Raw genomic sequence first — 55899 nt, forward strand, 5'->3', positions numbered from 1 at the left:
TGCTGCGGCTGGCCGGGGCGGCACCGATCGTGGCCGTCGACCCGGTGCCCGCCGCGCGCGAGCGGGCGCTCGCCTTCGGCGCCGACCTCGCCCTCGACCCGGCGGACGACGTCGCCGCGCGGGTGCGGGAGCTGACCGGCGGTGCCGGGCTGGCGCACGCCTTCGACTTCGCCGGGGTGGCGCAGGTGCGCGAGCAGGCGGTGCGGACGCTGGAGCGCGACGGCGCCCTGGTCCTCGTCGGGCTCACCGACCAGCCGCTGACCATCCGCAACGGCACTCAGTTCAGCTACTTCGGCCAGCGGGTCCTCGGCCACTACGGCTCCGAACCCGCGCACGTGCAGGAGCTGGTGTCCCTGGTCCGGCACGGCCGGCTGGACCTCTCCCGGTCGATCTCGGGCACGCTGCCGCTGACCGAGGCCGCCCGCGGTGTGGAGATGCTCGCGCGCAAGGAGGGCGACCCGATCCGTCTCGTGCTCACGCCGTGAGGTGTCCGGCCGTGATCATCGGCGGGTGGTCGCCCGACACGCTGCGAGCGACCACCGCACGCCGATGATCACGGGGGCGACCGCTCGCCCGGCTCCACGATGTGGACCTCGACCGCGCGGAACTGCGCCGGGGTCTCCAGCAGCACCGCCTTCGTCGGGTCGCCCACCTCCAGCGCCGGCCCGCGGCGCAGCGCGGCCAGCGCCCGCAGCCGCGGGTCGGCCAGGACGTCGTCCACCAGGCCGCGGTCACCGCCGGTGAACAGCGCCTCGACCTCGCCGGCGTGGGGCAGCAGCACCCGGACGGCGGTCTCGACCGCGGCACCCACCACCGCGTCGGTCTGGTGGGCCCGCCGCCGGGCGAAGCGCTGCTGCGACCAGCCGCCGGCCGCCGTCCGCCCCTGGACCTGGCGCGCGTCGACCTTGGAGACCACCAGGTCCCCGCCGTCGAACACCCCGACCGCCCACCGTCCGCGGCGGACGAGCAGGACGGCGGCGCGGTGCGGCACGCGGACGGCCGCGGTGAACGAGGAGAGCACCAGCGGGGTGGGTGGGGACGTCGCAGCCGGCCCCGGCCGCCACTCGAACGGCGCCCGCAGGGTGACCTCGGTGGTGTCCGCGCAGGTCACCCGGACACCGTCGGCCACCGGCTCGACGGCGTCGAAGGTGCCGTGCCGGCCGGCGACCCCGTCCAGCCAGCGCCCCAGGCGTTCGGGCGGGACGCGCAGCCGCCGGCCGCCGCCGGCGGCGGGCCGGGACCGGGTCAGGCGCCGTCCCGGGTGGTGGGCAGCCCGGCCGCGGCCCAGGCCCGGTAGCCGCCGACCACGTCGGTGGCGCGGTGCAGGCCCAGTGCGCGCAGCGAGTCGGCGGCGAGGCTGGAGGCGTAGCCCTCGTTGCAGAGCACGATCACCTCGACGTCGTGCCCGGTGGCCTCGGGCAGCCGCGCGTCGCTGGCCGGGTCCAGGCGCCACTCGAGCACGTTGCGCTCGACGACCACGGCACCGGGGACCTCGCCGTCGGCCTCGCGCTGGGCGACCGGGCGGGTGTCGACGAGCAGGGCGCCGTCGGCCATCCGCGCCGCGGCCTCGGCCGGCTGGAGGCGGTGGAGGCGCCCACGCGTCTCCGCGAGCACCTCGTCGATGGAGCGTGGGGCGGGCGGGGTGCCGCCGGGCTCCGTCCTCGGCCCGGTCACCGGGCCATCGCCGGCTCGGCGGCGTGCTCGGCCGGCACGTGCAGCAACCGCTGGGTGGCCGCGACGACCACCGTGGCGACGGCGGCGGCGAGGGTGGCCACCCAGAACGCGGAGCTGGCCCCGGTGGTGTCCACCAGCTTGCCGGCGGCCGAGGAGCCGAGGGCGACCCCGAGACCCAGGGCGGTGCCGATCCAGGTGAACGCCTCGGTGGTGGCCGAGCGCGGGACCAGCACCTCGGCGAGGGTGAACGAGCTGATTAACGACGGGGAGACGGCGAGCCCCGCGACCACCACGAACGGGATCAGCAGCCAGACGTCGCGCACCAGCGCCAGCGGCAGGCTCAGCACCGTCAGCACGGCGAGGACGACGACCAGCCGGTGGCGCAGTGGGTGCCGCCAGTGCACGCTCCCCCAGCCGATGCCGCTGGCCATGGACCCGAGCGCCAGCGCCGCGATGAGCACGCCGGACAGCGCCATCGCGCCGGCCTCGTCGGCGAAGGCGACGAGCGCGATCTCCAGGCTGCCGAGGATCGCGCCGACGGCGGCCCCGACGACGAACAGCACCTGGAGTCCGGGCGTGCGGATGGCCGACGGGCCGCTGCGGGCGGCGTGCCCGTGCGGTGGCGGCTCGGTGCGGCCCTGGGCGGCGAACAGCAGGCTGCCGACGACGGCGAGGACGAAGGCGGTGACCACCCCGGAGGTGGCGTGCCCGGTCGTGGACAGGAAGGTGACCAGCACCGGACCGACGATGAAGACGAACTCGTCGACCACCGACTCCATCGCCAGCGCCGCCGGCAGCCGGTGCGTGCCGCGGAGGAGGTGGGTCCAGCGGACCCGGATCATCGACGCGACCGGGGGGATGCAGGCGCCGGCCAGCCCGGCCGAGGCGAACAGGATCCAGCGCGGCCAGTCCTCCTTGACCGCGGGCAGGAACACGCACCCCGCGGCCACGAAGACGGCGAGCACCGGCAGCAGCGTGCGGCGCTGGCCGTGGGTGTCCGCCCACCGTCCCAGCAGCGGACCGGAGATCGCCGTGGTGACGGCCCCGGTCGCGGCGACCGCCCCGCCCAGCCCGTAGCTGCCCGTCTCGGAGGCGATGAGCAGGACCGAGCCGAGCCCGACCATCGACAGCGGCAACCGCCCGACGAAGGCGGCCAGCACCATCGGCAGTGCGTGGGGCGTGCGGAGCACGTGCAGGTACGGGTTGAGCACGGATGGCGACCTGTCGTCTCAGGTGAGGGGCTCCGGTACGACGGACCACGCTAACCGACCGGAGCAGCGGCGGCCCGGCGGCGAGGAGCCGGTCGCGTGCCCCGCCTCCGGAACGGCGCAGGGCCCCGCACCGGTCGCCGTCGACCGGTGCGGGGCCCTGCGGGACCGACTCCGGGGAGCCGGCGCGGCCGGCTCTAGGCGAGCCGGTGCTCCAGGATGGCGAGCTCGTCCCACATGGTGCTGGGGAGCTTGTCGCCGAACTTCTCGAACCACTCGGTGATCTGCGGGATCTCGGCGCGCCACTCGTCCTTGTCGACGGCGAGCGCCTTCTCCACCTGCTCGCGGGTCAGGTCCAGCCCGGAGACGTCCAGCGAGTCCGGCGTCGGCACGTGGCCGACCGCGGTCTCCTCGGCCGCCGCGGTGCCCTCGAGCCGCTCGACGACCCACTTGAGGACCCGGCTGTTCTCGCCGAAGCCCGGCCACAGGAAGCCGCCGTCCTCGTCGCGGCGGAACCAGTTCACGTAGAAGATCCGCGGCAGCTTGCTGGCGTCGTGGGCCTTTCCCGTCTCGACCCAGTGGCGGAAGTAGTCACCGGCGTTGTAGCCGATGAACGGCAGCATGGCGAACGGGTCCCGGCGGACGACGCCGACCGCACCGGTGGCGGCGGCGGTGGTCTCCGAGGACAGCGTCGCGCCCATGAAGACGCCGTGGTTCCAGTCCCGGGCCTCGCTGACCAGCGGGATGGTCGTCTTGCGGCGGCCGCCGAAGAGGATCGCCGAGATCGGCACGCCCTTCGGGTCGGTGTACTCCGGCGCCAGGATCGGGCACTGGGTGATCGGCGTGCAGAACCGGCTGTTCGGGTGGCTGGAGGGCTCGTCGCTGTCCGGCGTCCAGTCCCGGCCCTTCCAGTCGGTGAGGTGCGCCGGCGGCTCGTCGGTCATGCCCTCCCACCAGATGTCACCGTCGTCGGTGAGGGCGACGTTGGTGAAGACCGAGTTGCCCTTGTCGATCGTGCGCATCGCGTTGGGGTTGGTGTCCCAGCCGGTGCCGGGGGCGACCCCGAAGAGGCCGAACTCGGGGTTGAGCGCGTAGAGCCGGCCGTCCTCGCCGAAGCGCATCCAGGCGATGTCGTCGCCGAGGGTCTCGACCCTCCAGCCCGGGATGGTCGGCTCGAGCATCGCCAGGTTGGTCTTGCCGCAGGCCGAGGGGAAGGCGGCGGCGATGTAGTAGGTCTTCTGCTGCGGGCTGGTCAGCTTGAGGATCAGCATGTGCTCGGCGAGCCAGCCCTCGTCGCGCGCCATGACCGAGGCGATGCGCAGGGAGTAGCACTTCTTCCCGAGCAGGGCGTTGCCGCCGTAGCCCGAGCCGTAGGACCAGATGGCCCGCTCCTCGGGGAAGTGCACGATGTACTTGGTGTCGCTGCAGGGCCACGGCACGTCCTGCTGGCCCTCGTCGAGCGGGGCGCCGAGGGAGTGCATCGCCGGCACGAACGGCCGGTCGGTGCCCATCGCCTGCAGGACGTGGCTGCCGATGCGGGCCATGACCCGCATCGAGACCACGACGTACTCGGAGTCGGTCAGCTCGACGCCGAACATCGGGTTCTCGGCCTCGACCGGGCCCATGCAGAATGGGATGACGTACATCGTCCGGCCGCGCATGCACCCCCGGTACAGCTCGGTCATGATCGACTTCATCTCGGCCGGGTCCATCCAGTTGTTGGTGGGACCGGCGTCGGCCTCGTCGACCGAGCAGATGAAGGTGCGGTCCTCGACGCGCGCGACGTCGCTGGGGTCCGAGGCGCACCAGAACGAGTTGGGCTTCGCGTCCAGGCGGGTGAAGGTGCCGGCGTCGACCAGCTGCTGGGTGAGCCGCTCCCACTCCTCGTCGCTGCCGTCGACCCACACGACCCGGTCCGGCGTCGTCAGCTCGGCCATCTCCCGCACCCAGGCGAGCAGCCGGGCGTGCGTGGTGGGGGCGTTCTCGATACCGGGGGTGGCCACTGAAGTCACGGCGTCTCCATCCTCTGGGCACACCGGGCGGGGACCCGCCGGCGCTGTACTCGTCCTGCTCAGCTGTCGTCCGGGCCGCCGGGCGCCACGGGCGCCGGTGGGGTCCCGGGTCCGGACAGCCTAACGGTGCGGACGACCACTGTAACCGTGAGAGATGTTACGTATAAGACGTCTACCTCGCGGGCCGGAAGACCCTGGTGGGGCTGCCCGTCGACCCGGCCGCGCGGACCGTGCACCGGCCTCCGCGCCGACCGTGGGGCCGTCTCCCGCGGCCCGGCCGACCTGGGTCGCGGCAGCCCACGCGGTGGCGGGGCGACCCCGGCGTCGCCGTCCACCCCGCTCGGGGGGTCCGCAGCGCGGGGACGCCCTCCAGGCGCCGGGTCAGGAGCCGGTCGACATCCCGTAGACCGGCCCGGCGACCTCGGCGGCGAAGTCCTCCCAGTCCCGCGGGACGGGCCGCCCGCCGACCTCGGCGTCGAACTTGTCCAGGTACCAGTGCCAGCCGGCGGCGAAGTCGGCGACGTCCGCGTCAGGGGCGAACAGCTGGCGGAAGCGCAGGACCGACCGGTCCTCCTCGGCCCACAGGTCCAGCTCGACGGACCAGTCGGCCTGACCGACCCACTCGACGACCAGCCGGCGCGGCGGGTCGCACTCGGCGATGCGCACCGCCTCGCCGGCAGGCTCGTCCTCGTGGGTCATCGTGAAGGTGCCGGCGCCGCCGGGTGCACGCTCGCCGTCGTAGGTGCCGATCCAGCGGGCCAGCCGGTCGGGCTCGGTGAGCGCCGACCACACGTCCTCGACCGGGTCCGGCCAGGAGCGGCGGAACTCCAGGCGCTGCCGGCCGTCGTCCTCGGTGCTGACGACACCACGGCGGGCCATCGCGTCGGACAGGGCGTCCTGCTGGGTCATGGCGTCCCTCCACTCCTGCGGGCCCGTCGGCCGCGGGCCATCTCGGTGTCCAGTGCGTCGAACCGCCGGGCCCACAGGTCGCGGTAGGGCTCCAGCCAGTCGTCGAGCTCCCGCAGCGGGCGCGGGTCGAGCACGTAGAGCCGCCGGCGTCCCTCGACCCGGCTGCGGACCAGCCCGGCCTCGCGCAGCACGCGGAGGTGCCGGCTGATCGCCGGCCGGCTCACCGGGAACCGCTCGGCGAGTTCCCCGGCGGCCAGTTCCCCCCGTGCCAGCAGGGCGACCAGCTCGCGCCGGGTCGGATCGGCGAGGGCCGCGAGCGCCTCCACCCAGTATGCGTAACACACGGGTTACGCATTCGGCCAGGGGTTGGCGCGCGACCCCGCCGGGAACCGGAGCCGCATGACGGTCACCGACCCCGACGTCCCGGACCCGCTCAACGACCCCCGCACCCTGCAGGCCGACCCCGGCGCGTACGGGCAGGGCGGGGACCTCGCCTCGACCGAGGACGACGCCGTGTCGACCGGCGCGGACGAACTGGCCGCGGACGACCTGACCGGCGACGACCCGACCGACGACGACCTGACCGCCGGTCGGAACGCGGCCGACGACGCCGGCGGTGGCGACGTGACCGGCGGCGCGTTCTCCGAGAGCCCGCGCGGCTGAGACGAGGCGGTCCGTTTCAGGAACCGCCGGCCGGGCAACCCTCGGGCCCCAGTCACCCAGCGAGGAGGAGGACCACCATGGCCACCGGTGAGACCGGCTTCGAGGACGTCACCTACGACCTCATCTCGGTGCAGTACCACTCGCTCAAGGCCGGGCACGACTACGGCCAGTACGTCCGTGACGCGGAGAACGCCGGGCTGCAGGACATCGCGTCGTTCTTCCGCGAGGTCATGGAGCAGGACTCCGCGCGGGCGCGGCGCTGCCACGAGTTCCTGCGGCAGATCTCCGGCACCGAGCAGGGCGGACCCGCGACCCAGTAGTGGAAGGACCCCGTCCTCCCCAACCTTCGCAGGCTCAGGTCGGGGCCCGGGACGGGGCCGGTCAGGAGCGGCACGGGCACGATGGCCGCGTGATCCGCACACCGCTGACCCGCACCTTCTCCCTGGCCGCACCGGTCGTCGGGGCACCGATGGCCGGTGTGGCCGGCGGTGCGCTGGCCCGGGCCGTCTCGCTGGGCGGGGGCCTCGGGATGATCGGCGTCGGCAACGCCGCCACGACGGACTTCGTCGCCGAGCAGGCGGCCATCCCCGCGACCGACGGCCTGCCGTTCGGCATCGGCCTCATGGCCTGGGCGCTGGCCGAGCGCCCCGAGCTGCTCGACGCGGCGATCGCCGCGGGCCCGGCGCTGGTGTCGGTCTCCTTCGGCGACGCTGCACCCGCCGCCGCGCGGCTGCACGACGCGGGCATCGCCGTCGCCGCGCAGGTGAACACCGCCGACGACGTCCGGCGGGCGCAGGCGGCCGGGGTGGACCTGCTCGTCGCCCAGGGCACCGAGGCCGGCGGGCACACCGGGCAGCGGGCCACCCTGCCGCTGCTGCAGGAGGTGCTGACCCTGGCCGACCGCCCGGTCCTCGCCGCCGGCGGCATCGCGACCGGGGCGGGCATGGCCGCGGCCCTGGCCGCCGGCGCCGCCGGGGTGTGGATCGGCACGCCGCTGCTCGCCTGCCCCGAGGGGCTCAACTCCCCCGCCGCCCGGGCCCGCGTCTGTGCGGCCACCGGTGAGGACACCGTGCTGACCCGTGCCTTCGACGTGGCGCAGCGGCTGGCCTGGCCCGAGCGCTGGCCGGGACGGGCGGTGGCGAACGACTTCAGCCGTGAGTGGCACGGCCGGGAGGTCGAGCTGGCGGCGGACGCCGAGGCGGCCCGCCGGGTGCAGGAGGCACGCCGGACCGGCGACCTCTCCGCGGCCCCGCTCTATGCCGGGGAGTCGGTCGGCCTGGTCACCGGGGAGCGCCCCGCGGCCGACGTCGTCCGGGAGCTGGCCGCCGGTGCCGAGCGAGCGCTACGAGCGGCCTGCGACCTGCTGACCTGACCGCGCGGCGTCGGCCCACGCCCGCTCCAGGACCTGCAGCAGCAGGTCGACGGGCTGGGCGCCGGCGGCGCCGTACCTGCGGTCGACGACGAAGAAGGGGACGCCGGTCGCCCCGAGCTCCTGGGCGGTGCGGATGTCGTCGAGGACGGCGGCGCGGTACCGGTGGTCGGCGAGCGCGGCGCGCACCTCGGCCTCGTCCAGGCCGACCTCCACCGCCAGCGCGACCAGGGAGTCGACGTCGAAGACCGACCGTCCCTCCTCGAAGTGCGCGTGCAGCAGCCGCTCCTTCACCGCGCCCTGGAGCCCGCGCGCGGTGGCGAGGTGGAGGAGCTCGTGGGCCAGCAGCGTGTTGCCGCTGACGCCGCTCGCCAGGTCGTAGTGCAGGCCCTCGCCGGCGGCGGTCTCCTCGACGTGCTGCATCATCCCGCGCACGTCCTCGACCGGTCGGCCGAACTTCGCGGCCAGCGCCGGGAGGGTCCGGTGGGTCTCGCCCTCGGGCGTGCTCGGGTCGAGCTGGAAGGACCGCCAGACGACCTCGACCTCGTCCCGGTGGGGGAACCGCTCCAGCGCGGCCTCCAGCCGGCGCTTGCCGATGTAGCACCAGGGGCAGACGACGTCGGACCAGACCTCGATGCGCACGGACCGCAGCAACCCCGTCACCCGCGGGCTCATTCCGGCCGGTGCGCCCCCGCCCGCGCCCGGGCGTCCCCGAGGCTGGGGTCGGGGAAGCGCACCGCACCTCCGCGCCGCCGGGGTCGTGCGGAGTGGGGGTCCGGAGGGTCCCCGACGAGCGGCCGGGTGGCTCAGCGCAGGGCGGGGACGCCTCCTGGTCGCGGGGTCGGCCGGGAGGCCGACGGTGTCAGCGCACCCCGACGAGGTCGACGACGAAGACCAGGGTCGCGCCGGGCTTGATGACCCCACCCGCGCCGCGGTCGCCGTAGGCCTTGTGCGGCGGGATGGTCAGCCGGCGCCGGCCGCCGACCCGCATCCCCTGCATGCCCTCGTCCCAGCCCTGGATGACCATGCCGACGCCGAGCCGGAACTCCAGCGGGTCGCCGCGGTCCCAGGAGGCGTCGAACTGCTCACCGCCGTCGTGGGCGACGCCGACGTAGTGGGCGCTGACCAGGTCACCGGCCTTCGCCTCGGGGCCGTCGCCGACGGTGATGTCCTCGATCACGAGGTCGTCGGGGGCGGGGCCGGTCGGCGTCTCGACGTCGGGGCGGGTGGGCTCGGCCATCGGTTTCTCCTGAGGTCGGTGCCGGGTGGGTCCCGACGGTCGTCCCCATCCAAACAGCGGTTCCACCGGGTCGCCGGGCGGGCCGCGGTCCGGCGCCGTCCCGGCGGGTGAACCGCTCAGCGGCCGCCGGCGACGTCGAGCAGGCTGCCGGTGCAGTAGCCCGCGTCGTCGCCGAGCAGCCACAGCACGGCGGCGGCGACCTCCGCAGGCAGACCGGCCCGGCCCATCGGCACCGTCGGCCCCACCCGGGCGACCCGGTCGGGCTGGCCGCCGCTGGCGTGGATCTCCGTCTCGATGATCCCGGGCCGCACGACGTTGACCCGGATCCCCTCCCCGGCCACCTCGCGGGCGAGGCCGACCCCGAGGGTGTCGACCGCGCCCTTGCTGGCCGCGTAGTCGACGTACTCGCCGGGCGACCCGAGCCTGCTGGCCGCCGAGGAGACCAGCACGACGGACCCGCCCGGGCCGCCGTGCCGGGTGGACATCCGCCGCACCGCCTCGCGGCAGCACAGGACGGTGCCGAGCACGTTGACCGCGAGCATCCGCTGCACCCGGTCGGCGGTCAGCTCGTCGACCCGCGCCCGCTGCCCCACGATCCCGGCGTTGGCCACCAGTCCGGTCACCGGGCCCAGGCCCTCGGCGGCGGCGAAGGCGGCCAGAACGTCGTCCTCGACCGAGACGTCGGCGCGCACGGCGCACGCGGTCCCGCCGGCCGCCTCGATGCCGGTCACGACGGCGGCGGCCGCGCCCTCGTCGTCCCGGTACGTGACAGCGACCGACCACCCGGCCGCCGCCGCGGCGCGCGCGGTCGCCGCGCCGATGCCGCGGCTGCCGCCGGTCACGAGCACCACACCAGGAGGCACGGTCGGACCGTAGCGCGGAGCGGGTGCGGGACGCCGCACGGCGTGCTGGGCTGGGCGCATGCCCGCCGATCCCCCGTGGTGGACCCGCGCCGTCGTCTACCAGGTCTACCCGCGCTCGTTCCAGGACTCCGACGGCGACGGGATCGGTGACCTCGGCGGGATCCTGCAGCGCGTCGACCACCTCGCCGACCTGGGCGTCGACGTCGTCTGGCTCTCGCCGATCTACCCCTCGCCGCAGGCCGACAACGGCTACGACATCAGCGACTACACCGACGTCGACCCGCTGTTCGGCTCGCTGGCGCAGCTCGACCAGCTCATCGCCGCGCTGCACGAGCGCGGGGTGAAGCTGGTCATGGACCTGGTGGTCAACCACACCAGCGACCAGCACCCGTGGTTCGAGGAGAGCAGGGCGTCCCGGACGTCCCCGAAGCGCGACTGGTACTGGTGGCGGCCGCCGCGCGCGGGCATGACGGCGGGGCAGCCCGGCGCCGAGCCGACCAACTGGCACTCGTACTTCTCCGGGCCGACCTGGCAGCTCGACGAGGCCAGCGGCGAGTACTACCTGCACCTGTTCGCCCGCGAGCAGCCGGACCTGAACTGGGAGAACCCCGAGGTCCGCCAGGCGGTGTACGCGATGATGCGGGGTTGGCTCGACCGCGGCGTCGACGGGTTCCGCATGGACGTCATCAACATGATCAGCAAGGACGTCGCCCCGGACGGCTCGCTGCGCGACGGCCCGGCACTGCCGGGCCTGCCCTACGGCGACGGGACGGCGTCCTTCCTCTGCGGGCCGCGGATCCACGAGTTCCTGCAGGAGATGCACCGCGAGGTCTTCGCCGGGCGGTCCGACCGGCTGCTGACCGTGGGCGAGATGCCCGGCGTGACCGTGGAACAGGCGCGGCTGTTCACCGACCCGGCGCGGGCCGAGGTGGACATGGTGTTCCAGTTCGAGCACGTGGGCCTGGACTTCGACGAGTCCAAGTGGCGCCCACGGCCGCTGCGGATGCGCGACCTCAAGGCCTCCCTCGGCCGCTGGCAGGCGGGGCTGGCCGACGTCGGCTGGAACTCCCTCTACTGGGACAACCACGACCAGCCGCGCGCCGTCTCGCGCTTCGGCGACGACTCGCCCCGGTACCGCCGCGACTCCGCGACCTGCCTGGCCACCCTGCTGCACCTGCACCGCGGGACGCCCTACGTCTACCAGGGCGAGGAGCTGGGGATGGCCAACGCCCCGTTCGACCGCATCGACGACTTCCGGGACGTCGAGTCGCTCAACCACTTCGCGCAGGCGGTGGCGCACGGCGAGGACCCGGAGACGGTGCTGGTCGCGCTGCGCCGGATGAGCCGGGACAACGCGCGCACGCCGGTGCAGTGGGACGCCTCGCCGTCCGCCGGCTTCACCACCGGCACGCCGTGGATCCCGGTCAACCCCGACTCCACCGAGTGGAACGCCGAGGCCCAGCGCGCCGACCCGGCCTCGGTGTTCGCCCACCACAAGCGGCTGATCGCGCTGCGGCACGCCGACCCGGTGGTCGCGCTCGGCGACTTCGGCATGCTGCTGCCCGATCACGACGAGCTGTACGCCTTCACCCGCAGCCTGGACGGCGCGACGCTGCTCGTCGTCTGCAACCTCGGCGCCTCGACGCACCCGCTGGGCGAGCTGCTGCCCGAGACGGCCGGCGCCGAGCTGGTGCTGGGCAACCTGACCGACGACGGCGACCCCGCCGTCCTGCGGCCGTGGGAGGCGCGGGTCCTGCGCCTGGCGAGCGGCCGCGCGGCCTGAGGAGCGGCCGGCCCTCTCCTGCCCGCGGTGCTCCGGTGGTGGGTGCTCCTGCGCTCACCACCGGAGCCGCGGCAGGGACGACCCGCGCTCAGGCCGGGGCCGCGGCCGGCTCGGCCGCCTCGGGCTCGTCCAGCGGGTGGGCGAGCTCGTCGGCGGGCAGCCGCCACGCCAGGACGGCGACGACGGCGAGCACCGGCGGCACCAGCCCGGCCAGCAGGAACGTGCCGGTCAGGCCGAGCGTCTGGCTGACCGGACCGGCCAGCGCCATCGACAGCGGCATGAACGCCAGCGAGACGAAGAAGTCGAGACTGGACACCCGCCCCAGCAGCGCCGGGGGCACCCGCCGCTGCAGCAGCGTCCCCCAGATGACCGTGCCCGCCTCGAACGCCGCCCCGAGCAGCCCGGCCGCCGCGATCATCACCCACAGCTGCGAGGTCGCGCCGAAGACGACCAGCGGCACGCAGCCGGCGCCCCACAGCAGGTTCATCACCGTGAGGTAGCGGCGCGGCAGCCGCAGCGAGGCGACGACGGCCGACCCCAGGGCGCCGCCGATGCCGAAGGCGGCCAGCACCCAGGCGTGCTCGGCGGGCCCACCGCCGGCCCGGTCCCGGACCGCGAAGGGGACCAGGACCTCGAACGGACCCATGATCAGCAGCACCATCAGCGAGGCGAACAGCAGCGTGGCCAGCAGCCAGGGCGTGCCGACCATGTAGGCCACGCCCTCGCGGACGTCGGTCAGCAGCCCGGGGTGCTCGCCCTCGCGGCGGACCGGCAGCGTCGGCAGCGCCGCCACGCACGCGGCCGCGGCCGCCGAGGTCGACGCCGTCGCCAGCAGCGCCGCGCCCGGCGAGAGGACGGCCACCACCAGGCCGCCGACCGCGGGACCGGCGGCCATCGCCAGCGCCGGGCGGACGACGCCCTCGAGGCCGTTGGCCGCCAGCAGCTCGCCGGGCGGGACGACGCCGGGCACCAGCGCCGAGTAGGCCGGGTAGTAGAAACCCGTCGCGACCCCGCCGGCCAGGGACGCCGCGGCCAGCGGCCCGAGCGCGAGGGCGCCGGCCAGCGACAGCAGCGCCACCGACCCGACCGCTGTCGTCTGCAGCAGGGCGACGCCGAGCAGGATGCGCCGCTGCGGCACCCGGTCGGCCAGCGCGCCGCCGACCAGCGTGCTGGCCAGCATGCCGGCGGCCTGCAGCGAGGTGGCCAGGGAGAGCGCGCCGGGGCCGCCGCCGAGGTCCACGACCTGCCAGACCAGCGCCACGGTCCACATGCCCTGCGCGAACAGCGACAGGCCCATGGACGAGGCCAGCAGGCGGTAGTCCCGGGAGCGCAGGGGCGCGAGCGCGCGCGGCAGGCCGGCCATCTCCCCCTCCGTCGTCGGCGGGCACGCCGTCGGCGCCCGGACCCCCATGCTCGCGGACGGCACCGACAGCGGGCACGTGGTTATCGGGAGGAGGGCAAGGACGGTCGGGTGGCCGGCAGCACCTCGTCCACGGCGGAGCGGCGGGCCCGCAGCTGCAGCCCGTCGCGTTCCGGCGGGTGCCACGGCGGCAGCGGGACGAGCAGACGCCCGGCCACCTATCTCACAATCACTTCACATATCTCACACGACTGTGCTAAGAACGTCCCCGTGACCGACCGCCTCGACGTGACGCTCCGCCTGATCCGCAACGCCGGCCGGGCATCGCTGACCGACCTCGCGTCCCGGCTGGGCGTCTCGGAGATGACCGTGCGCCGCGACCTCGACGCCCTGCAGGCGCGCGGCCTGGTCGAGCGCGTGCGCGGCGGCGCGGTCGCCGTCGCCGAGCCGGAGAGCGCCGCCGGGTTCGCCGCGCGCGCCGGCTGGCAGGCGGGCCTCAAGGACCGGATCGGCCGGGCCGCCGCCGCGCTGGTCGAGCCGGGCGCGACCGTGCTGCTCGACGCCGGGACGACGACCGTGCACGTCGCCCGGGCGCTGGCCGACCGCGCCGCCGCGGGCGAGGGGCCGTTCACCGTCGCCGTCCTCGGCCTGCCCGTGGCCGACGCACTGGCCGACCGGCCCGGCGTCCGGCTGCTGGTCGTGGGCGGGGAGTCCCGGCCCGGCGAGCGCAGCCTGGCCGGGCCACTCACCGCCGCGGTGCTGCGGCAGCTCACCTTCGACCTGTTCGTCATGTCGATCGGGGCGGTCAGCGGCGAGGCCGGCTGGTCGGAGTTCACGCTCGAGGACGCCGCGGTCAAGCAGGTCGCCCTGCAGCAGGCCCGCAGCAGCCTCGTCGTGGCCGACGCCTCGAAGCTGGGTGTCCGCGCCTTCGCCTCGGTCGCCCCGCTGGACGCGGTCGGCCGCCTGGTCACCGACCGCAGCGCCCGCAATCCCCAGCTCACCCCTGCGGCGCAGGACACCCTCGCCGCCCTCGAGAACGCCCACGTGGAGGTGCTGTGCGCATGACCGTGCCGGAACCGTTGATGATCCTGGTCGCCGGCCCCTACCGGGGCGGCACCGGCGACGACCCCGACCTCATCGCGGGCAACCACCGGGCGATCCGGCGCGCCTGCCTGGAGCTCTTCCGGGCCGGTCACCTGGCCGTCAACGGGGAGGACCTCGCGCTCCCGCTGGCCGAGCTGGCCGGGTCGGCGCGGGTGGGCGACGCCGCGTTCGACGAGGTGTTCCACCCGATGGGACGGCGGCTGGTGGCCCGGGTCGATGCCGTCCTGCGGCTGCCCGGCGCCTCGGCCGGGTCCGACGAGATGGTCGCCCTGGCCCGCGCCCGGGGTGCCGCGGTCTACACCAGCGTCGACGAGGTGCCGGCGGTGGCGCGGTGACCGCCGTGGGCGTGCCGGGCCTCGACGTCCCCGACTCCTGGGGACGGACCGGGCTGGACCGGGTGGGCCGCGACCTCACCGGCAACCCGGACGTCGTCGTCCGCGACGTGGAGCTGCTGGCCAGTGGCTGGCACATGCTCCGGCGGACGACGTTCGACCAGCGCCGCCGCGACGGCCGGTGGACCACCGAGCGGCGGGAGACCTACGACCGCGGCAACGGCGCGACCCTGCTGCCCTACGACACCGCGCGGCGGACGGTGCTGCTCACCCGGCAGTTCCGCTTCCCCGCCTACGTCAACGGCTCGCCCGACGGGATGCTGGTCGAGGCCGCCGCCGGGCTGCTCGACGACCAGGACCCCGCCTCCGCGATCCGCCGGGAGGCCGCCGAGGAGCTCGGTGTGGCGGTGGGCGCACTGGAGCACGTGTTCGACGTCTTCATGAGCCCGGGGTCGGTGACCGAGCGGGTCTCCTTCTTCGTCGCGCCCTACACACCGGCCGACCGGGTGTCGGCCGGTGGCGGCCTCGCCGAGGAGGGCGAGGACATCGAGGTGCTCGAGCTGGACGTCGACGAAGCGCTGGTCATGGTCGACGACGGCCGCATCGCCGACGCGAAGACGATCATGCTGCTGCAGTGGGCGGTGCTGCGCGGGCCGTTCCGCTCGTGGACCGTCCCCTCGGCCCAGCCGCACCGGGCGGTGGGGCGCGTCGCCGGGACGGGCGCCGAGTGCGACGAGCTCGTGGCCGTCGAGCGCTGATCGCCACGGGTCCGTCGCACTCGGAGGGTGCGGACGTCAGCGCACCCCGCGCTCCCGGGCCAGCCGGACGTAGTGGTCGACCGCGGCGGGGTCGTCGACCGCGCCGACGTTGAGGGCCTTGGCCGGGTCGACGCCCTGGAACAGCCGCTTGAGCGGGACCTCCAGCCGCTTGCCGGTGCGGGTGTGCGGCACGGCGGGGACGACGAGCACCTCGTCGGGCACGTGGCGCGGGCTGGCCTGGCTGCGGATCGCGGCCTTGATGCGGCCGGTCAGCTCCTCGGTCAGCTCCTCGCCGTCCGCCAGCTTGACGAACAGCGGCATCCAGTAGCCGCCGTCGCGCTGCTCCACGCCGAGGACGACGCAGTCGGCGACCTCCGGGATCGACTCGACCGCGGCGTAGATGTCCGCCGTCCCCATGCGGACGCCGCCGCGGTTGAGCGTGGAGTCCGAGCGGCCGGTGATGATGCAGGTGCCGCGCTCGGTGATCTCCATCCAGTCGCCGTGCCGCCAGACGCCGGGCCAGGGCTCGAAGTAGGCCTCGCGGTAGCGGGTGCCGTCGGGGTCGTTCCAGAAGTACAGCGGCATCGTGGGCATCGGCTCGGTGATCACCAGCTCGCCGAGCTCCTCGGTGACCGGCCGGCCCTCCTCGTCCCAGGCGGCCGCGGCGACCGCGAGCATCGGCCGCTGCAGCTCGCCCGCGGTCACCGGCAGCAGCAGCGAGCTGCCGATGAAGCCGGTGGCGACGTCGGTGCCACCGGACAGCGAGCCGAGGAAGACGTCGGGCTTCACGGCGTCGTAGACCCAGGAGAAGGCCGAGGCCGGCAGCGGCGAGCCGGTGGAGCCGATGGACCGCAGCGCCGCCAGGTCGTGGGTCTCCCCCGGTCGGATGCCGGCCTTCTCGCAGGCGGTGAGGTAGCCGGCGCTGGTGCCCAGGTAGGTCATGCCGGTCCGCGCGGCGAGGGCGAACTGCGCGTCGACCGCGGGGTACGCGGGCGCCCCGTCGTACACGACGACCGTGGCACCGGACAGCAGCGCCGAGGTCGAGATGTTCCACATGATCCAGGCGGTGGAGGCGTACCAGAAGAAGCGGTCGCCGGGCCCGACGTCCATGTGCAGGCCGGCCTGCTTGCGCTGCTCGAGGACGACGCCGCCGTGGCCGTGCACGATCCCCTTGGGCAGCCCGGTGGTGCCCGACGAGTAGACGATCCACAGCGGGGCGTCGAAGGGCAGCGGCTCGAAGACCGGCTCCTGGGCGTCGGCGACCGCGTCGGCCCAGCTCATCGCACCGTCGGGCAGCTCGTCGGGGAACAGCCGGGGGACGGCGATGGTCGCGCGGACGCCGGGGAGCGCCGCCCGCAGCTCGGCGACGACGTCGCGGCGGTCGTACTCCCTGCCGTTGAACCGGTAGCCGTCGACGGCGACGAGAACGGTGGGCTCGATCTGGGCGAAGCGGTCCAGGACGCTGCGGGTGCCGAAGTCCGGCGCGCACGAGGACCACACCGCGCCCACCGCGGCGGCGCCGAGGAACGCGACGACCGCCTCGGGGACGTTGGGCAGGTAGCCGGCCACCCGGTCGCCGCGCTGCACGCCGAGCCGGCGCAGCGTGGCGGCGAAGGCCCCGACCTGTCCGCGGAGCTGCGCCCAGCTGGTCTCGACGGGCTCGGCGTCCTCGGCGACGGCGATCAGCGCGGGGCTGCCCGGGTCGACGGCGCCCTCGTCCGCGTGCCGGAGGGCCTGCTCGGCGTAGTTGACCGTCGTCCCGGGGAACCACTCGGCGCCGGGCATCCGACGGCGGGTGAGCACCCGGTCGTCGGGGACTCCGGGCAGCACGCCGGACCAGTCGGCCACCTCGGCCCAGAACTGGTCGAGGTGCTCGACCGACCACCGCCAGATCGCGTCGTAGTCCGGCGGGTCGCCGAGGTCGATCCCGCGCCGGGCGGCCACCCGGGCGGCGAACTGCGCGAGGCGGGTCGCCCGGATCGTCTCGGGGGTGGGGCTCCAGAGGACCTCGGGGCCGGTCGACGTGTCAGCGCTCACACTTCCTCCTCGCTGGCGCTCGTCGGCCGCGTCCGCGCAGCGCTGCGGTGACCCTGGTGAGCTCGCCAGCTCGCTCACAGCAGCACCTTGCCACCCCCGCTGCGGCTCCGGCGGTCCCGGGAGTCGAGGAGCGGACACCGGCGCCCCGCAGCAAGATGGACTCCCATGAGCGAGCCGGAGCGGGAAGTCGAGCGCAACGTGCTCGGCGGCCCCCTGCAGCCCTGCAGCACGGACCCGCTCACCGGCGTCTACCGCACCGGCGTCTGCAGCAGCGGTCCCGAGGACGTCGGCAGCCACACCGTGTGCGCCGTCGTCTCGGCGGAGTTCCTGGACCTGCAGCGCCGGCTGGGCAACGACCTCTCCAGCCCGCGGCCGGAGTACGGCTTCCCCGGCCTACGCCCCGGCGACCGCTGGTGCGTGGTGGCCGCGCGGTGGATGCAGGCCTACCAGGCCGGCGCCGCATCCGGCGTCGTCCTGGCCGCGACCAACGCCCGGGCGCTGGAGGTCGTGCCGCTCGAGGCGCTGCGGCAGCACGCGGTCGACGTCCCCGACGACCTGAGCGGCCTGGACTGAAGAAGGACCCCGTACCCCTCCCTACGGAAGGACCCCGCACGGTGGCCACCGACCTGCTGGACACCCCCGTGAGCACCCTCCAGGGCGAGCCGACCACCCTCCGGGCCCTGACCGGCGGCGGCGCCGCCCTGGTGGTGAACGTCGCCAGCCGGTGCGGCCTCACCCCGCAGTACACCCAGCTGGAGGCGCTGCAGCGGGAGTTCGGCGCCCGGGGCCTCACGGTCGTCGGGGTGCCGTGCAACCAGTTCGCCGGCCAGGAGCCGGGGACACCTGCGGAGATCGCCGGGTTCTGCTCGGCGACCTACGGCGTCACCTTCCCCGTGACGGAGAAGCTCGAGGTCAACGGCCCGGGTGCGCACCCGGTGTTCCGGCGGCTCACCCAGGCGCCGGACGCCTCCGGTGAGGCCGGCGACGTGCAGTGGAACTTCGAGAAGTTCCTGCTGGACCCCGACGGCGAGGTCGTGGCCCGGTTCCGCCCGATGACCCAGCCGGACGCCCCCGAGGTCCGGCACGCGATCGAGGAGGTCCTGCACCGGTGAGCAGCCCGACCCCGGACGCCGACCTGCTCTTCTGGTTCGACCCGGTCTGCCCCTTCGCCTGGATGACCAGCAGGTGGGTGCGGATGGTCGCCGAGCAGCGCCGGTACCGCGTCGAGTGGCGGCTGGTCTCGCTGCGGCTGCTCAACCGGCACGTGGACTACGACGCGCAGTTCCCGCCCGAGTACGAGGCCGGGCACACCTCCGGGCTGCACCTGCTCCGGGTCGCCGCCCGCGCCCGCGCCGAGCACGGCCCGCAGGCGCTCGACCCGCTCTACGCGACCCTGGGCCGGCACGTCTTCGAGGACCCGGCGGGGCAGCCGCCGCCCGAGCGGGCCACCAGCCGAGCGTTCCTCGAGCAGGTCCTCGCCGAGGCCGGGCTGCCGGCCGACCTCGCGGCCGCCGTCGGGGACGGGTCGTGGGACGCCGAGATCCAGGCGGAGACCGACGCCGCGCTGCAGCTCACCGGCAAGGACGTCGGGACGCCGATCCTGCAGTTCCGCCCGCCGGACGGCGCCGCGTTCTTCGGCCCGGTCATCAGCCGGCTGCCGAGCCCGCAGGACGCCGTCGCGCTGTGGGACCACGTCGTCGGCCTCGCCGCCTTCCCGGGCTTCGCCGAGCTCAAGCGCAGCCTGCGGGAGCGCCCGCAGCTGCCGGCCCTCGGGGTGCGCCCGGGCGAGGCCGGGCTGCAGGAGGACTGGCACGGGGGGAGCCGCCGCCAGCACCGCTGAGCGGGCGCGCAGCCGGCTCCGGTCGGCGCGACTAAGGTGAGGCTGGCCTATCTCGCCGTCAGCCCCCGGGAGCCGCTCGTGTCCTCGTCGACCGACGCCGCCCTGCGACGGCACGGTCCCGGAGGGCCCGGCGGGGCGGAGGGCACCGCTCCGCAACGGGGCGGCCTGCTCCAGCAGCGCCGGACGCGGCTGCTCGGCCTGCTCCTGCTGCTCGTCCTGGTGACCGTCGCCGCGACGCTGAGCATCGCGGTCGGCTCCCGCAGCATCGGCCTCGGTGCGGTCTGGCAGGCGCTCACCGACCCCGGCGTCCCGACCGAGGAGACGGTGATCGTCCGCGAGCTGCGGGTGCCGCGCACCGCGCTCGGCCTCGCGGTCGGCCTCGCCCTCGGCGTCGCCGGCGCGCTGGCCCAGGGCCACACCCGCAACCCGCTCGGGGACCCGGGCCTGCTCGGCGTGACCGCCGGGGCCTCGCTCGGCGTCGTCCTCGCCATCCACCTGCTGGGCATCGGCACGCCGGCCGGGTACGTCTGGTTCGCCTTCGCCGGCGCCCTGCTGGGCACCGTGCTCGTCTTCGCGCTCGGCTCGGCCGGCCGCGGCGGCGCCACGCCGGTCACCCTCGCGCTCGCCGGGGCGGCGCTGTCGGCGCTGTTCTACGCGCTGGTGCGGGCCGTCCTGGTCAGCGACACCGACAGCCTCGACGCCTTCCGCTTCTGGGTGGTCGGCGCGCTGGCCGGCCGCGGCGCCGACGTCGCCTGGCAGGTGGCGCCCTTCCTGCTCGCCGGCCTGCTGCTCGCCCTGGTCAACGCCCCCGCCCTCGACCTGCTCGGCCTCGGCGAGGACGTCGCCCGCGGCCTCGGTCAGCGGGTGTGGCTGGCCCGGCTGGTCGGCCTGGCGGCGGTCACCCTGCTGTGCGGCGCGGCGACCGCGGCGTGCGGGCCCATCGCCTTCGTCGGGCTGGTCGTGCCGCACGTCGTCCGCGCGTTCACCGGCCCGGCGCACCGCTGGCTGGTCCCCTGCTCGGGCCTGCTCGGCGCCGCGCTGCTGCTGCTCGCCGACGTGGTCGGCCGGGTCGTCGTCCGCCCCGGCGAGCTGCAGGTCGGCATCGTGCTCGCCCTCGTCGGAGCCCCCTTCTTCGTCGCGCTCATCCGCCGGCGCCGGCTGGCCGGTCCGTGACGCGGCTCGCGCGCCCACCGGCGGGGGTCCCCGAGCGGGTGCGGCAACCCGGGGAGACGGTCGTCCGCGTCGGGCCGGTCTCCGGCCGGGTCCGCTGGCGGCAGGTGGTCGTGGCCCTCGCCGCCGCCGTCGCCGTCCTCCTGCTCGGCGCGGTCAGCCTGGGCCGCGGCGACTTCCCGATCGGCCTGACCGACGTGCTGCGCACCCTGGTCGGGCTCGGCGAGGACACCCAGGAGTTCATCGTCCTGCAGCTGCGGGCGCCGCGGATCGTCGTCGGCGCACTCGTCGGCCTGGCCCTCGGCGTGGCCGGCGCGCTGTTCCAGACCTTCGCCCGCAACCCGCTGGCCTCCCCCGACGTCCTCGGCATCACGCAGGGCGCGTCGGCGGGCGCGGTCGCGGCCATCGTCCTCGGCGGGACGGCGGGCGGCGGCGTGCTCGGCGGCGTCGGCGTCCCGCTGGCCGCGCTGCTCGGCGCGCTGGTCACCGGGCTGCTGCTGCTCCTCCTGGCCTGGCGCCGCGGCATCGACGGGTACCGGATGGTGCTGATCGGCATCGCCCTGTGGGCGGTCGGCGCGGCCCTCGTCGACTGGCTGCTCACCCGCGCCGAGATCCACGACGCGGCGACCGCCTACGTCTGGATCACCGGCTCGCTCAACGCCCGCACCTGGGCGGAGGCGGTGCCGCTGCTGGTGGCCCTCGCCGTCCTGCTCCCCGCCGCGCTGGCCACCAGCCGCGCGCTGGCCGTCGTCCAGTTCGGCGACGACACCGCCCGCGGCCTGGGCGTGCGCCTCGTGCCCACCCAAGCGCTCGTCGTCCTCGTCGCCGTCGCGCTCACCGCCGCCGCCGTGGCGGCGGCCGGACCCATCTCCTACGTCGCGCTGGTGGTCCCCCAGGTCGCCGTCCGGCTCACCCGCGGCCCGCGGCCGCCGCTGCTGGCCTCCGGGCTGCTCGGCGCCGCGCTCGTCGTCGGCGCCGACCTGCTCACCCGCACCGTGCTCCCCCAGGCGCTGCCCGTCGGCGTGCTCACCGCCGCCGTCGGCGCGCCGTTCCTGCTCTGGCTCCTCGTCCGCGGAAGGCGATCGACGCTGTGACCAGCACTGTCCCCCGGACCGGAACGGTCCGTCTCGCCGCCGAGTCGGTCAGCCTGGCCTACGACGACCGGGTCGTCGTCCGCGAGCTGGACCTGCAGCTCACCGACGGCTCGTTCACCGCCATCGTCGGCCCCAACGGCTGCGGCAAGTCCACGCTGCTGCGGGCCCTGGGCCGGCTGCTGCGCCCCGTCGGAGGCCAGGTGCTGCTCGACGGCCGGGCGATCAGCCGGACGCCGACCCGCGAGGTCGCCCGCGTGCTCGGCCTGCTCCCGCAGACCCCGGTCGCCCCGGAGGGCCTCACCGTCGGCGACCTGGTCGCGCGCGGCCGGCACCCGCACCAGTCGTGGCTGCAGCAGTGGTCCCGCGACGACGAGGCGGCGGTCTCCGAGGCGCTGACCTGGACGGACATGGCGGACCTCGCCGACCGGCCGGTCGACGAGCTCTCCGGCGGCCAGCGGCAGCGCGCCTGGATCTCCATGGCGCTCGCCCAGGGCACCGACCTGCTGCTCCTCGACGAGCCGACGACCTACCTCGACCTGTCCCACCAGATCGACGTGCTGGAGCTGGTGGCGCGGCTGCACACCGAGCGCGGCCGCACCGTCGTCGTCGTGCTGCACGACCTCAACCTGGCCGCGCGCTACGCGCAGCGGCTGGTCGCGATGGACGACGGCAGGCTCGTCGCCTCCGGCGCGCCGGAGGAGGTGCTCACCGAGCAGCTGCTCGCCGACGCCTTCGACCTGGAGGCGCGGATCGTGCCCGACCCGGTGGCCGGGACGCCGATGGTGGTGCCGGTCCGCCGGCTGCGGTGAGGACCCCGTCCCCGGCGTTCAGCCGGCGACGCCCTGGCGCCAGTAGCCCATGAACGCCACCGACCCGCGGGGGACGCCGAGGTCGCCGACCAGGCTGCGGCGCAGCGTCCTCACCACGCCGGCCTCCCCCGCCAGCCAGGCGTAGCAGCCCGAGGCGGCGTCCGGATCCGGCACCTCCCAGAGCAGCTCATCGTCGACCTCCTCGGGCGGGGCGGCCGGCGTCGAGGCGGTCCCCAGCGCGCACAGCGCGGCGTGCACGGCCGGCACCAGCCGCGACCCGCGAGCAGCGCCGTCCCGCGGCAGCCAGCGCAGCGTCGCCCGCGCCGGCAGCGCGACGTCCATCGCGTCGCCGGCCTCCGGCACCTCCAGCAGCGCGGTCACCGCACGCGGGCCGCCGCCGGGAGGACCGAGGGACTCGAGGATCGCGCACACGGCGGGAACGGCGGTCTCGTCGCCGGCCAGCAGCAACGTGCGCGCGGCCGGCGGTGGCGCCCACTCCACGCCCCACGGACGTCCGGCACCGGGGCGGTCGGGGCCGAGCAGCACGATCCGGTCGCCGGGCACCGCCGCAGCCGCCCAGCTCGCGGCCGGGCCGGCGTGCCCGTTGTCGACCCCGTGCAGGACGACGTCGACGTCGAGCTCGGCGCGCTCGGGCCGGAGCGCCCGCACGGTGTAGGTGCGGATGACCGGGCGCTGCTCCTCGGGAAGAGCGCAGTACGCGGGGTACCAGTCCTGGCCGCGGTCGCGCAGCCGGTCCAGACCGGCGTCGTCGCGGGGGAGCACCAGCTTGAAGCGCTGGTCGCAGCCGGCCGCTCCGAACCCGGCGAGCTCCGGCCCGGTGAGCGTCAGCCGCACGAAGCTGGGGCCCAGCCGGCGGACCTCGGCGACCGAGGCGTCGAAGAACCGCCAGGCGGGGGCGGCGGCGACCTCCGGCTGGGCGGTGAGCGTCATGCGTCCCCCCGTTCCGGCCCACCCTCGTGGCAGCCGACTTAGGCAAGCCTAACCTGAGCGCCTCGACCTGGGGAACACCCCCGTCCGACCGGGGGAGACCCGTTGCACCGCGGACCCCCCACCTGGCCGGCGCCACCGTTCCCCCGGCCGCGCGCAGGAGCACCCGTGGGAGTACGTCGGCATGGACCGCACCGCCCCGGCCGGGTACGTGACCGAGCTGGCCGACTGGCCCACCGAGGCCCGGGGGGTGACCTGAGAGGACCCCCTGCCCCCCGCCACTCGCGAGCTCGCGGCGGGACCCTGCAGGGGAGCCGCTCAGGCGGGCGCGAGGGCCGGCTCGGGCGCGGGCGCGGGACGGCGCGTCGTCCGGGCGGTCTGCGCCAGCCCGATCCCCACGAGGACGACGGCCCCGCCGAGCACCTGCCACCCCGACAGCACCTGCTCCACCCACAGCCAGGCGACGCCCGAGGCCAGCACGGGCTCCACCGTGGCGACCAGCCCGGCCGTCGTCGGCGGCAGGTGCCGCAGCGCCGCGAGCGACAGCCAGAACGGCACCACCGCACCGAGCACGGCGATCCAGCAGACCAGCACCCACAGCGGCACCTCGAGGGAGCCGAGCGACACCGGCACGGGGGCACCCAGCACCGAAGGGTCGAACGGCCAGAACGGCGCGGCGAGCGCCCAGAACAGCGCGGCCGCGACGAAGGTCCAGCAGGTCAGCGTCACCGGGTCGCGGGTGCTCGCGCCCCGCTCCCCCATCAGGTAGTAGGTGGCCAGGCACAGCGCCGCCCCGAGGGCCGCGGCCACGCCGCCAGCGTCGAGCGAGCCGCCGCCGCGCCAGACCTCGGCCACCAGGACCAGCCCGGACAGCGACAGCCCCAGCGCGGCCCACAGCCGGCGGCGGACCCGCTCCCCGCGCACCAGCCACACGTAGAGCGCGATGAGGACCGGCGCGGTCATCTCGAAGACCAGCGCGATGCCGACCGGCAGCCGGCCGATCGCGACGTAGTAGAGGTACTGGGTCAGCGCGACGCCCACCACGCCGAACGCCGCGAGGAAGGGCACCTCCCGCCAGGACACCCGCAGCCGCCCCGGTGCGACGACGGCCAGGACGGCGACCAGGACGACCGCGGCCCCGCCGCAGCGCAGGGCGGTCAGCCAGGGCGCGGGGACGCCCGCCTGGAGGGCCAGCGTGGAGACCGTGCCGTTGAGGGCGAACAGGCCCGCCGCCGCGATGGTCAGGGTGTAGCCGAGCCGGGGCACACAGCCGACGGTAGCGACCGTCCCCCTCCGAGCCCCCTACCGGGGGGAGGTCACCCTGCTCCGCGGCGGGATCGCCGGTCTCGCACGGTCCGCACCCCGGGCGCGTGCGAGGTCGGCGATCCCGCCGGGAGCGGGGTCACTGCACGGCGGCGGGGTCCATCCAGACGACCTCCCAGACGTGGCCGTCGGGGTCGGTGAAGCTGACGCCGTACATGAACCCGTGGTCCTGCGCCGGCTGCCACGGCCGCCCACCGGAGGCCAGCGCCCGCGCCAGCAGGTCGTCGGCCTCCTGGCGGCTCTCGGCCGACAGCGCGTTGAGCACGGTGGTCGCCTTCGCGGGGTCGCCGATCTCGACGCCGTCCGGGACGAAGTCGGCGAACCGGTCGCGGGTCAGCAGCATGACCACGATGTTGTCCGCGACGACGACCGACGCCGTCCGCTCGTCGGAGAGCTGCTCGTTGAAGCCGAGGCCCAGGCCGCCGTAGAAGGCCTTGGCCGCGGCCAGGTCGCTCACGGGCAGGTTGACGAAGATCCAGCGCACGGCGTGCCTCCCGGCGTCGCGGGGGCCCGGTCGACCCCGTCGCAGGTACGACGGGGCCGGCGGGCCGAACTCATCGGCCGCCGTCGGGGACCCGGGCGCCCGCGTCGGCGATCGGCGATCCCACGTCGCGCTGCGCGGCGATCGCGAGGACGGCCGGGTGCCGTGTGCCCACCGCCCGAGCCGGGCACACACGGCGGACGAGGTGCTCGCCCCGACGGGACGGCGGCACCGCGACGGGAGGAGCACCGGACCGTGAGCGAGCCGCGTCCGCCCTGGTCAGCGCGCCGGCGGAAGCTGCTGCTGTGGCTGGCGGTGGGCGCCGTCCTCGGTGGTCTGGGCGCCGTCGGCCTGCCCGGCGAGCTCGGGGTGACGGCGGCGTTCCTGGGCGTCCTGTGCGCCTTCCTCCTGGTGGTCGCCCTGGTGGTGTTCGTCACCGTCCCGGGGCCGGACACCCTGGGCACGCTGCTGCGCACCGCACCGCTGGCCGGTGCGGTGCTCGTGGTCGCCGTCCTGCTGGTGCTGTCCAACCCGACCGGGTCGTCACTGCGCTGGCTGTGGGTGGCCGCCGCGGTCGCCGCCGCGGCGTGGACGGCGTTCGCCGTCTGGGAGACCCGCCGCTCCGGCGGCTGACCACGGCGGCAGACTGCCCGACGTGACCGCCGGCCTGCCCACCGCCCTCTACCTCCCCGACGGCGACGGCTTCCTCGCCACCGACCTGACCATCGGGCCGTGGGACCCGGGGCTGCAGCACGCCGGGCCGGTCGCGGCGCTGCTGGCCCGGGAGGCCGAACGGGTCACCGGGATCCCCGACGGGCAGACCGTGCGGCTGGCCTTCGACATCCTCGCGCCGGTGCCGGTGGGCCCGGTGCAGGTCACCGCCCGGCTGCTGCGGCCGGGACGTCGGATCGAACTGGTGGAGGCGGTGCTCACCGCGGGGTCCTCCCCCGCCCGCCCCACGCGGCCGCTGGTGCGGCTGACCGCCTGGCGGATGCGCACCTCCCCCGTCGAGGGGACGCCGGGGGCCGGCGTCCCGCTGCCCGGGCCGGAGCAGAGCCGCCCGGAGACGGCGGCCTTCTTCACCACCGACGTCGCCTACCACCGGGCGCTGGACTGGCGCTTCGCGCACGGCTCCTTCAACGCCCCCGGGCCGGCCGCCGCGTGGACCCGGCCGCTGTGCACCCTGGTCGAGGGCGAGCCGATCAGCCCGCTGCAGCACCTGCTGGTGATGACCGACGCGGCCAGCGGCATCTCCGCCGTCCTGGACTGACGGCGGGCCACCTTCGCCAACGTCGACCTCACCGTCGCCCTGGTGCGGCCCCCGACCGGGGAGTGGCTCGCCGCGGACGCCACCACCACGGTCGGACCCTCCGGCGCCGGGCAGTGCTTCGCCGACCTGTACGACGTCGCCGGCCGCATCGGCCGCTCCGCGCAGGCGCTGTTCGTCGCGCCGCGCTGACCCGGCCGGGACCGGGTCGGCACCGGTTCGTCACCGGTTCGGGGCCGGGTTGGCGCCGCCGACGTCCGCCGTGGAGGCTGGGGAGCGATGGAACCGCTGGACACGCTGCTGACCTGGCTCGCCGGGCGCGGGCTGGAGATCGTGCTGCTCATCCTGGGGTCGGTGCTGCTGGCCCGGTTCGTCGCCTGGGTCGGCGAGAAGATCACCGACCGCATCGACGCCCGCGCCACCGGCGGCGACGCCCTGGTGCGCTCGGAGGCCGCCAAGCACCGGCACTCGCTCACCCAGGTGATCACCTGGACGCTGGTCGTGCTGATCTACGCGGTGGCGGTCTTCGCCGTGCTGGACCGGGCCGGCATCCCGATCGGCGGGCTGGTCGCGCCGGCGACGGTGCTCGGTGTCGGGCTCGGCTTCGGCGCCCAGCGGATCGTCGGCGACGTGCTGGCCGGCTTCTTCATCATCACCGAGCGGCAGTACGGCTTCGGGGACGTCGTGTCCATCCAGGTGGTCGGCGGGGTCGAGCCCGCCGAGGGCACGATCGAGGACGTCACGCTGCGGGTCACCCGGCTGCGGTCGGCCAACGGCGAGGTCGTCACGCTGCCGAACGGGCAGATCGTCAAGGTCACCAACCTGTCCCGCGACTGGGCCCGCGCCGTCGTCGACGTGCCGGTCCCGACGACCGTGGACGTCAACCGGGTCAACGAGATCCTCAAGGACGTCGGCGCGGAGGCCTTCCGGGACCAGCGGCTGCGCCCGCTGCTGCTCGACCCGCCCAGCGTGATGGGCGTGGAGACGATCGACCTGGAGCAGGTGAACGTCCGCATGGTGGCGCGCACCCTGCCCGGCAAGCAGTTCGAGGTCGGCCGCGACCTGCGCGCCCGCGTCGTCCTGGCGTTCCGGCGGGAGGGCCTCAACGTCCCGTCGCCGACGGCGGCCCCGCCGGCCGGTGAGCTGACCGCCTCCGCCCCCTCCTCCGCAGACGGTGTGCGGTGACCACCCCGGAGACCAACGGGCCCGGCGAGCCGACCGGCCGGGTGTCGGTGAGCACCGCGCCGCCGCCCGCTCCCCGCCGCTGGTGGTCGGCGGTGCCCCACCACCTCGGCCGCGCCCGCACCTCGACCGTCGTCCTGGCGCTGCTGTTCGTCGGCGTCTACACGCTCTACCTGCACGTCCGGCCGCCGGACCCGGTCGTCGCACCCGCGCAGGAGCCGACGGTGCAGACACGGGTGACTCCCGCCCCGGCGGAGCCGGCGGAGACCGCCGAGCCCACCCCGTCGGCCCCGACGTCGGCGCCGACGACCGCCGACACCGCCACGCCACCTGCAGGGACGACCGGCGGGGAGGCCCCGGCGGAGTCCGCGGGGCCGGCCCCGACCCCGTCCCCGGAGCAGACGGCGCCGGCGCCCCCGACCGCCGCGCCCACCGCGACCGCGGTGCCGACGGTGCCCGGCGCGCCCGGCACCTGACCGGTCAGAAGCGGGTGACCACCGCGATGCCCGGGTCGCGGCCCACCGCGGCGATGGCGGCGCCGGCCTCGTCGAGGGCGAGCTGCCGGGTGACCAGCGCCTGCGGCCGCAGCCGGCCGGCGGCGATCAACCCGAGCACGGCGGGATAGCTGTGGGCGGCCATGCCGTGGCTGCCCAGCACCTGCAGCTCCCGGGCGACGACGAGGTCCATCGGCACCGCCGGGCGGCCCTGCGCCGGCGGCAGCAGCCCGACCTGCACGTGCCGGCCCCGTGGCCGCAGGCACCTGATCGAGTTCTCGCAGGTGACGGCCGCACCGAAGGCGTCGAGCGAGACGTGCGCGCCGCCGGCGGTCAGCTCGGGAATCGCGGCCGGTTCCGCCACGGTGTGCTCGGCGCCGAGGTCGGCGGCCAGCCGCAGCGCCGCCGGCGAGACGTCGACGGCGACCACCCGGGCGCCGGCGGCCACCGCGACCTGCACCGCCGAGAGCCCCACCCCGCCGCAGCCGTGCACGGCCACCCACTCACCGGGCCGCACCCTCGCCACCTGGACGACCGCGCGGAAGGCGGTGGCGAAGCGGCAGCCGAGACCGGCGGCGGTGGCGGCGTCGAGTCCGTCGGGGAGCGCGACGAGGTTGACGTCGGCGGCGTCGAGCGCGACGTACTCGGCCATCGAGCCCCAGTGCGTGAAGCCGGGCTGGGTCTGGCGGGTGCAGACCTGGTGCTCGCCGGCGGCGCACTGGGTGCAGCGGCCGCAGGCGTTGACGAACGGGACGGTCACGCGGTCGCCCACCCGCCAGCGCCGGACGTCCGCCCCGACGGCGGCCACCGTGCCGGCCAGCTCGTGCCCGGGCACGTGCGGCAGGACGACGTCGGGGTCGTGGCCCTGCCAGGCGTGCCAGTCGCTGCGGCAGACGCCGCTGGCGCCCACCCGGACGACGACGCCGCCGGGCGCCGGGCCGGGCGCGGGGACCTCCCGCACGGTCAGCGGGCCGCCGTAGGTGTCGAACACGAGTGCGCGCACCCCGGCAGCCTCTCCCACGCCGCTCCCCGGGCTGCCGGCGTGTCCGCGCTGACCGCCCCGCCCCGACGCCCGGGATCCCGTCGTCCGGCGGGGAGGCGTGCCGGCGTCCACCACCTGGGACGCACTGTTCCGCGCAGGACGGCGGCCTGCCTAGGATCACGCTGGCTCACGAGAGGCAGTGACAAGCACCTGGCTGGCTGCCCGGCAACCTCTACTCCGTCTGAGGTGCTCCCAGGGGAAGAGCCGGCCGGACGGCGCCCGCCGCCCGGCAAGGACGGAGCTCTCGCGCGCCGCGGGTCCTCCGCGAGCGAGAGGAGACGGCGCATGAGCGACCCGCAGAGCTGGAGCTTCGAGACCCGGCAGATCCACGCCGGCACCAGCCCCGATCCCACGACCGGCGCCCGCGCCCTGCCGATCTACGCGACCACGGCCTACCAGTTCCGCGACAGCCAGCACGCCGCCGACCTGTTCGCGCTGGCCGAGATGGGCAACATCTACACCCGGATCATGAACCCGACGCAGGACGCGCTCGAGCAGCGCGTGGCCTCGCTGGAGGGTGGCGTGGCGGCGCTGGCGGTCGCCAGCGGGCAGTCCGCCACGACGCTGGCGATGCTCAACGTCGCCGAGGCCGGCGACCACGTCGTCGCCTCCGCCTCGCTGTACGGCGGCACCTACAACCTGCTGCACCACTCGCTGCCCAAGCTCGGCGTCACCGTCTCCTTCGTCGAGGACCCCGACGACCCGGAGAACTGGCAGTCGCTGGTGCGGGACGACACCCGGGCGTTCTTCGGGGAGTCGATCGGCAACCCGAAGGGCGACGTCCTCGACATCGAGACCGTCGCCGGCGTCGCCCACCGCAACGGCGTGCCGCTGATCGTGGACAACACCATCGCGACGCCGTACCTGATCCGGCCGCTGGAGTCCGGCGCGGACGTCGTCGTCCACTCCGCCACCAAGTACCTGGGCGGGCACGGCACGGTCATCGCCGGGGTGATCGTCGACGGCGGGACGTTCGACTGGACCGGCGGCAGGCACCCCATGTTCACCACGCCCGACCCGACGTACCACGGCGTGGTGTACGCCGACCTGGGTGCGCCGGCGTTCGCGCTCAAGGCCCGGGTGCAGCTGCTGCGCGACCTCGGCCCGGCCGTCTCGCCGTTCAACGCGTTCCTCGTCGTCCAGGGCATCGAGACGCTGTCGCTGCGGATGGAGCGGCACGTGCAGAACGCGCAGCGGGTGGCCGAGTTCCTCGAGGCCCACGACGAGGTGGACCGGGTCAACTACCCGGGCCTGCCCTCCTCCCCCTGGCACGCCGCCCAGCAGAGGTACGCGCCCCGCGGCGCCGGCGCGGTGCTCACCTTCGAGCTGCACGGCGGTCGCGAGGCCGGTCAGCGGTTCGTCGAGGCGCTGGAGCTGCACAGCCACGTGGCCAACATCGGCGACGTGCGCAGCCTGGTCATCCACCCGGCCTCGACGACGCACTCGCAGCTGACCCCCGAGGAGCAGCTGACCACCGGTGTCACGCCGGGCCTGGTGCGGCTGGCCGTCGGCCTCGAGGGCATCGAGGACATCCTCGCCGACCTGGAGTCCGGCTTCCGCGCCGCGAAGGGGGCCTGAGGTGGGCGGGGTCCGGGTTCCCTCCTGGGCCCCGCCCCGGCTCGGGGGCTGGCGCGAGGGGGACCCGGTCGGCGACCGGCGCTTCCTCCACCTGCCCGGGCCGCTGCGGCTGGAGCGCGGCGGCGAGCTCCCGGCGGTGCGGGTGGCCTACGAGACGTGGGGGACGCTCGCGCCCGGCGGCGGCAACGCCGTCCTCGTCGAGCACGCGCTGACCGGCGACAGCCACGTCGCCGGCCCCGCGGGCCCCGGGCACCCGACGCCGGGCTGGTGGGACGAGCTGGTCGGCCCTGGAGCGCCGCTGGACACCGACCGGCTGTTCGTCGTCTGCGCCAACGTCCTGGGCGGCTGCCAGGGGACGACGGGGCCGTCCTCGGCCGCGCCCGACGGGAGCCCGTACGGCTCGCGGTTCCCCGACATAACGGTGGCCGACCAGGTGCGGGTCGAGGCCGCGCTCGCCGACGCGCTGGGCATCCCCCGGTGGGCGGCGGTCCTCGGCGGGTCGATGGGCGGCATGCGGGCGCTGGAGTGGGCGGTGGCGCTGCCCGACCGGGTGGAGCGGCTGCTGTTCCTCGCCTCCGGCGCCGCGGCCACCGCCGACCAGATCGGCACCCAGACCACCCAGCAGGCCGCGATCCGCGCCGATCCCGCGTGGGCCGGCGGGGACCACCCGCCCGGCGCGGGGCCGGTGGCCGGGCTGGGCGTCGCCCGCCGGATCGCGCACCTCACCTACCGCAGCGGCCTGGAGCTCGACGCCCGGTTCGGCACCGCGGTGCAGGACGACGGCCGGTACGCCGTCGCCTCCTACCTCGACCACCACGCCGACAAGCTGGCCCGCCGGTTCGACGCCGGCAGCTACGTGGTGCTCACCGAGGTCATGAACTCCTGGGACGTCGGCCGCGGTCGCGGCGGGGTCCGGGCGGCGCTGGACCGGGTCACCGCGCGGACCGTCGTCGCCGGTGTCGACACCGACCGGCTGTACCCGCTCGCACTGCAGCAGCAGGTGGCCGACGACCTCGGCGTCCCGCTGCAGGTGATCACCTCGCCGTACGGGCACGACGGCTTCCTCATCGAGGCCGACGCCGTCGGCGCGCTGGTCCGGGACCTGCTGGCCTCGTGACCCCGCCGCCGCGCGCACCCCGGCGCCCGTCGACCCCTCCCGTGGGGGTCCGGGGCCGGCGGTCGTGGTGGCCCGTCGTCGCAGCCGTGGTCGGCGTGGTCGTCCTGGCCGCCACCGTGGTCGCCGTCGTCGACGGCCCGGAGCGCACCGAACCGCTCGCCTTCGGCGTCACCACGCCCGGGGGCGCGACGGCGGCTGCCGAGCTGGACGCGGTCGAGGCCGCCGTCGGGGAGCGCCCGTCGCTGGTCCTCACCTACGCCGACTTCACCACCCCACCGCCGGTCGCCGACCTCGACGCCGTCGCGGCGCGGGGTGCCGTCCCGGTGGTGACCTGGGAGCCGTGGGACTGGGACGCCCCCGCCAGCGGGGCGTTCGGCCTGGCCGCCATCGCGGCCGGAGCCCACGACCCCCACCTCCGGCAGTGGGCCGATGCGCTGCGGACCTGGGGCCGGCCGGTGCAGCTGCGCTTCGCCCACGAGCAGAACGGCGACTGGTACCCGTGGGCCGTCGGCGTGTCGGGCACCACGGCCGCCGACCACGTCGCGGCCTTTCGGCACGTCGTGGAGGTGTTCGACGCCCAGGGAGCGGGCAACGTGCAGTTCGTGTGGAACCCGAACGTGCGGTTTCCCGGGTCCTCCCCGATGGCCGAGACGTGGCCCGGCACCCGGTACGTCGACCGCGTCGCCCTCGACGGCTACAACTGGGGCACCAGCTCCCCCGGCCACCGCTGGCAGGAGCCCGAGGAGGTCTTCGGCGACAGCCTCGACGAGCTGCGCGAGCTGGCCCCCGGGATCCCGATCACCGTCACCGAGGTCGCCTCCGCCGAGGAGGGCGGGGACAAGGCCGACTGGGTCACCGACCTGGTCGCCTACCTCGACGAGCAGGCCGACGTCGCGGCGTTCGTGTGGTTCGACCACGACAAGGAGGCCGACTGGCGGATCACCAGCAGCCCGGCCAGCGCCGCGGCGATGCGGGCGGCCCTGGCCGGACGCCGCCTGGTGGCCCGGTGACCGCCGCACCGGTACCGACCGACGCCCGGGTGCCCGCACCGGCCGACCCCGCGGAGGTCCGGCGCCTGCGGGCGCTGGAGCAGCTGCAGCTGCTGGGCACCGACCGGGAGGAGCGCTTCGACCGCATCACCCGGCTGGCGCAGCGGGTGTTCGACGTCCCGATCGCGACCCTCACCCTGGTGGACGAGGACTCCCTGTGGTTCAAGTCCGCCCAGGGGATGCCCATCGACCGGGCCGACCGCCAGGCGTCCTTCTGCGACCGGACGGTCGCCCTCGGGGGGACGCACGTCGTGCCCGACGCCCTGGCCGACCTCCGCTTCGCCAGCAGCCCGGCGGTGGCCGGCCCACCGCACGTCCGCTTCTACGCCGGCCAGCCCCTGGCGGGGCCGGGGGGCCTCACGGTCGGCACGCTGTGCCTGTTCGACGTCCGCCCCCGCACGCTCGATGCCGGGGAGGTCGCGCTGCTGCAGGAGCTGGCCCGCTGGACCGAGCAGGAGCTCGCCCACTCCGTCGAGATGGACCGCGCCCGGGAGGTGCAGCAGGCGCTGCTCCCGCAGCACCCCCCGGAGCTGCCCGGTTACCGGGTCGCCGGGTCCTGCCAGCCGGCCTTCGCCGTCGGGGGCGACCTGTTCGACCACGACCTCGTCGACGGCGAGTTGGTCCTCTCGGTCGCCGACGTGATGGGCAAGGGCGCCGGGGCCGCCATCCTGATGGCCACCGTCCGCGCGGTCCTGCGGACCACGGTGCGGGACGCCGGGCGGGCCCGGGCCGGGCGCCGGCCGGAGGGCGACGTGCTCACCGCCACGAACCGGACCCTCCTGCCCGACCTCCAGCGCACCGGCTCCTTCGTGACCGCCTTCCACGCCCGGCTGGAGGCCGCGACGGGGCGGGTGCGGTACGGGGACGCCGGTCACGGGCTGTCCCTGGTCCGGCGGGCGGCGGGCGGCGTCGAACGGCTCGCCGGGGAGGACCTCCCGCTGGGCATCGACGCCGACCAGACCTGGACCGAGCACGAGCTGGTGCTCGAGCCGGGGGACACCCTGTTCTCCTTCAGCGACGGCCTCTTCGACGTGCTCGGGGGCACGTACGAGGCCCTCGCCGACGTGGCCCGGCTGCTCGAGGCCCACCCGGAGCCCGACGACCTGCTCCGCGCCGTCCGCGCACTGGCCTCCGCGGCCGCTCCCCTGGACGACGTCACGGCGGTCGCCGTCCGACGGGTGCCAGGGTCGTGAGCCGCCACCGCCGCACGGTCTGGACCGGGCCGGGCGCCTCCTCGGCCCGTGAGCTGGCCGACCGCGAGACCGTCGCGGCTCTCTCCCCGCGGGTGCCGCTGACCCCGGGCCTGGTGGGGCTGCGGGTGCTGGTGGTGCTCACCGCGGTGCTCGGCCTGAACTACGTGGTCTGGCGCTGGCTCGAGTCGATCAACTGGTCGGCCTGGTGGATCGCCGTCCCGCTGGTCGTCGCCGAGACGTACAGCCTCGTCGACTCGCTGCTGTTCGGCCTGACGATGTGGCGGCTGCGCCGGCGCCGGCGGCCCCCACCACCGCCGGAGGGCGCGACGGTCGACGTGTTCATCACCACCTACAACGAACCGCTCGACCTGGTCATGGCCACGGCGGAGGCGGCGCAGCAGATCCGGTACCCGCACCGGACCTGGATCCTCGACGACGGGGCACGCCCCGAGCTCCAGGAGCGCGCCGAGGCCGCCGGCATCGGGGTGATCACCAGGTCCGTGGAGTGGGCGGGGCGCCAGCGGCACGCCAAGGCCGGGAACCTCAACAACGCCCTGATGACCACCGACGGGGAGTTCGTCCTCATCCTGGACGCCGACCAGGTCCCCGACCCGGCGATCCTCGACCGCACCCTGGGCTACTTCCGCGATCCGCAGACGGCCCTGGTGCAGACGCCGCAGGTGTTCGTCAACGTGCCCGAGGACGACCCGTTCGGCAGCCAGGCGCCGCTGTTCTACGGACCGATCCAGCAGGGCAAGGACGGCTGGAACGCCGCGTTCTTCTGCGGCTCGAACGCGGTGCTGCGCCGCGAGGCGCTCATGCAGCTGGGGGTGTCCCGGTACGTCACCGAGGTGGAGCTGGCGGTGACCCGGACGCTCCGGACCGCCGACCGGGTGCTCGCCCGGGCGCGCAGGGGCCTGGACCCGTCGCAGACCGAGGCGCGCGCCGCCCTCGACGCGGTCGCCGGCGCGGTGGCCCGGAGCCGCGCGGACCTGCGGGCCGGCGCGGCCCTGGCCGACGTGACCTACCGCTTCCAGCAGCAGGTCGACGCCGCGGCCCGCCGGCTGGTCGACGCCGACGTCACCGCGCTGGAGAGCGATCTCGCCGAGATCGCGGCCCTGTCCTCGGAGCTGGATGCCGAGGAGGCCGGCCCGGCCGAGCTCGACCGTGCGGCACTGGCCCGGCTGGCGCACCGCGACTGGTCCCCGCTCGGCGCCGTCGAGACCGTGCGGGCCCTGGTCCGGGCGATCGACGTCGACCGGGACGACGAGGCCCAGCCGCTCATGCCGATGGCCACCATCTCGGTGACCGAGGACATGGCGACCTGCATGCGGCTGCACGCGCTCGGCTGGCGCACCGTTTACCACCACGAGACCCTCGCGCTCGGCCTGGCGCCGGAGGACCTCGGCACGATGCTCACCCAGCGGCTCCGCTGGGCCCAGGGCACGGTGCAGGTGATGCTGCGGGAGAACCCGCTGGTGCAGCGCGGGCTGACCCCGGCGCAGCGGCTCATGTACTGGGCCACCATGTGGAGCTACCTGTCCGGCTTCGCCGCGGTCGTGTACTTCGCCGCACCCGTCGTCTTCCTGGTCAGCGGCATCCTGCCGGTGCAGGCCCTGTCGGCGGACTTCTTCCTCCGGCTGGTGCCGTTCCTCGCGGTCAACCAGCTGCTCTTCTACCTCATCGGCAGGGGGAAGCGGAGCTGGCGCGGGCAGCAGTACTCGCTCGCGCTGTTCCCCGTGTGGATCCGCTCGGTCACCTCCGCGGTGGCCAACGTCGTCTTCGGCCGGAGCCTGGCCTTCGCCGTCACGCCCAAGGAGCGCCAGGCGCAGACGCGGCGTCCGTGGCACCTCGTGCGACCCCAGCTGGTGGTCATGGCCCTGCTGGTGGTCGCCGCGGTGGTCGGCACGGTCCGGATGGCGACCGGCCAGGCGTCGGCGCTGGGCACGGCGGTGAACCTGGTGTGGGTCGCCTTCGACCTCGCTGTCCTCAGTGTGATCATCAAGGCCGTCCGCCACCGCGGACCCCAGGTGGAGCCGGCGGAGGTCCCCGCATGACGCAGTTCCAGACCGAGACGACCGACACGGGCATCGGCGTGGTGCGGCCGGTGGGCCGGTTGAACATGGTCGCCGCGCCGCGGCTGCGGTCGCTGGTCGCCGAGCTGGTGGCACGGGGGACGGCGCGGATCGTCGTCGACCTCTCCGAGACCGAGTCGATGGACTCCTCGGGGCTGGGAGCACTCATCGCGGGGTTGAAGACCGCGCGCCAGGCAGGCGGCGACCTGCGCATCGCCGCGGCGAGGCCGCAGGTGGAGGCCGTGCTGGACCTGACCAACCTGCGGCGGGTGCTGCGGCCCCGCCCGGACGTCGCCGGCGCCTTCGCCGGCGACTGACGTGCGCGGCGGCGCGAGTCACCGGCTCCAGGCCAGGGCCGGTCCCGAGCTCCTGGAACCGGTGCACGACCTCCTGGCCCGCCTGTGGGCCGACGAACCCGGCGTGGCGGAGCGGGACCGGATCCGGTTCGAGACCGCGGTCGCCGAGGTGGCGGCCAACATCGCCGAGCACGGCGCCGGCGCCGGCGCCGCGCGCGTGTCCCTGCGGCTGTCCAGCAGCCCCGACCGCATCCAGGCGGTCTTCGAGGACGACGGCGCACCGGTCGAGGCGAGGCCGGAGCAGCCGCCCGCCGACGACGCCGAACGGGGCCGGGGTCTCCTGCTCGCCCGTGCCGCGGTGGACCGGTTCAGCTACGAGCGGGACGGGGCGACCAACCGCTGGGTGCTCGTCCTCGGCGACTCCTGACAGCCCCTGCGGCGGCCCCCTCCAGGGTCCCGCGCCGAGCCGGGTGACGGACCGGAACGGCCACCCTCCAGGGTCCCGCGCCGAGCCTGCGAGGCGTGGGGGGTGGTCCTTCACTCCATCGCGTCGCCGGGCGTCTGCCCGGCCGGCGGCAGCCGGGTGCGGACGACCGGGCGCACCTTGCGCGCCTCGGGGAGCCGCTCGGTGTAGCTGGCGGCGTTGCCGCGGATGTGGGCCAGGTCGTCGTCCGTGGCCTGCCGCAGGACCTTGGCGGGGACGCCGGCGACGAGCGAGCCCGGCGGCACCTGCGTGCCCTGGGTGACGACGGCGCCGGCGGCGACGATGGAGCCCGAGCCGATGTGGGCACCGTTCAGGACGACGCTGCCCATGCCGACCAGGACGTCGTCGTCGATGCGGGCCCCGTGCAGGACCACGCGGTGTCCGACGGTCACACCGCGGCCCACGACGAGCGGGAAGCCGGGGTCGGAGTGCAGGGTGCTGCCGTCCTGGATGTTGGAGCCTTCGCCGATCTCGATCACCTCGGCGTCAGCCCGCGCAACCGCTCCGTACCAGATGCTCGACCGCGGGCCCATGGTCACGGCGCCGACCACGACGGCCGTCGGCGCGACGAACGCCTCCGGATCGATCTGCGGGGAGCCGTAGGGCAACTCGGCGATGTAGTTCTCGGCCACGGGCGACAGCACAGCACAGGCGCGTCGCGGATGCACCGGCGAGGACGCGCCACCCGTGCGTCGGTGACCGTGGACCGCGACGCCCACCGCCGCCAGGATGGCCGCCGTGACCGTGCCTACCGACCTGCCGGTGCTGGCCTTCGCCGACCAGGCGGCGCTGGAGGAGTGGCTCGAGGCGGAGCACGCGACCGCCCCCGGGCTGTACGTGCGGCTGGCGAAGAAGGGGTCCGGCGTCCCCTCGGTGACCTACGCCGAGCTGGTCGAGTCCGCGCTCTGCTTCGGCTGGATCGACGGGAGGTCCCAGCGGCTGGACGAGACCTCCTACCTGCAGCGGATCACCCCGCGCCGGCCGCGCAGCATCTGGTCGCAGAAGAACGTCGCCGCCGTCGAGGCGCTCACCGCCGCCGGCCGGATGCGCCCGGCCGGGCTGGCGCAGGTCGGGGCGGCGCGGGCCGACGGCCGCTGGGAGCGCGCCTACGCGGGCCCGGCCACCATCACCGTCCCCGACGACCTCGCCGCCGCGCTGGCCGCCGTCCCCGCCGCGCAGCAGGCCTTCGACGGCCTCGACGGCCGCAACCGCTACGCCGTCCTCCACCGGGTGGTCACCGCCGCCACACCGCAGACGCGCGCCCGCCGGATCGCCGCCGTCGTCACGATGCTCACCGAGGGTCGACGTCCGTACTGACCTGCGGTCGCTCGTCCCAGAACCGCGCGTCGCGCCGCCGCCACACCAGCATGAGGACGACGCCCGCGGCCATGATCGCCACGCCGATGACCAGCGGCGGCCCGAGCCCCAGCCAGGCCTGGCCGGTGTAGCTGTGGGCCGGGTCCGCGAGGTCGCGCACCGAGAGCACGAGCAGCCAGACCAGCATCCCGGCGCCGACCAGCGGCCCGACGCCGAGCAGCAGCAGGTCCCGCAGGCTGCGGGTCAGCCGCTGCCGGAAGTACACCGCGCAGGCGATGCCGGTCATCGCGTAGTACAGCGCGATGAGCAGCGACAGCGCGGTGATCGAGTCGAACAGCGCGTTCGCCGAGACCGCGCTGACGCCGAGGTACCAGGCGACGGCCACGCCGGCGACCCACCAGGTGGAGACGTCCGGCGTCCGGTGGCGCGGCGAGATCGACCCGAACCGGGCCGGCAGCGCCGCCCGCCGGGCCATCGACAGGCCGGTCCGGGAGGCCGGGATGATCGTCGTCTGCGTGGAGGCGATCGCGGCGGTGGCGACGGCGAGCAGCACCACCCAGTCCCAGCCGCCGAGCACCTGCTCGGACAGCAGCGCGAAGACCGCCTCCTCCTCGTCGGCGTTCTCCGCCAGCCAGCCCGTGCCGGCGAAGCAGACGACGGCGACCGCGACGCCGAGGTAGGTCAGCAGCAGGACGACGGTCGACAGCACACCGGCCCGTCCGGAGACGGCGGCGCTCCCGCGCGTCTCCTCGGTCAGGTTGACCGCCGACTCCCACCCCCAGTACGCGAAGACGCCGAGCAGCAGCCCGCCGGTCAGCGCCGCGCCGCCCGATCCGAACGGGTCCAGCCAGGACCACTGCGGGGTCAGCGCGCCGAACGGGCTGTCCCCGCGGACGCCGCGCACCAGCGCGACGACGGCGAAGACCGCCAGCGCCGCGGTCTGCGCGACGATCAGCCCGTTCTGCACCCGCACGGACAGCTCCGTGCCCAGCACGCACAGCGCCGCCATGACGAGGACGAGCAGCACGCTGAGGCCCAGGACGACGGGCGTCGAGGACTCCCAGCCGTCCAGCCCGGCCGCGAGCAGGGTGAACCGGACGCCGACCTCGGCCAGCGAGCCCACCACCAGGACGCCGGTCATCGCGATCGCCCAGCCGCCGATCCAGCCGGCCCACGGGCCCATCGCCCGGGTGACCCAGGAGAACGTCGTCCCGCAGTCGGGGTCGGCGCGGTCCAACGCGGCGAACGCGGTCGCGATGAGCAGCATCGGCACGAACGAGGCGAGCAGCACGCCGGGCGCGTGCACGCCGACCAGCGCGACGACCGGCCCGATCACCGCGGCCAGCGAGTAGGCAGGCGAGGTCGAGGCGAGGCCGATGACGAGGGCTCCCCCGAAGCCGATGGCGTCGGGACGCAGGGTGGGCGGGGACTCCGCAGCCGCGGTCACGGCCGGCGACGCTACGGGCGCCGCCGCCCGCGCTGCCGTTGGCCCCCTGCAGGAGAAGGACCCCGTCCTCCTCACCCCTCGCGAGCTCGGGGCGAGCCTCGGGAGGGGCCGCCTTCACAGGATGCGGCGGGCTCCGGCGTAGTCGCCGATGTCCACGGTGGTCACCGCCACCGGCATGCCGGTCTCCCGCGCGTGCACCATCTTGCCGCCGCCCACGTAGATGCCCACGTGGTAGACGGGCGAGCCGAAGAAGACGAGGTCACCGGGCTGCAGGTCGCTGCGCGAGACGGCCGTGCCCATCCGCGACTGCGCCCGGCTGGAGTGCGGCAGGGAGACGCCGATGGCCTGGTACGCGTAGCTGGTCAGCCCGGAGCAGTCGAAGCCGCCCGGCCCCGAGCCACCCCAGAGGTAGGGCGTGCCGACCTGCGCGAGCGCGGCCGCGAGGACGCCACCGACGTCACCGCTCGGAGCGGCGGCCACGACCGCGTCGACGTCGGCGGTCAGCGCAGGTCCGGCGATCGTGGTCCGGACGGCGGCCTGCTCGGTGGCCGAGAGGCCCGCGTAGTCGCGCTGGTACTGCTCGCGCCGCGTCTGCACCTCGGCCCGCTGGCGCTCGAGCTCGGCGAGGGTGGCGGTGGCCTGCGCGGCAGCGGCGTCGGCGTCGGCGCGGGTCTGCTCGGCCGCACGCTGGGCCACCGAGACCTCGGCGAGCAGGCCCTCGGTGTGGGCGGCGATGAGGTCCAGCGTGGTCATCTGCTGGACGACGTCCGCCGCGGAGTCGGAGGTGAGGAAGGCGGCCATCCGGGACTGCGTCGTGCCGGCGCTCTGCGCGATGGCCGCCAGCTGCGGGCCGTAACCGGCGAGCACGGCCTCCGCCTGGGACGCCCGCACGGCGGCGTCGGCCGCGGTCTGCTGCTGCGCGGTGACGGTCAGCTGGGCCTCGTGGACCTGCTCGTCGAGGGCGGCCACCTGCTTGCTCGCCTCGGCGACCAGCCGCGAGGCCTCGTCCGCGGACGAGGGAGCCGCGCCCGCGGTGGCCGGGGTCAGCAGCACGGCGACGGCGGCGGTGACAGCCAGCGTGGCGCGCGACCAGCGTCGGCTCGTCGTCCGGTTGCGGCCCATGGCCGGCCCCCTCTCGCCGCGCCCCGCCCCGGGAGGAGGCGGTGTTCCGAGCGCGTGAGCACGCACGGTAAGGAAGGCGCAACGTGCGGTAGGGGGCGGCGCGCGGGCTGCGGCCCGGAGCGGTCGGCTCAGTCGTCACACGGACCCCGACGGTCCCGTGTGCCGCAGCAGGACCCCGTCCTGTCGGGGGTGCGGGCTACCGCCGGCGCGGCGGGGCGGAGCCGGAGGGCGTGCGGTCGGGTGCGAGGGGGACCAGCCGGTCGGCGACCGCACCGGTCACGAAGGAGTAGACGGCCTTGCCGCCGATGTCCACGACCTGGTCCTGGCGCGACCACGTCCACGGCGGCGCACCCACGCCGGTGGCGTTCTCGAGTGTCTGGTCGGTGGCCAGCCGCACCGACGTGTGCCAGGCCGAGGCGCGCCAGCCGCGCAGCCCGCTGGCCGACCACACGCCCCGCAGGGCGCCGACGAGCGCACCGGTGCCCCAGTGCATGAGGTGGTTGCGCACGGGCGGGCGCGCGGACCCCGGCAGCCGGCGGCGGGTGGTCAGCGCCGTGAGGGTGCGCCCGGGCACGTAGGAGTTCGGTCGGTGCGTCACCGACTGCTCGACCTTCTCGGCGAGCGTCATGGCCGCGGTGCCGGCGAGACCGGCGAGGGCGCCCCGGAGGGCGGCACGTCCCAGCATGGACGGGCCCTACCCGGGCAGCGGTGCGGCAGAACCGCGGCCCGGCCCCGCGGGTGCGGGGCCGGGCCGGGTGCCGTGCTGGAACGGCCACCTCTCGGGTGCCCGCAGCGCCTGCGAGGCGTGGGGGAGGTGGTCCTCCGTCAGCCGGCGAGGGGCTCCGGGGCGTCGAGGTCGGCGACCATCTCCAGGTCGCGGACGACGGCGCTGAGCTCGCCGGCGGTCCACGGCTCGCAGCAGTCGCAGCCGCCCTCGCGGTAGCTGACCAGGCCGATCAGTCCCTCGGCCTGGTCCTCGGCGATGGCCAGGTTCCCGGCCGAGGGGTGGCGGTGGCAGGTGCACGCCGAGACGCACAGGCCCAGGCCCCACCCGGCCACCACGACGGAGGTCCCGTCGTCCCACACCCTGCCGACCTGGAAGACCGACGGCTTCTGAGTCCTCGTCACGGGACCCCTCCCCTCACCGGTCCGGCTGCGCCGGAGCCCCTCTGCGGTCGGGCGGGGGAAGCCCCACCCGGTGCACTTTCGGCGTGCGAGCGAGGTGGTGGAGTCGAAGGTCCCCCACCGCGCACGACAGAAGGTAGGTGGACCGACGCGCACGGTCACGACGCCATGCGGGACGACTGTGACGGACCGGTCACCCGCCCCACGGGACCCACGCGTCCCACCCGTGCACGCCCGGCCGGACGACGAGTGCCGGGTCGCCGTGGTCTCCGGACGCCGGCCCCCTGCAGGAACCCGCCGCGAGCTCGCGAGTGGCGGGGGCAGCGGGTCCTCTCTCAGCTGGCGGGCGACACCGAGCTCATGTTGAAGTCCGGCACGCGTACGGCCGGCATCGCAGCCCGGGTGAACCAGTCGCTCCACTCGCGGGGCAGGGTGCGCTCGGTGCGGCCGGCCTGGGTGATCCGGCCGAGCAGGTCCACCGGCGACTCGTTGAACCGGAAGTTGTTCACCGCGCCGCGCACCTCACCGCCCTCCACGAGGAAGACGCCGTCGCGGGTGAGCCCGGTCAGCAGCAGCGTCTGCGGGTCGACCTCGCGGATGTACCACAGCGTGGTCAGCAGCAGGCCGCGGTCGGTGGCCGCGACCATCCCCTCCAGCGTCTCCGTGGCGCCCGGCTGCTCGAGGACGAGGTTGTCGACGGCCGCGGTGGCCGGTGCGGTGGTCTTCAGCGCCCAGGCCCGCGGCCGGATCAGGTTGGTCAGCACGCCGCCGGAGATCCACTCGACCGCCGGCGTCGCCATCCCGTTGTCGAACACCGAGGCCGCGCCCGACGAGCCGCTGACCACCTGGAACGGGCACGCCTCCAGGCCGGGCTCGAACGGGTCGCTGCGCAGCGTCAGCGGCAGCGCGGCCAGCCGCTCGCCGATGCGGTTGCCCCCGCCCGGCCGGGCGTAGACGTTGCGGCCCTCGTCGGCGTCGCGGGCCTCCATCGTCCAGTGGGCGTAGATCATCAGGTCGCTGACCGCCGAGGGCGGCAGCAGGGTCTCGTAGCGCCCGGCGGGCAGGTCGATGCGGCGCTGCGACCAGCCGAGCTTGCGCTGCACGTCGGCGACCAGGTCGGCCACCGACACGTCGGCGAAGTCGCGGGTGCCGACGCCGGCCCACACCGAGCGGCTCATGTCGCCGCTCTTGCCGTTGAGCTCCACACGGCCGCTGGGCTGGTCGTGCCGCAGCCGCAGCCCGGTCGACGTCCCGAGGTAGGTGGTGGCCATGCCGTGCTCGGCGAAGCCGAACAGCAGCTCGCCGCGGTCGCGGGCGCCGCCGAAGGCCTCCCCCAGCGCCGGCGCGAAGTCGCGGAAGACGCCGATCGAGGTCTCGGCGGGGTCGGCGTCCCAGTCGCCCGCGCCCGGCGGGGCCTCGCTGACCAGCGGGACGGCGTCCTCGGCCGGACCGGCATCCCGGGCGGCCTGCTCGCTGGCGGCCACCAGCTCCTCGACGTCCGGGCTGCCGGTGCGGGCCACCGTGCCGGCCGCCATCCCGGCACCGCCGTCGACGAAGGAGACGACGACGACCTGCCGGGAGCGCACGGAGCCGTTGGTGGTCAGGCTGTTGCTCGCCCAGCGGAGGTTGGCCGCCGAGCTCTCCACGACGAAGGCGACCTGCCCGTCGGCGGTGGAGGCGGCCAGCGCCTTCTCGACGACGTCCTGCGGACGGTCCCACGAGCTCATCGTCCCGCCTCCTGCGCCGTGTTCAGGATGTTCACGTCCTCGAAGAGCGCCACCGGGCAGCCGTGGCTGACCGGGGCGACCTGCCCGGGCTGGCCCTTGCCGCAGTTGAAGGCGCCGCCGAGCCGGTACGTCTGCGGGCCGCCAACGACGCGCATCGAGCCCCAGAAGTCCGTCGTCGTCGCCTGGTAGGCCACGTCACGGAGCTGGCCGGCCAACGCCCCGCCCTCGATCCGGTAGAAGCGCTGGCCGGTGAACTGGAAGTTGTAGCGCTGCATGTCGATCGACCAGCTCTTGTCGCCGACGACGTAGATGCCGCGCTCGACGCCGGCGACGAGCTCGTCGGTGGAGGGGCCGTCGGGCGCCGGCTGCAGCGAGACGTTGGCCATCCGCTGCACCGGCGTGTGCTGCGGCGAGTCCGCGAAGGCGCAGCCGTTGGAGCGCGCCATGCCACCCATCCGCGCCGTGTTGCGGTCGACCTGGTACCCGACCAGCACGCCGTCCCTGACGATGTCCCACTGCTGGCCGGCGACGCCCTCGTCGTCCCAGCCGATCGTCGACAGCCCGTGCGGGGCGGTGCGGTCCCCGGTCACGTTCATGATCCCGGAGCCGTAGCGGAGCGTGCCCAGCTTGTCGACGGTGGCGAACGAGGTGCCGGCGTAGGCCGCCTCGTAGCCCAGCGCCCGGTCCAGCTCGGTGGCGTGGCCGATGGACTCGTGGATGGTCAGCCACAGGTTCGACGGGTCGACGACGAGGTCGTAGCGGCCGGCCCGGACCGAGGGCGCCTTGGTCTTCTCGCGCAGCAGCTCGGGGATCTCGGCGATCTCGCCGCGCCAGTCCCAGCCGGTGCCGGTCAGGTACTCCCAGCCGCGGCCGGCCGGCGGGGCGATGGTCCGCATGCTCTCGAACGCGCCGGTGGTGCGGTCGACGGTGAGCGCGGTGAGCGCCGGGTGGGTGCGCACCCGCTGCTGGCGGGTACGGGTGCCGGCGGTGTCGGCGTAGTACTTCTGCTCCTTGACCGCCTGGCAGACCGTCTCCACGTGCTCAACGCCGTCGGCGGCCAGCAGCTGCTCCGACAGCTCGGTGAGCAGCTCGGTCTTCTCGGCGTCGGGGACCTCGAACGGGTCGACGTCGTAGTCGGACACCCAGGTCGCGTCCGGGTACACCGGCTCCGGCGCCAGCTCGACGCGGTCGCTGTTGACCGCCGCCGACACCTGCGCGACGGCGACCGCCTCCTCGGCCAGCCGGACGGCCTCCGCGGCGGTGAGGACGACGCCCGCGGCGAACCCCCAGGTGCCCTCGTGGACAACGCGCACGGCCAGGCCGAGGTCCTCGCCGTCGGCCAGGGACTCCAGCCGGGCGTCGCGCAGGCTGATCGACTGCGTGCGGATCCGCTCCACCCGGATGTCGGCGTGCTCGCAGCCCAGGTCGAGGGCCCGGGTGAGCGCGGCGTCGGTCAGCGCGGAGAGCGGGAGGGCGAGGAAGGACGCGTCCACGTCGCGGGCGGCAGCCACGGCCCCTGTCTACCAGCGCGGGCGCTCCGCTCCGCGCCGGGTCCGGGGCGCCCCCACCCGGTCACCGGACGGGGACGGCGTGGCCGCGAGGCGACCGGGGTAGACGCCAGCGCATGGCCGCGCCCACCCCGCCGTCCCCCGCCGACGACGTCACGCTGACCTTCGGCGGGAACGCCACCACGCTGCTGCGGCTCGGCCCGTTCACCCTGCTCACCGACCCCAACTTCCTGCACCGCGGCCAGCGCGCCTACCTCGGCAAGGGGCTGTGGACCAAGCGGCTCACCGAGCCGGCGCTGCAGCCCACCCAGCTGCCGGCGCTGGACTCGATCCTGCTGTCGCACCTGCACGCCGACCACTGGGACCGGATCGCCACCCGCACCCTCGACCGCGGCACCCCCGTCATCACCACCCAGGCGGCCGCCCGCGCGCTGGGCCGCCGGGGGTTCCGGGAGACCGTCGACCTCACGCCCTGGCAGCGGCACGAGCTCACCCGGGACGGCGCGACGCTGCGGATCACCTCGGTCCCCGGCGCCCACGGCCCCGGCCCGGTCGCGAAGCTGCTGCCGCCGGTGATGGGCAGCGTGCTGGAGCTGTTGCGGGACGGCGAGGTCGGCTGGCGCGGCTACATCAGCGGCGACACGGTCTTCCGGCCGGAGCTCGGCGAGGTGCTGGAGCGCTGCGGACCGCTGGACGTCGTCATCCCGCACCTGGGCGGCACCAGGGCGCTCGGGTTCACCGTCACCATGGACGGCCGGCAGGGCGCCGACCTCGTCGAGCTGCTGAAGCCGCCGGTCACCGTGCCGGTGCACTACGACGACTACGACCGGTTCGCCTCGCCGCTGGGCGACTTCGTCCGCGAGGTGGCCGCCCGCCGCGCACCCGGGGAGATCCGCGCGGTGCTGCGCGGCGAGACGATCAGCCTGCGGGCCTAGCGAGGCGGGTTGCCCGTTCGGCGACCTCGGCGCGCAGCGCCTCGACGTCCGCCGTCGTGCACACGCCGTCGCGCACCACCTGCCGCCCGCCGACCCAGGTGTCGCGCACCAGCCGCGAGGTGCCCGACCAGACCAGGTGGGTCAGCAGGTCGACCGGGCTGAGCACCGGCTCGAAGCCGAGGTCGCGGGTGTCGACGTGCACCAGGTCCGCGCGGCGGCCGACGGCGACCTGGCCGAGGTCCGGGCGCCCGATCGCGTCCGCGGCCGCACCGGTGGCCAGCCAGAACGCCTCGGCGGCGGTCAGCGCGGTCGCCGAGCCCTCGCGCAGCCGGGCCAGCCCCGCGGCGAGCCGGACGTCGGCGAGCAGGTCGAGCCCGTCGTTGGAGGCCGGCCCGTCGGTGCCCAGCCCCACCCGGATCCCCCGGTCGAGCATCGCCCGCACCGGCGCGATCCCGCTGGCGAGCTTGGCGTTGCTCGCCGGGCAGTGGGCCACCGCGACGTCGTACTCCCGCCACAGCTCCAGGTCGCCGTCGTCGACGTGGACCGAGTGCGCGGCCAGCACCCGGCCGCCCAGGACGTCGTGCGCGGCCAGCAGCGCGGGCACCGACAGCCCGTGGGTGGCCAGCAGGTCCGCGCCCTCGCCGGCGGTCTCCGCGACGTGCAGGTGCAGCAGCAGGCCGTGCTCCCGGGCGGCGGTCGCGGCGTCGCGCAGCACCGGCAGCGGCAGCGTGTAGGCCGCGTGCGGGCCGATGCCGTACTCGACGGCGCCGTCGGCGGGCGCGGAGGTCGCCAGCGTCACCGCGGCGGCCAGCTGCTCGGCCAGCGGCGGCATCCCGGGCAGCGGCAGCAGCGGGGTGGCGACGACCGCGCGGGCGCCGGTGCGGCCGACGGCGGCGGCGATCCGCTCGGGGGAGAAGTACATCTCGACGCTGGTGGTGACCCCGCCGCGGAGCATCTCCGCCGAGGCCGCGGTCATCGCCACCTCGACGTCCTCGGGCGTGAGCCGCGCCTCCCGCGGCCAGATCACCTCGCGCAGCCAGCGCGCCAGGGACAGCCCCTCGGCCTGCCCGCGGAACAGCACCATCGGCGCGTGCGAGTGGGTGTTGACCAAGCCCGGCAGCAGCACCCCGGGGACGGCGACCACCTCGGCGTCCCCGGCGTCCGGTGCGTCGGCGGCCGGGCCGACCCAGGTGAGGAGGCCGTCCTCGACGTCGACGGCGGCGTCGGGCACGACGGTGCCGGCACGGTCCCCGACGACGACGGCCCGGGCGGTGAAGCGCTGCCGCATGGGTGGCGAACCTACCCCCGCCGCCTGCCGGTCCCCTCCAGGCGACGCCGTTACCGTGGGCGCATGTCTGCGCTCGCCGCCGCCGCGTCCTCCGACGGAGGCGGCATCACCGGCTTCCTCCTCGACATGGTCGAGCGGCTCGGCGCCGTGGGGGTGGGCCTGTCGATCCTGCTGGAGACGGTCATCCCGCCCATCCCCAGCGAGGCGGTGCTCGGCCTGGCCGGGGTGCTCATCAACGACGGCCGGCTGGCCGTCGTGCCGGTGGTCCTCTTCGCCACCCTGGGCTCGATCCTGGGCGCGGTCTTCTTCTACTACGTCGGCCGGGCGCTCGGCCCGCGCCGCTCGCACGCGTTCCTCGACCGGCTGCCGCTGGTGGAGACCGCGGACGTCGACAAGACCTTCGCCTGGTTCGAGCGGCACGGGCGCTCGGCGGTCTTCTTCGGCCGCATGGTGCCGATCGTGCGCAGCTTCATCTCCGTCCCCGCCGGGGTCGTGCGCATGCCGTTCGGGCAGTTCCTGCTCTTCTCCGCCGCCGGCAGCCTGATCTGGAACAGCGTGCTGATCGGCCTCGGCGTGGCGGCCGGCGACTTCGTGCAGGCCAACCTCAAGTACCTCGACTACGCCGTCGTCGCCGCCTTCGCCCTGGGCATCGGTTACCTGGTCTACAAGCGTGCCAAGGACGTCCGCCACCACCGCCAGGCCCGCCGCGCCGGCACCGACGAGAGCCGGTCGACGTGAGCGCGCGACGCCCGCAGGTCGTCGCCTTCGACGTCAACGAGACCCTGCTCGACCTCGGCCCCGTGCGGGCCGCGCTGGTCGAGCTCGGGCAGCCGGCCGACCTGCTGCCGGCGGTCTTTGCCCGCACGCTGCTCACCGGCTTCGCCGCCGCCGCGACCGGCACCTGGTGCCGCTTCCGCGACGCGTTCGACGCCGCACTGGCGCAGGCCACCGACCTCGGCGGGGACGAGCGGTCGCAGGTCGCCGGCGCCTTCCTCGAGCTCGCCCCGCACCCGGACGTCGAGCCCGCGCTGCGCCGGCTGGTCGGGGCCGGCGTCCGGGTGGTGACGCTGACCCACGGCTCCCCTGGCGTCGCCGAGGCGGGGCTGGAGCGCGGTGGCGTGGCCCCGCTGGTGGAGCGGTCGCTGTCCAGCGAGGTCATCCGGGCCTGGAAGCCCAGCCGCGAGGTCTACCTGTGGGCGGCCGGGGTCTGCGACGTCGAGCCGTCCCGCCTGGCGCTGGTCGCGTCGCACGGCTGGGACGTGCACGGCGCGCTGCGGGCGGGCCTGACGGCGGCCTGGTTCCCGCGCGCCGAGCGCGCCTACCCGGCCGTCTACGACCCCGCCGCGATCGTCGCCGGCGACCTGGCCGGCGCGGTCGACGCGCTGCTCGCGCTGCCGGCCGGGTGAGGGAGGTCCCCACCCCGCTCGGTCCGGCCCGGGTCACCGCCACCGAGCCCGCGGGTGCCACCGTCGGGACGCTGGTCCTCGGCCACGGGGCGGGCGGGGGCACCGGGTCGGCCGACCTGGTCGCCGTCACCGCCGACGCCGCTGCCGCGGGCTGGCGGGTGCTGGGCGTCGAGCAGCCCTGGCGGGTGTCCGGTAAGCGCATCGCGCCGGCGCCGCCCCGGCTGGACGAGGGCTGGACGGCGGTGCTCACCGCGCTGCGGGCGGACGGCCGGCTGACCGGCCCGCTGGTGCTCGGCGGCCGCAGCGCGGGAGCGCGGGTGGCCTGCCGGACGGCGGCCGGGCTCGGGGCGGACGGCGTGCTGTGCCTGGCCTTCCCGCTGCACCCAGCGGGGCGTCCCGAGCGCAGCCGCGCCGACGAGCTGACCGCCGTGGCGGTGCCGCTGGGCGTCGTGCAGGGCGAGCGGGACGCGCTCGGCCGCCCGGAGGAGCTCGCCGCGGTGCTGACCGGGCGGCCCGGTGCCTCGCTCTACGCCGTCCCCGGCGACCACGCGCTCACCCGCAGTCCGGACGTCGTGGCCCTGGCCGCGGTCGACTGGCTGGCCGGGGTCGCCGGGGCGCGCCCCGGCGACCCCGCCGTCCCCACGCACCTCGGCCCCCTCCAGGGCACCGCCCCGAGCGTGCGAGGGGCGGGGAGGAGGGGGTCCTTGATCAGCGGCGCCGGCGCCGGACGACCAGCGTGACGATCAGCAGCAGCGCCGCGGCGCCGGCCAGCGGGGCGGCGTAGCGGGTCAGCGCGGCCCCACCGGCGACCTCGAGCAGGTCGATCGGCTCGGGCTCGGCCTGCTGCGGACCCGACGTCCGGGCCGCCGGGGCGATCGTCCTCGCCGGCGGCGGCGGGATGACGGCGGCCGGCGCGGTGGCGGCCGCGGTGTCGGCCGCGGCAGGGGCGGTGTCGCCGCCCGACACGCCGTCGGTGGCCGCGGCCGCGGTCTCCTTCGCGGCCGCCGCGGTCTGGCGGGTCTTCTCCGCGACCGCGTTGTCCCCCGGCACCTGCTCGACGGAGGCGGCGACCTCCTCGGCAGCGCCCGCTGCCGTGGCCGCGGCCTTCTCCGCCGGCGTCGCCTGCTCCGCGGGTGCGGGGGTCGCCGCCGCCGTCGCGCCCGCGTCGCCGGCGCCCAGCTGGGCGGCGAGCTTGTCGGCGAACTGGCCGAGCAGCTTGTTGCCGACGTCGGTCATGACCCCGCGGCCGAACTGGGCCGGCCGGCCGGTGATGTTCAGGTCGGTCAGGACGTCGACCCGCGTGGTGTCGCCCTCGGCCTTGAGCTGGGCGGTGATCAGCGCGGCCGCGGTGCCGTTGCCGCGCTGGTCCTTGCCGCGGCCGTCGATGACCGCCTTGTGGGCCGCCTCGTCCTTCTCGACGAAGCTGGCCTTGCCCTGGTAGGTCAGGTTGATCGGGCCGAGCTTGACCTTGACCCGGCCGGTGAAGTCGTCACCGGTGACCGAGTCCAGGGCGGCGCCCGGCATGCACGGCGCGATCCGCTCGATGTCCAGCAGCACCCGCCAGGCTTCGTCGATCGGCACGGGGACGGTGAACGAGTTCTCCAACTGCACGGTGCTACCTCCGAGGTGCGGCGGTCGGCCGGCCCGCCCACGAGGGGCAGGCCGGCCGGATCGGGCTCGGCCCCGTCCAGGGCACCGCCCCGGGCGTGCGAGGGGTGGGGAGGACGGGGTCCTTCAAGCTACAGCCCCGCCGCCGCGGTGACCGCGCGACGAGTGAGCACCTGCACCAGGTGCTCCCGGTAGTCCGCCTGGGCGTTGAGGTCGCTGGTCGGGGAGGTCCCTTCGGCGGCCGAGCGCGCCGCCGCGGCGATCGTCTCGGGGCTGGCCTCGGCACCGGCCAGCGCAGCCTCGACCGCGCTGGCCCGCAGCGGCGTGGTGCCCATGTTGGTCAGCCCGATCCGTGCCTCGGCGATGTGCCCGTTCTCCCGGCGGACGACCGCGGCCACCGCCACGATGGACCACGCCTGCGCCACGCGGTTGAACTTCTCGTAGCGCATCCCCCACTCGCCGGCCAGCTTGGGGACGCGGATCTCGACGAGCAGCTCCCCCTCCTCCAGCGCGGTGGTGAGGTAGTCGACGAAGAACTCCGCCGCCGGTACCGTCCGCCGCCCCTCCGGGCCGGCGATGACGAACTCCGCGTCCAGGGCCAGCGCCACCGCCGGCAGGTCGCCGGCGGGGTCGGCGTGGACCAGGGCCCCGCCGAAGGTCCCCCGTGCACGGACCTGCCGGTCGGCCACCGTCTCGGTCGCCTCGGCGATGAGCGGTGCGTACTGCTGCACCAGCGGGTCGGTCATGACGTCGTGGTGCGTCGTCATGGCCCCGATGACGAGGGCGTCGCCGTCGTCGCGGACGCCGCGCAGCTCGGCGACCCGGCTCAGGTCGACCACCGTCTCCGGCGCGGCCAGCCGCAGCCGCATGACCGGGATCAGCGACTGGCCGCCGGCGAGGACCTTCACGTCGTCCCCGCCCTCGGCGATGGCCTGCAGGGCCTCGTCGACGCTGGTGGGGCGGGCGTACTCGAACGCAGCGGGGATCACCGGTCACCTCCGAGGGCGGACTGGGGGGTGGAGACGCCGGCGGTGGTCTCGGTCTGCGCCCCACCCCAGGCGTTGGTGCCGGCGGTGGCACGGTCTCCGCCGTCCCCGCCCTGGTGGAGAGCCCGCCAGACCCGTTCCGGGGTCAGCGGCATCCGGATGTCGGAGACGCCGAGGTGCCGGACGGCGTCCAGCGCGGCGTTCACCACCGCCGGGGTGCTCGCGATGGTGCCGGCCTCCCCGACCCCCTTCGCGCCGATCGGGTTGCCCGGGGCCTCGTGCACCGTGTTGCCGGTGTCGAAGTGCGGCAGGTCGGCCGCCGAGGGCACCAGGTAGTCGACGAAGCTGCCGGTGGTGAGGTTGCCGTCGGCGTCGTAGACGGCCTCCTCGAACATCGCCTGGGCGATGCCCTGCGCCAGCCCGCCGTGGATCTGCCCCTCGACGATCAGCGGGTTGACGATCGTGCCGACGTCGTCCACGCAGGCGTACTTGCGGATCTTCGCCATGCCGGTCTCGGTGTCGACCTCCATGGCGCAGATGTGCGTGCCGTGCGGGAAGGAGAAGTTCTCCGGGTCGAAGGTCGCGTCCGCGTCGATCGAGGGCTCCATGCCCTCGGGGAAGTTGTGCGCCGCGAACGTGGCCAGGGCGATCTCCTGGATGGAGACCTCCGCGCCGGGGGTGCCGCGGACGGAGAACTTCCCGCCGGAGAAGTCGAGGTCGTCCTCGCTGGCCTCGAGCACGTGCGCGGCGACCCTGCGGGCCTTCGCCACGACCTTCTCGGCCGCGTTGACCACCGCGGCCCCACCGACCACCAGCGACCGGGACCCGTAGGTGTCCAGCCCGCGCGGGGAGACCGAGGTGTCGCCGTGCAGCACCTCGATGTCCTCGAACGGCACGCCGAGCCGGTCGGCGACCAGCTGGCTCCACGCCGTCTCGTGGCCCTGGCCGTGCGGGGTCGCCCCGCTGACCACCTCGACCTTGCCCGTCGGCAGCATCCGGATGGAGGCGTGCTCCCAGCCGCCGGCGCCGTAGGACAGCGAGCCGAGCACCCGCGAGGGCGCCAGGCCGCACATCTCGGTGAAGGTGGAGACGCCGATGCCGAGCTGCACCGGGTCGTCGGACTCCCGGCGGCGGCGCTGCTCGGCACGCAGCTCGTCGTAGCCGATGAGCTCCAGGGCCTTCTGGGTCGCGGTCTCGTAGTCGCCGCTGTCGTAGGTCATCCCGGCCACCGAGGTGAACGGGAACTCCTCGGCCCTGATCCAGTTCTTGCGGCGCAGCTCCAGCGGGTCCATGTCCAGCTCGACGGCGAGCTCGTCCATGATCCGCTCGACGGCGAAGGTCGCCTCGGGACGCCCGGCGCCGCGGTAGGCGTCGGTGGGCGTCTTGTTGGTGAAGATGCCGTCGCACTCGAAGCGGTAGGCGGGGAACTTGTAGATGCCGTTGAACATGAAGGCGCCGAGCACCGGGACGCCGGGGCTGACCAGGCGCAGGTAGGCGCCCATGTCGGCGAGGATCCGGCAGCGCAGGCCCTTGACGTTGCCCTCGCGGTCGGCGGCGACGTCGATGTACTGGATCTGGTCGCGGCCGTGGTGGGCCGTCATCAGCGACTCGCTGCGGGTCTCGGTCCACTTGACCGGCTTCCCGAGCCGACGGGCCACCAGCAGGCTGATGACCTCCTCGGGGGTGACCTGCAGCTTGCCGCCGAAGCCACCGCCGACGTCCGGAGCCACCACGCGCAGCTTGTGCTCGGGCACCCCGGTGACCATCGCGAGCATGATCCGCAGGATGTGCGGGACCTGGGTCGAGGACCACATCGTGTAGTTGTCGCCCTGCGGCTGGACGACGACCGACCGGGGCTCCATGAACGCCGGGATCAGCCGCTGCTGCACGAACCGGCGGCTGACCACGACCTCGGCGTCGGCGAAGGCCTGGTCGGTGTCGGCACCGGTGCCGGCCTCGCCGCCGTCGAAGACGAAGTGGAAGCTGCGGTTGGACTCCAGGTGGTCGTGGGTCAGCTGGGCGCCGTCGGCGACCGCCTCCTCCATGTCCAGCACCGCGGGCAGCAGGTCGTAGTCGACGTCCACCAGCTCGACGGCGTCCTGCGCGGCGGCCTTGCTGCGCGCCACGATGACCGCGACGGCCTCGCCGACGTGGTTGACCTCGTCCACGGCGATCGACGGGTGGCCGGGGTTGACCATGTCGGGGGTGACCGGCCAGGCGCACGGGATGGAGCCCTGCTCCTCGGCCACGTCGCGGCCGGTGAGGACCGCGATCACACCCGGCGCCTCCTGGGCGGCCGAGACGTCGATGCCGGTGATCTTGCCGTGGGCCACGGGGCTGCGGACGACGGCCAGGTGCAGCATGCCCGGCAGCACCATGTTGTCGGTCCAGGTGGTCCGGCCGGTGATCAGCCGGGCGTCCTCCTTGCGGCGGCGGGCCTTGCCGACCTCGCGCTCCGGCGCCTCGGTGGGCCGGTCCTCGATCGCCGTCACTGCTGGGCCGCCACGTGCGGAGCGGCCGCGGTGTCGACCTCGGCCGGTGAGGTGTGGCCGTTGCCGGCGGTGCGCATCTCGCCGGCGGCCTGCTGCACCGCGCGGACGATGTTCTGGTATCCGGTGCAGCGGCAGAGGTTGCCCTCGATGCCCTCGCGGACCTCGCTGTCGCTCGGGTCCGGGTTCTCCTTGAGCAGGTCGACCGAGGCCATGATCATCCCGGGCGTGCAGTACCCGCACTGCAGGCCGTGCATCTCGTGGAACGCCTTCTGCATCGGGTGCAGGCCGCCGTTCGGCGCCAACCCCTCGATGGTCGTCACCTCGCCGCCGTCGGCCTGGACGGCCAGCACGGTGCAGGACTTCACGGCCGCGCCGTCCAGGTGGACGGTGCACGCGCCGCAGTTGCTGGTGTCGCAGCCGATGACGGTGCCGACCTTCCCCAGCTGCTCCCTCAGGTAGTGCACCAGCAGCGTCCGGGGTTCGACGTCGTCGGTGTACGTCACCCCGTCCACCCGCACGTTGATCTGGGTCACCGTTTCCTCCGCTCCTCTGCAGGGGTCGCGTGTGGCTCCGGACACAGCCGCACCTGCGGCGAGTGTGTCGAGCGGCGTATGACTTAGGCCACGCTTACCCGAGGACGGCGACCGGCGCAGCTCACGCACGAGCGGCCGTCGAAGCCCGATAGCCCCGCAGGACCGGGCCTTTTCCGTGCTGGCCTCCGCACATGCGGTAGGGGAGCAACGTTGCAGTGCCGTTGCAGCGACTCCTGCAACGACCACGGCGGGGACCCGGGTGGAGCGGGTCCACGGAGACGTAGTTAGGTGAGCCTGCCCTACTCAGAGGAGAGCTCATGTCCGTCCGCCCGGTCCTGCGCGGCGCCGCCCTGCTCGCCACCGCCGTCCTGGTCACCGGCTGCGGCTCCGGGACCACCGGGTCCTCCGGGGACGCCGCCGCGCCCAGCAGCCCCTCGAGCTCCGGCGGCGCCTTCCCCGTGACCGTCCGGACGGCGTTCGGCCCGGTGGAGGTCGCCGAGGAACCCCAGCGGGTGGTCGCCCTGGGCTGGTCGGACGCCGAGACGGCGCTGGCGCTCGGCGTGCAGCCGGTCGGGGCCAGCGACTGGCTGGCCTTCGGCGGGGAGGGCGTGGGCCCGTGGGCCGAGGGGCTCTACGACGAGGCCCCCGAGATCGTCGAGACGCTCGAGCCCAGCCTGGAGGCGATCGCCGCCCTGGACCCCGACCTCATCCTGGACACCCGCTCCCCGGCCACCCAGGACCGCTACGACGCGCTCACCGCCATCGCCCCGACCATCGGCCAGCCCGAGGGCGTCGGCGCGTACCTGACCACCTGGCAGCAGCAGCTGGACCTGGTCGGCCAGGCGCTGGGCCGCCAGGAGCAGGCCGACGTGCTGCAGGCCGAGGTCGAGCAGCAGTTCACCGAGGCCGCGGCGGCCAACCCGGAGTTCGACGGCACGGAGGTCGCCGTCGGCGCCTACACCTCCGAGGGCTTCGGCGCCTACGTCCGCGGGGACACCCGCGTCGACTTCATGGAGGCGCTCGGCTTCACGAACGAGGCCGCCATCCAGGACCTGGCCGGGGAGAGCTTCTTCGTGTCGATCAGCGAGGAGCAGGTGCCCCTGCTCGACGCACCCCTGACCGTCGTCTTCCCCATCTTCGTCGAGGCCGCGCAGATCACCGACAACCCGCTGTGGCAGTCGCTGCCCTCGGTCCAGCAGGGCAACGCCCTGGTGCTCGAGGACGAGACGCTGGTCACCGCCTTCTCCAGCGGCTCGGCGCTGGGCACCCGGTACGCGCTGGACAACGCCGTCCCGCTGTTCGCCGAGACGCTGCAGCCCTGAGGCCTCCCTGCAGGGTCCCGCCGCGAGCCTGCGAGCGGTGAGGGGGACGCGGTCCTCCCACTTCACCGGGCCGGTGCGGGTGCTGCCCGCACCGGCCCGGTCCGCTGTTCGCGGCGGCGCAGCGCCGCCGAGGCGGTGAGCGCGGCCAGGCCGACCGCGGCCAGCGCGGCCCCGACGGCGGCCGGGGCGGTCCAGCCCAGGCCCGCCGCGATGACGACTCCGCCGAGCCAGGCGCCCAGGGCGTTGGCCGCGTTGAGCGCCGAGTGGTTGAGCGCGGCGCCCAGCATCTGCGCCTCGCCGGCCACCTCCATCAGCCGCAGCTGCAGGGT

58 protein-coding genes, 1 pseudogene and 1 riboswitch (2 of these 60 only partly in view) are annotated in these 55899 nt (G+C 75.3%); of the genes and pseudogenes, 31 read left to right on the top strand and 28 right to left on the bottom strand.

Annotated elements, in window-relative coordinates; all coding sequences use genetic code 11:
- Nucleotides 1–485, top strand: the 3' portion of a protein-coding gene (locus BMW27_RS19820; RefSeq protein WP_217638218.1) for a zinc-binding dehydrogenase. 526 nt of this gene lie to the left of the window's left edge; 485 of the gene's 1011 nt are visible here — the last part of the coding sequence; its start codon lies off the left edge, out of view; its stop codon occupies nt 483–485.
- A 68-nt stretch (nt 486–553) separates the two neighbouring features.
- Here BMW27_RS19820 and BMW27_RS19825 read toward each other — a convergent pair whose 3' ends face one another.
- From BMW27_RS19825 to BMW27_RS19850, 6 genes are all read right to left on the bottom strand, one after another.
- Nucleotides 554–1288 (bottom strand): acVLRF1 family peptidyl-tRNA hydrolase, encoded by a 735-nt coding sequence (locus BMW27_RS19825; protein ID WP_342707483.1) that lies wholly within the window; start codon nt 1286–1288, stop codon nt 554–556.
- Nucleotides 1246–1674, bottom strand: a complete 429-nt coding sequence (locus BMW27_RS19830; RefSeq protein WP_091447420.1) for a rhodanese-like domain-containing protein — start codon at nt 1672–1674, stop codon at nt 1246–1248. Before BMW27_RS19830 ends, BMW27_RS19825 begins: the two co-directional genes overlap by 43 nt.
- On the bottom strand, nt 1671–2885 hold the full coding sequence (locus tag BMW27_RS19835; protein ID WP_091447422.1) for an MFS transporter: 1215 nt from the start codon (nt 2883–2885) through the stop codon (nt 1671–1673). Before BMW27_RS19835 ends, BMW27_RS19830 begins: the two co-directional genes overlap by 4 nt.
- Before the next feature lie 194 nt (nt 2886–3079).
- Nucleotides 3080–4894, bottom strand: coding sequence for a phosphoenolpyruvate carboxykinase (GTP) (locus tag BMW27_RS19840; protein ID WP_091447424.1), 1815 nt, complete (start codon nt 4892–4894; stop codon nt 3080–3082).
- Nucleotides 4895–5275: 381 nt separating this feature from the next.
- The gene (locus tag BMW27_RS19845; protein ID WP_091447426.1) at nt 5276–5803 is read right to left on the bottom strand and encodes an SRPBCC family protein; all 528 of its coding nucleotides are present in this window, start codon (nt 5801–5803) and stop codon (nt 5276–5278) included.
- Complete coding sequence (locus BMW27_RS19850; protein ID WP_091447428.1) at nt 5800–6129, bottom strand: ArsR/SmtB family transcription factor; 330 nt, start codon at nt 6127–6129, stop codon at nt 5800–5802. Before BMW27_RS19850 ends, BMW27_RS19845 begins: the two co-directional genes overlap by 4 nt.
- Before the next feature lie 73 nt (nt 6130–6202).
- On the opposite strand from BMW27_RS19850, the gene BMW27_RS19855 reads away from it, so the two are divergent.
- From BMW27_RS19855 to BMW27_RS19865, 3 genes are all read left to right on the top strand, one after another.
- On the top strand, nt 6203–6466 hold the full coding sequence (locus BMW27_RS19855; protein ID WP_091447430.1) for a hypothetical protein: 264 nt from the start codon (nt 6203–6205) through the stop codon (nt 6464–6466).
- Between the two features lie 77 nt (nt 6467–6543).
- Nucleotides 6544–6786, top strand: coding sequence for an acyl carrier protein (locus tag BMW27_RS19860; RefSeq protein ID WP_091221674.1), 243 nt, complete (start codon nt 6544–6546; stop codon nt 6784–6786).
- A gap of 89 nt (nt 6787–6875) precedes the next feature.
- On the top strand, nt 6876–7838 hold the full coding sequence (locus BMW27_RS19865) for an NAD(P)H-dependent flavin oxidoreductase (protein ID WP_091447431.1): 963 nt from the start codon (nt 6876–6878) through the stop codon (nt 7836–7838).
- Here BMW27_RS19865 and BMW27_RS19870 read toward each other — a convergent pair.
- From BMW27_RS19870 to BMW27_RS19880, 3 genes are all read right to left on the bottom strand, one after another.
- Entirely contained in the window at nt 7809–8498 is a 690-nt protein-coding gene (locus BMW27_RS19870) for a DsbA family oxidoreductase (RefSeq protein WP_091447687.1), read from the bottom strand. The genes BMW27_RS19865 and BMW27_RS19870 overlap by 30 nt on opposite strands.
- A gap of 199 nt (nt 8499–8697) precedes the next feature.
- Nucleotides 8698–9075, bottom strand: a complete 378-nt coding sequence (locus BMW27_RS19875) for an FKBP-type peptidyl-prolyl cis-trans isomerase (protein WP_091447433.1) — start codon at nt 9073–9075, stop codon at nt 8698–8700.
- Nucleotides 9076–9191: 116 nt separating this feature from the next.
- Complete coding sequence (locus BMW27_RS19880; RefSeq protein WP_245743745.1) at nt 9192–9938, bottom strand: SDR family oxidoreductase; 747 nt, start codon at nt 9936–9938, stop codon at nt 9192–9194.
- A 58-nt stretch (nt 9939–9996) separates the two neighbouring features.
- Here BMW27_RS19880 and BMW27_RS19885 point away from each other — a divergent pair, with 58 nt between their 5' ends.
- Nucleotides 9997–11721, top strand: coding sequence for an alpha-glucosidase (locus BMW27_RS19885; protein ID WP_091447436.1), 1725 nt, complete (start codon nt 9997–9999; stop codon nt 11719–11721).
- A gap of 88 nt (nt 11722–11809) precedes the next feature.
- On the opposite strand, the gene BMW27_RS19890 is transcribed toward BMW27_RS19885, so the two are convergent.
- A complete protein-coding gene (locus BMW27_RS19890) occupies nt 11810–13084 on the bottom strand; it encodes an MFS transporter (RefSeq protein ID WP_091447438.1) in 1275 nt (424 codons plus the stop codon).
- Between the two features lie 267 nt (nt 13085–13351).
- Between BMW27_RS19890 and BMW27_RS19895 the strand changes: the two genes are divergently transcribed.
- From BMW27_RS19895 to BMW27_RS19905, 3 genes are read left to right on the top strand one after another with little or no spacing between them, the layout of a single operon-like run.
- Nucleotides 13352–14146: a DeoR/GlpR family DNA-binding transcription regulator gene (locus BMW27_RS19895; RefSeq protein WP_091447440.1), complete on the top strand. Its 795-nt coding sequence runs from the start codon at nt 13352–13354 to the stop codon at nt 14144–14146.
- The gene (locus tag BMW27_RS19900; protein WP_091447690.1) at nt 14143–14520 is read left to right on the top strand and encodes a DUF4406 domain-containing protein; all 378 of its coding nucleotides are present in this window, start codon (nt 14143–14145) and stop codon (nt 14518–14520) included. Before BMW27_RS19895 ends, BMW27_RS19900 begins: the two co-directional genes overlap by 4 nt.
- Entirely contained in the window at nt 14517–15275 is a 759-nt protein-coding gene (locus BMW27_RS19905; RefSeq protein WP_091447442.1) for an NUDIX domain-containing protein, read from the top strand. Before BMW27_RS19900 ends, BMW27_RS19905 begins: the two co-directional genes overlap by 4 nt.
- 36 nt (nt 15276–15311) lie before the next feature.
- Here BMW27_RS19905 and BMW27_RS19910 read toward each other — a convergent pair whose 3' ends face one another.
- Nucleotides 15312–17312 carry an acetoacetate--CoA ligase gene (locus tag BMW27_RS19910; RefSeq protein ID WP_091447444.1) on the bottom strand — a complete coding sequence of 667 codons (2001 nt, stop codon included), beginning with the start codon at nt 17310–17312 and terminating at the stop codon, nt 15312–15314.
- Nucleotides 17313–17477: 165 nt separating this feature from the next.
- Between BMW27_RS19910 and BMW27_RS19915 the strand changes: the two genes are divergently transcribed.
- From BMW27_RS19915 to BMW27_RS19940, 6 genes are all read left to right on the top strand, one after another.
- Nucleotides 17478–17885, top strand: a complete 408-nt coding sequence (locus BMW27_RS19915) for a DUF2237 family protein (protein WP_091447445.1) — start codon at nt 17478–17480, stop codon at nt 17883–17885.
- Nucleotides 17886–17926: 41 nt separating this feature from the next.
- The gene (locus BMW27_RS19920; RefSeq protein WP_091447447.1) at nt 17927–18424 is read left to right on the top strand and encodes a glutathione peroxidase; all 498 of its coding nucleotides are present in this window, start codon (nt 17927–17929) and stop codon (nt 18422–18424) included.
- Entirely contained in the window at nt 18421–19152 is a 732-nt protein-coding gene (locus BMW27_RS19925; RefSeq protein WP_091447450.1) for a mycothiol-dependent nitroreductase Rv2466c family protein, read from the top strand. The genes BMW27_RS19920 and BMW27_RS19925 overlap by 4 nt, the downstream gene beginning before the upstream one ends.
- Before the next feature lie 78 nt (nt 19153–19230).
- Nucleotides 19231–20325 carry a FecCD family ABC transporter permease gene (locus BMW27_RS19930; RefSeq protein ID WP_245743746.1) on the top strand — a complete coding sequence of 365 codons (1095 nt, stop codon included), beginning with the start codon at nt 19231–19233 and terminating at the stop codon, nt 20323–20325.
- Nucleotides 20322–21416 carry a FecCD family ABC transporter permease gene (locus tag BMW27_RS19935; protein WP_091447454.1) on the top strand — a complete coding sequence of 365 codons (1095 nt, stop codon included), beginning with the start codon at nt 20322–20324 and terminating at the stop codon, nt 21414–21416. Before BMW27_RS19930 ends, BMW27_RS19935 begins: the two co-directional genes overlap by 4 nt.
- A complete protein-coding gene (locus BMW27_RS19940) occupies nt 21413–22225 on the top strand; it encodes an ABC transporter ATP-binding protein (RefSeq protein ID WP_175486586.1) in 813 nt (270 codons plus the stop codon). The genes BMW27_RS19935 and BMW27_RS19940 overlap by 4 nt, the downstream gene beginning before the upstream one ends.
- A gap of 18 nt (nt 22226–22243) precedes the next feature.
- Here BMW27_RS19940 and BMW27_RS19945 read toward each other — a convergent pair whose 3' ends face one another.
- The 3 genes from BMW27_RS19945 to BMW27_RS19955 all read right to left on the bottom strand — a co-directional run bounded on the left by BMW27_RS19945 (nt 22244) and on the right by BMW27_RS19955 (nt 24980).
- Complete coding sequence (locus tag BMW27_RS19945; RefSeq protein ID WP_091447459.1) at nt 22244–23176, bottom strand: siderophore-interacting protein; 933 nt, start codon at nt 23174–23176, stop codon at nt 22244–22246.
- Between the two features lie 315 nt (nt 23177–23491).
- The gene (locus BMW27_RS19950; RefSeq protein WP_091447463.1) at nt 23492–24439 is read right to left on the bottom strand and encodes an EamA family transporter; all 948 of its coding nucleotides are present in this window, start codon (nt 24437–24439) and stop codon (nt 23492–23494) included.
- A gap of 136 nt (nt 24440–24575) precedes the next feature.
- On the bottom strand, nt 24576–24980 hold the full coding sequence (locus tag BMW27_RS19955; RefSeq protein WP_091447466.1) for a VOC family protein: 405 nt from the start codon (nt 24978–24980) through the stop codon (nt 24576–24578).
- A 252-nt stretch (nt 24981–25232) separates the two neighbouring features.
- Between BMW27_RS19955 and BMW27_RS19960 the strand changes: the two genes are divergently transcribed.
- The 4 genes and pseudogenes from BMW27_RS19960 (at nt 25233) to BMW27_RS19975 (ending at nt 27902) form a co-directional block, all read left to right on the top strand.
- Nucleotides 25233–25610: a hypothetical protein gene (locus tag BMW27_RS19960; RefSeq protein ID WP_091447470.1), complete on the top strand. Its 378-nt coding sequence runs from the start codon at nt 25233–25235 to the stop codon at nt 25608–25610.
- A gap of 22 nt (nt 25611–25632) precedes the next feature.
- Nucleotides 25633–26436, top strand: a pseudogene (locus BMW27_RS19965) (thioesterase family protein).
- 87 nt (nt 26437–26523) lie between these two features.
- Nucleotides 26524–27429, top strand: coding sequence for a mechanosensitive ion channel family protein (locus BMW27_RS19970; RefSeq protein ID WP_091447474.1), 906 nt, complete (start codon nt 26524–26526; stop codon nt 27427–27429).
- Nucleotides 27426–27902, top strand: coding sequence for an Rv3103c transmembrane domain-containing protein (locus BMW27_RS19975; protein ID WP_091447478.1), 477 nt, complete (start codon nt 27426–27428; stop codon nt 27900–27902). Before BMW27_RS19970 ends, BMW27_RS19975 begins: the two co-directional genes overlap by 4 nt.
- A 4-nt stretch (nt 27903–27906) precedes the next feature.
- On the opposite strand, the gene BMW27_RS19980 is transcribed toward BMW27_RS19975, so the two are convergent.
- A complete protein-coding gene (locus tag BMW27_RS19980) occupies nt 27907–28923 on the bottom strand; it encodes a zinc-dependent alcohol dehydrogenase family protein (RefSeq protein WP_091447482.1) in 1017 nt (338 codons plus the stop codon).
- A gap of 164 nt (nt 28924–29087) precedes the next feature.
- Nucleotides 29088–29204: riboswitch (SAM riboswitch) on the top strand.
- 43 nt (nt 29205–29247) lie between these two features.
- Here BMW27_RS19980 and BMW27_RS19985 point away from each other — a divergent pair.
- From BMW27_RS19985 to BMW27_RS20015, 7 genes are all read left to right on the top strand, one after another.
- Entirely contained in the window at nt 29248–30540 is a 1293-nt protein-coding gene (locus tag BMW27_RS19985) for a bifunctional o-acetylhomoserine/o-acetylserine sulfhydrylase (RefSeq protein WP_091447486.1), read from the top strand.
- Between the two features lies 1 nt (nt 30541).
- Nucleotides 30542–31657: a homoserine O-acetyltransferase MetX gene (gene metX / locus BMW27_RS19990; protein WP_091447489.1), complete on the top strand. Its 1116-nt coding sequence runs from the start codon at nt 30542–30544 to the stop codon at nt 31655–31657.
- An 86-nt stretch (nt 31658–31743) separates the two neighbouring features.
- The gene (locus tag BMW27_RS19995; protein WP_217638219.1) at nt 31744–32667 is read left to right on the top strand and encodes a glycoside hydrolase family 26 protein; all 924 of its coding nucleotides are present in this window, start codon (nt 31744–31746) and stop codon (nt 32665–32667) included.
- On the top strand, nt 32664–33899 hold the full coding sequence (locus BMW27_RS20000) for a PP2C family protein-serine/threonine phosphatase (protein WP_217638220.1): 1236 nt from the start codon (nt 32664–32666) through the stop codon (nt 33897–33899). Before BMW27_RS19995 ends, BMW27_RS20000 begins: the two co-directional genes overlap by 4 nt.
- A complete protein-coding gene (locus BMW27_RS20005) occupies nt 33896–35956 on the top strand; it encodes a glycosyltransferase (protein WP_217638221.1) in 2061 nt (686 codons plus the stop codon). Before BMW27_RS20000 ends, BMW27_RS20005 begins: the two co-directional genes overlap by 4 nt.
- Nucleotides 35953–36291, top strand: a complete 339-nt coding sequence (locus BMW27_RS20010; RefSeq protein WP_091447492.1) for an STAS domain-containing protein — start codon at nt 35953–35955, stop codon at nt 36289–36291. Before BMW27_RS20005 ends, BMW27_RS20010 begins: the two co-directional genes overlap by 4 nt.
- A gap of 1 nt (nt 36292) precedes the next feature.
- Nucleotides 36293–36697: an ATP-binding protein gene (locus BMW27_RS20015; RefSeq protein WP_091447496.1), complete on the top strand. Its 405-nt coding sequence runs from the start codon at nt 36293–36295 to the stop codon at nt 36695–36697.
- 110 nt (nt 36698–36807) lie between these two features.
- Here BMW27_RS20015 and BMW27_RS20020 read toward each other — a convergent pair whose 3' ends face one another.
- Nucleotides 36808–37386 carry a gamma carbonic anhydrase family protein gene (locus tag BMW27_RS20020; protein ID WP_245743747.1) on the bottom strand — a complete coding sequence of 193 codons (579 nt, stop codon included), beginning with the start codon at nt 37384–37386 and terminating at the stop codon, nt 36808–36810.
- Nucleotides 37387–37492: 106 nt separating this feature from the next.
- Here BMW27_RS20020 and BMW27_RS20025 point away from each other — a divergent pair, with 106 nt between their 5' ends.
- Entirely contained in the window at nt 37493–38071 is a 579-nt protein-coding gene (locus tag BMW27_RS20025; RefSeq protein WP_217638223.1) for a YdeI/OmpD-associated family protein, read from the top strand.
- On the opposite strand, the gene BMW27_RS20030 is transcribed toward BMW27_RS20025, so the two are convergent.
- The 6 genes from BMW27_RS20030 to BMW27_RS20055 all read right to left on the bottom strand — a co-directional run bounded on the left by BMW27_RS20030 (nt 38046) and on the right by BMW27_RS20055 (nt 45003).
- On the bottom strand, nt 38046–39518 hold the full coding sequence (locus tag BMW27_RS20030; RefSeq protein ID WP_091447510.1) for an APC family permease: 1473 nt from the start codon (nt 39516–39518) through the stop codon (nt 38046–38048). The two genes, BMW27_RS20025 and BMW27_RS20030, sit on opposite strands and share 26 nt — an antisense overlap.
- Nucleotides 39519–39632: 114 nt before the next feature.
- Nucleotides 39633–40640 carry a C40 family peptidase gene (locus BMW27_RS20035; RefSeq protein ID WP_091447513.1) on the bottom strand — a complete coding sequence of 336 codons (1008 nt, stop codon included), beginning with the start codon at nt 40638–40640 and terminating at the stop codon, nt 39633–39635.
- 196 nt (nt 40641–40836) lie between these two features.
- Nucleotides 40837–41325 carry a hypothetical protein gene (locus BMW27_RS20040; RefSeq protein WP_091447515.1) on the bottom strand — a complete coding sequence of 163 codons (489 nt, stop codon included), beginning with the start codon at nt 41323–41325 and terminating at the stop codon, nt 40837–40839.
- Nucleotides 41326–41465: 140 nt separating this feature from the next.
- Complete coding sequence (locus BMW27_RS20045; RefSeq protein ID WP_091447518.1) at nt 41466–41768, bottom strand: hypothetical protein; 303 nt, start codon at nt 41766–41768, stop codon at nt 41466–41468.
- 332 nt (nt 41769–42100) lie between these two features.
- On the bottom strand, nt 42101–43492 hold the full coding sequence (locus tag BMW27_RS20050) for a metallopeptidase TldD-related protein (protein ID WP_091447520.1): 1392 nt from the start codon (nt 43490–43492) through the stop codon (nt 42101–42103).
- On the bottom strand, nt 43489–45003 hold the full coding sequence (locus tag BMW27_RS20055) for a TldD/PmbA family protein (protein WP_091447523.1): 1515 nt from the start codon (nt 45001–45003) through the stop codon (nt 43489–43491). The genes BMW27_RS20050 and BMW27_RS20055 overlap by 4 nt, the downstream gene beginning before the upstream one ends.
- 113 nt (nt 45004–45116) lie before the next feature.
- On the opposite strand from BMW27_RS20055, the gene BMW27_RS20060 reads away from it, so the two are divergent.
- Nucleotides 45117–45935 (top strand): MBL fold metallo-hydrolase, encoded by an 819-nt coding sequence (locus BMW27_RS20060; protein ID WP_091447527.1) that lies wholly within the window; start codon nt 45117–45119, stop codon nt 45933–45935.
- Here the strand turns inward: BMW27_RS20060 and BMW27_RS20065 are convergent.
- Complete coding sequence (locus tag BMW27_RS20065) at nt 45919–47223, bottom strand: amidohydrolase family protein (protein WP_091447530.1); 1305 nt, start codon at nt 47221–47223, stop codon at nt 45919–45921. The genes BMW27_RS20060 and BMW27_RS20065 overlap by 17 nt on opposite strands.
- A gap of 63 nt (nt 47224–47286) precedes the next feature.
- Here BMW27_RS20065 and BMW27_RS20070 point away from each other — a divergent pair, with 63 nt between their 5' ends.
- Genes BMW27_RS20070 through BMW27_RS20080 form a run of 3 tightly spaced genes read left to right on the top strand, consistent with a single transcriptional unit; the run spans nt 47287 to nt 49369 of the window.
- A complete protein-coding gene (locus tag BMW27_RS20070; protein ID WP_091447533.1) occupies nt 47287–47961 on the top strand; it encodes a DedA family protein in 675 nt (224 codons plus the stop codon).
- Nucleotides 47958–48629 carry an HAD-IA family hydrolase gene (locus BMW27_RS20075; protein ID WP_091447535.1) on the top strand — a complete coding sequence of 224 codons (672 nt, stop codon included), beginning with the start codon at nt 47958–47960 and terminating at the stop codon, nt 48627–48629. Before BMW27_RS20070 ends, BMW27_RS20075 begins: the two co-directional genes overlap by 4 nt.
- Nucleotides 48626–49369, top strand: a complete 744-nt coding sequence (locus BMW27_RS20080) for an alpha/beta hydrolase family protein (RefSeq protein WP_245743748.1) — start codon at nt 48626–48628, stop codon at nt 49367–49369. The genes BMW27_RS20075 and BMW27_RS20080 overlap by 4 nt, the downstream gene beginning before the upstream one ends.
- Here the strand turns inward: BMW27_RS20080 and BMW27_RS20085 are convergent.
- The 4 genes from BMW27_RS20085 to BMW27_RS20100 all read right to left on the bottom strand — a co-directional run bounded on the left by BMW27_RS20085 (nt 49338) and on the right by BMW27_RS20100 (nt 54248).
- A complete protein-coding gene (locus BMW27_RS20085; RefSeq protein WP_091447539.1) occupies nt 49338–50240 on the bottom strand; it encodes an SRPBCC family protein in 903 nt (300 codons plus the stop codon). The genes BMW27_RS20080 and BMW27_RS20085 overlap by 32 nt on opposite strands.
- 128 nt (nt 50241–50368) lie before the next feature.
- Nucleotides 50369–51226 carry an FAD binding domain-containing protein gene (locus tag BMW27_RS20090; RefSeq protein WP_091447541.1) on the bottom strand — a complete coding sequence of 286 codons (858 nt, stop codon included), beginning with the start codon at nt 51224–51226 and terminating at the stop codon, nt 50369–50371.
- Nucleotides 51223–53715 (bottom strand): xanthine dehydrogenase family protein molybdopterin-binding subunit, encoded by a 2493-nt coding sequence (locus BMW27_RS20095; RefSeq protein WP_091447545.1) that lies wholly within the window; start codon nt 53713–53715, stop codon nt 51223–51225. The genes BMW27_RS20090 and BMW27_RS20095 overlap by 4 nt, the downstream gene beginning before the upstream one ends.
- Nucleotides 53712–54248, bottom strand: a complete 537-nt coding sequence (locus tag BMW27_RS20100) for a (2Fe-2S)-binding protein (protein WP_091447548.1) — start codon at nt 54246–54248, stop codon at nt 53712–53714. Before BMW27_RS20100 ends, BMW27_RS20095 begins: the two co-directional genes overlap by 4 nt.
- Nucleotides 54249–54565: 317 nt before the next feature.
- Here BMW27_RS20100 and BMW27_RS20105 point away from each other — a divergent pair, with 317 nt between their 5' ends.
- Complete coding sequence (locus BMW27_RS20105) at nt 54566–55570, top strand: iron-siderophore ABC transporter substrate-binding protein (RefSeq protein WP_091447552.1); 1005 nt, start codon at nt 54566–54568, stop codon at nt 55568–55570.
- 62 nt (nt 55571–55632) lie between these two features.
- On the opposite strand, the gene BMW27_RS20110 is transcribed toward BMW27_RS20105, so the two are convergent.
- Nucleotides 55633–55899 carry the 3' portion of an MFS transporter gene (locus BMW27_RS20110; RefSeq protein ID WP_091447556.1) on the bottom strand. 963 nt of this gene lie beyond the right edge of the window, so only the last 267 of its 1230 coding nucleotides appear in the window; its start codon lies off the right edge, out of view; it ends in the stop codon at nt 55633–55635.

Origin of the sequence: Geodermatophilus poikilotrophus, from assembly GCF_900111455.1 — a bacterium.
In the GTDB taxonomy this organism is placed as follows: domain Bacteria; phylum Actinomycetota; class Actinomycetes; order Mycobacteriales; family Geodermatophilaceae; genus Geodermatophilus; species Geodermatophilus poikilotrophus.

Excerpts from the sequence above, each read along its gene's own strand:
- BMW27_RS19885 (WP_091447436.1), top strand. The coding sequence starts at position 9,997 with ATGCCCGCCGATCCCCCGTGGTGGACCCGCGCCGTCGTCTACCAGGTC.
- BMW27_RS20060 (WP_091447527.1), top strand. The coding sequence starts at position 45,117 with ATGGCCGCGCCCACCCCGCCGTCCCCCGCCGACGACGTCACGCTGACC.
- BMW27_RS19860 (WP_091221674.1), top strand. The coding sequence starts at position 6,544 with ATGGCCACCGGTGAGACCGGCTTCGAGGACGTCACCTACGACCTCATC.
- BMW27_RS19945 (WP_091447459.1), bottom strand. The coding sequence starts at position 23,176 with ATGACGCTCACCGCCCAGCCGGAGGTCGCCGCCGCCCCCGCCTGGCGG.
- BMW27_RS19845 (WP_091447426.1), bottom strand. The coding sequence starts at position 5,803 with ATGACCCAGCAGGACGCCCTGTCCGACGCGATGGCCCGCCGTGGTGTC.
- BMW27_RS20050 (WP_091447520.1), bottom strand. The coding sequence starts at position 43,492 with ATGAGCTCGTGGGACCGTCCGCAGGACGTCGTCGAGAAGGCGCTGGCC.
- BMW27_RS19915 (WP_091447445.1), top strand. The coding sequence starts at position 17,478 with ATGAGCGAGCCGGAGCGGGAAGTCGAGCGCAACGTGCTCGGCGGCCCC.
- BMW27_RS19970 (WP_091447474.1), top strand. The coding sequence starts at position 26,524 with ATGGAACCGCTGGACACGCTGCTGACCTGGCTCGCCGGGCGCGGGCTG.
- BMW27_RS19855 (WP_091447430.1), top strand. The coding sequence starts at position 6,203 with ATGACGGTCACCGACCCCGACGTCCCGGACCCGCTCAACGACCCCCGC.
- BMW27_RS19890 (WP_091447438.1), bottom strand. The coding sequence starts at position 13,084 with ATGGCCGGCCTGCCGCGCGCGCTCGCGCCCCTGCGCTCCCGGGACTAC.
- BMW27_RS19900 (WP_091447690.1), top strand. The coding sequence starts at position 14,143 with ATGACCGTGCCGGAACCGTTGATGATCCTGGTCGCCGGCCCCTACCGG.
- BMW27_RS20070 (WP_091447533.1), top strand. The coding sequence starts at position 47,287 with ATGTCTGCGCTCGCCGCCGCCGCGTCCTCCGACGGAGGCGGCATCACC.
- BMW27_RS20105 (WP_091447552.1), top strand. The coding sequence starts at position 54,566 with ATGTCCGTCCGCCCGGTCCTGCGCGGCGCCGCCCTGCTCGCCACCGCC.
- BMW27_RS19985 (WP_091447486.1), top strand. The coding sequence starts at position 29,248 with ATGAGCGACCCGCAGAGCTGGAGCTTCGAGACCCGGCAGATCCACGCC.
- BMW27_RS20035 (WP_091447513.1), bottom strand. The coding sequence starts at position 40,640 with ATGGGCCGCAACCGGACGACGAGCCGACGCTGGTCGCGCGCCACGCTG.
- BMW27_RS20040 (WP_091447515.1), bottom strand. The coding sequence starts at position 41,325 with ATGCTGGGACGTGCCGCCCTCCGGGGCGCCCTCGCCGGTCTCGCCGGC.
- BMW27_RS19875 (WP_091447433.1), bottom strand. The coding sequence starts at position 9,075 with ATGGCCGAGCCCACCCGCCCCGACGTCGAGACGCCGACCGGCCCCGCC.
- BMW27_RS20010 (WP_091447492.1), top strand. The coding sequence starts at position 35,953 with ATGACGCAGTTCCAGACCGAGACGACCGACACGGGCATCGGCGTGGTG.
- BMW27_RS20065 (WP_091447530.1), bottom strand. The coding sequence starts at position 47,223 with ATGCGGCAGCGCTTCACCGCCCGGGCCGTCGTCGTCGGGGACCGTGCC.